Annotated in this window: 42 protein-coding genes and 3 pseudogenes (1 of these 45 only partly in view); 17 read left to right on the top strand and 28 right to left on the bottom strand. The window is 57.9% G+C overall.

Features of this window, described 5'->3' with window-relative positions:
• From CAI21_RS03420 to CAI21_RS03440, 5 genes are all read right to left on the bottom strand, one after another.
• A protein-coding gene (locus tag CAI21_RS03420) for a Na(+)/H(+) antiporter subunit B (RefSeq protein ID WP_116301002.1) crosses the window boundary here: on the bottom strand, window positions 1-123 show its 5' portion. Its footprint begins 144 nt before the window's first position; 123 of the gene's 267 nt are visible here — the first part of the coding sequence; it begins with the start codon at window positions 121-123; the stop codon falls past the left edge of the window.
• The gene (locus tag CAI21_RS03425) at window positions 123-380 is read right to left on the bottom strand and encodes a cation:proton antiporter (RefSeq protein WP_258867966.1); all 258 of its coding nucleotides are present in this window, start codon (window positions 378-380) and stop codon (window positions 123-125) included. The genes CAI21_RS03420 and CAI21_RS03425 overlap by 1 nt, the downstream gene beginning before the upstream one ends.
• A 126-nt stretch (window positions 381-506) precedes the next feature.
• Window positions 507-698 carry an MrpF/PhaF family protein gene (locus tag CAI21_RS03430; RefSeq protein ID WP_258868892.1) on the bottom strand — a complete coding sequence of 64 codons (192 nt, stop codon included), beginning with the start codon at window positions 696-698 and terminating at the stop codon, window positions 507-509.
• Entirely contained in the window at window positions 695-1234 is a 540-nt protein-coding gene (locus CAI21_RS03435) for a Na+/H+ antiporter subunit E (protein WP_116301003.1), read from the bottom strand. The genes CAI21_RS03430 and CAI21_RS03435 overlap by 4 nt, the downstream gene beginning before the upstream one ends.
• A 248-nt stretch (window positions 1235-1482) precedes the next feature.
• Window positions 1483-1782 carry a YfiM family lipoprotein gene (locus tag CAI21_RS03440; protein WP_116301004.1) on the bottom strand — a complete coding sequence of 100 codons (300 nt, stop codon included), beginning with the start codon at window positions 1780-1782 and terminating at the stop codon, window positions 1483-1485.
• 146 nt (window positions 1783-1928) lie between these two features.
• On the opposite strand from CAI21_RS03440, the gene CAI21_RS03445 reads away from it, so the two are divergent.
• Genes CAI21_RS03445 through CAI21_RS03460 form a run of 4 tightly spaced genes read left to right on the top strand, consistent with a single transcriptional unit; the run spans window position 1929 to window position 5374 of the window.
• Window positions 1929-3092, top strand: a complete 1164-nt coding sequence (locus CAI21_RS03445) for an MlaE family ABC transporter permease (RefSeq protein WP_258867967.1) — start codon at window positions 1929-1931, stop codon at window positions 3090-3092.
• 2 nt (window positions 3093-3094) lie between these two features.
• Window positions 3095-3877 carry an ABC transporter ATP-binding protein gene (locus CAI21_RS03450; RefSeq protein WP_116301005.1) on the top strand — a complete coding sequence of 261 codons (783 nt, stop codon included), beginning with the start codon at window positions 3095-3097 and terminating at the stop codon, window positions 3875-3877.
• Complete coding sequence (locus tag CAI21_RS03455) at window positions 3862-4743, top strand: MlaD family protein (RefSeq protein WP_116301006.1); 882 nt, start codon at window positions 3862-3864, stop codon at window positions 4741-4743. Before CAI21_RS03450 ends, CAI21_RS03455 begins: the two co-directional genes overlap by 16 nt.
• A 19-nt stretch (window positions 4744-4762) precedes the next feature.
• The gene (locus tag CAI21_RS03460) at window positions 4763-5374 is read left to right on the top strand and encodes an ABC-type transport auxiliary lipoprotein family protein (protein ID WP_116301007.1); all 612 of its coding nucleotides are present in this window, start codon (window positions 4763-4765) and stop codon (window positions 5372-5374) included.
• 36 nt (window positions 5375-5410) lie between these two features.
• Here CAI21_RS03460 and motB read toward each other — a convergent pair whose 3' ends face one another.
• Both motB and motA read right to left on the bottom strand, forming a co-directional pair.
• The gene (gene motB, locus CAI21_RS03465) at window positions 5411-6265 is read right to left on the bottom strand and encodes a flagellar motor protein MotB (protein ID WP_116301008.1); all 855 of its coding nucleotides are present in this window, start codon (window positions 6263-6265) and stop codon (window positions 5411-5413) included.
• Window positions 6266-6289: 24 nt separating this feature from the next.
• Window positions 6290-7153: a flagellar motor stator protein MotA gene (motA, locus tag CAI21_RS03470; protein WP_116301045.1), complete on the bottom strand. Its 864-nt coding sequence runs from the start codon at window positions 7151-7153 to the stop codon at window positions 6290-6292.
• Window positions 7154-7449: 296 nt separating this feature from the next.
• Here motA and CAI21_RS03475 point away from each other — a divergent pair, with 296 nt between their 5' ends.
• On the top strand, window positions 7450-8916 hold the full coding sequence (locus tag CAI21_RS03475) for an HDOD domain-containing protein (RefSeq protein WP_116301009.1): 1467 nt from the start codon (window positions 7450-7452) through the stop codon (window positions 8914-8916).
• On the opposite strand, the gene CAI21_RS03480 is transcribed toward CAI21_RS03475, so the two are convergent.
• The 5 genes and pseudogenes from CAI21_RS03480 to CAI21_RS03495 form a co-directional block, all read right to left on the bottom strand.
• On the bottom strand, window positions 8911-9549 hold the full coding sequence (locus CAI21_RS03480; RefSeq protein ID WP_220347743.1) for a hypothetical protein: 639 nt from the start codon (window positions 9547-9549) through the stop codon (window positions 8911-8913). The two genes, CAI21_RS03475 and CAI21_RS03480, sit on opposite strands and share 6 nt — an antisense overlap.
• Window positions 9513-9770, bottom strand: coding sequence for a hypothetical protein (locus tag CAI21_RS23625; protein ID WP_220347744.1), 258 nt, complete (start codon window positions 9768-9770; stop codon window positions 9513-9515). The genes CAI21_RS03480 and CAI21_RS23625 overlap by 37 nt, the downstream gene beginning before the upstream one ends.
• A 128-nt stretch (window positions 9771-9898) precedes the next feature.
• Window positions 9899-10713, bottom strand: a pseudogene (gene znuB / locus CAI21_RS03485) (zinc ABC transporter permease subunit ZnuB).
• Window positions 10706-11494 (bottom strand): ATP-binding cassette domain-containing protein, encoded by a 789-nt coding sequence (locus CAI21_RS03490; protein ID WP_116301010.1) that lies wholly within the window; start codon window positions 11492-11494, stop codon window positions 10706-10708. The pseudogene znuB and the gene CAI21_RS03490 overlap by 8 nt, the downstream one beginning before the upstream one ends.
• A complete protein-coding gene (locus CAI21_RS03495; RefSeq protein ID WP_116301011.1) occupies window positions 11482-11970 on the bottom strand; it encodes a Fur family transcriptional regulator in 489 nt (162 codons plus the stop codon). Before CAI21_RS03495 ends, CAI21_RS03490 begins: the two co-directional genes overlap by 13 nt.
• A gap of 84 nt (window positions 11971-12054) precedes the next feature.
• On the opposite strand from CAI21_RS03495, the gene znuA reads away from it, so the two are divergent.
• Complete coding sequence (gene znuA / locus CAI21_RS03500; protein ID WP_116301012.1) at window positions 12055-12972, top strand: zinc ABC transporter substrate-binding protein ZnuA; 918 nt, start codon at window positions 12055-12057, stop codon at window positions 12970-12972.
• Window positions 12973-13063: 91 nt separating this feature from the next.
• On the opposite strand, the gene tsaB is transcribed toward znuA, so the two are convergent.
• Window positions 13064-13741, bottom strand: a complete 678-nt coding sequence (tsaB, locus tag CAI21_RS03505; protein ID WP_116301013.1) for a tRNA (adenosine(37)-N6)-threonylcarbamoyltransferase complex dimerization subunit type 1 TsaB — start codon at window positions 13739-13741, stop codon at window positions 13064-13066.
• A 93-nt stretch (window positions 13742-13834) separates the two neighbouring features.
• Window positions 13835-15136, bottom strand: a complete 1302-nt coding sequence (locus CAI21_RS03510; protein WP_116301014.1) for an MFS transporter — start codon at window positions 15134-15136, stop codon at window positions 13835-13837.
• A gap of 699 nt (window positions 15137-15835) precedes the next feature.
• On the opposite strand from CAI21_RS03510, the gene ectA reads away from it, so the two are divergent.
• From ectA to thpD, 4 genes are all read left to right on the top strand, one after another.
• Window positions 15836-16354, top strand: a complete 519-nt coding sequence (gene ectA, locus CAI21_RS03515) for a diaminobutyrate acetyltransferase (RefSeq protein WP_116301046.1) — start codon at window positions 15836-15838, stop codon at window positions 16352-16354.
• Between the two features lie 19 nt (window positions 16355-16373).
• Window positions 16374-17660: a diaminobutyrate--2-oxoglutarate transaminase gene (ectB, locus tag CAI21_RS03520; protein WP_220347745.1), complete on the top strand. Its 1287-nt coding sequence runs from the start codon at window positions 16374-16376 to the stop codon at window positions 17658-17660.
• A gap of 94 nt (window positions 17661-17754) precedes the next feature.
• Entirely contained in the window at window positions 17755-18159 is a 405-nt protein-coding gene (locus CAI21_RS03525) for an ectoine synthase (protein ID WP_116301015.1), read from the top strand.
• Window positions 18160-18333: 174 nt separating this feature from the next.
• On the top strand, window positions 18334-19245 hold the full coding sequence (thpD, locus tag CAI21_RS03530; RefSeq protein WP_258867969.1) for an ectoine hydroxylase: 912 nt from the start codon (window positions 18334-18336) through the stop codon (window positions 19243-19245).
• A gap of 41 nt (window positions 19246-19286) precedes the next feature.
• Here the strand turns inward: thpD and CAI21_RS03535 are convergent, their stop codons facing one another.
• From CAI21_RS03535 to CAI21_RS03550, 5 genes are read right to left on the bottom strand one after another with little or no spacing between them, the layout of a single operon-like run.
• Window positions 19287-20675 carry an ATP-dependent DNA helicase gene (locus CAI21_RS03535; protein WP_309544937.1) on the bottom strand — a complete coding sequence of 463 codons (1389 nt, stop codon included), beginning with the start codon at window positions 20673-20675 and terminating at the stop codon, window positions 19287-19289.
• Complete coding sequence (locus CAI21_RS25480) at window positions 20675-21226, bottom strand: ATP-dependent DNA helicase (RefSeq protein WP_309544938.1); 552 nt, start codon at window positions 21224-21226, stop codon at window positions 20675-20677. The genes CAI21_RS03535 and CAI21_RS25480 overlap by 1 nt, the downstream gene beginning before the upstream one ends.
• The gene (locus CAI21_RS03540) at window positions 21226-21777 is read right to left on the bottom strand and encodes a tetratricopeptide repeat protein (protein ID WP_181919243.1); all 552 of its coding nucleotides are present in this window, start codon (window positions 21775-21777) and stop codon (window positions 21226-21228) included. The genes CAI21_RS25480 and CAI21_RS03540 overlap by 1 nt, the downstream gene beginning before the upstream one ends.
• Complete coding sequence (gene mrcB / locus CAI21_RS03545; protein WP_116301017.1) at window positions 21777-24071, bottom strand: penicillin-binding protein 1B; 2295 nt, start codon at window positions 24069-24071, stop codon at window positions 21777-21779. Before mrcB ends, CAI21_RS03540 begins: the two co-directional genes overlap by 1 nt.
• Before the next feature lie 58 nt (window positions 24072-24129).
• Complete coding sequence (locus CAI21_RS03550; RefSeq protein ID WP_181919244.1) at window positions 24130-24630, bottom strand: disulfide bond formation protein B; 501 nt, start codon at window positions 24628-24630, stop codon at window positions 24130-24132.
• 442 nt (window positions 24631-25072) lie between these two features.
• On the opposite strand from CAI21_RS03550, the gene CAI21_RS03555 reads away from it, so the two are divergent.
• From CAI21_RS03555 to CAI21_RS03565, 4 genes are all read left to right on the top strand, one after another.
• Entirely contained in the window at window positions 25073-27517 is a 2445-nt protein-coding gene (locus tag CAI21_RS03555; protein ID WP_116301019.1) for an acyl-CoA dehydrogenase, read from the top strand.
• A 9-nt stretch (window positions 27518-27526) separates the two neighbouring features.
• Entirely contained in the window at window positions 27527-28393 is an 867-nt protein-coding gene (locus tag CAI21_RS03560) for a thiolase family protein (protein ID WP_258868893.1), read from the top strand.
• A 65-nt stretch (window positions 28394-28458) separates the two neighbouring features.
• The gene (locus CAI21_RS24590; protein WP_258868894.1) at window positions 28459-28836 is read left to right on the top strand and encodes a hypothetical protein; all 378 of its coding nucleotides are present in this window, start codon (window positions 28459-28461) and stop codon (window positions 28834-28836) included.
• 8 nt (window positions 28837-28844) lie between these two features.
• Window positions 28845-30890 (top strand): 3-hydroxyacyl-CoA dehydrogenase NAD-binding domain-containing protein, encoded by a 2046-nt coding sequence (locus CAI21_RS03565; RefSeq protein ID WP_116301020.1) that lies wholly within the window; start codon window positions 28845-28847, stop codon window positions 30888-30890.
• A 48-nt stretch (window positions 30891-30938) separates the two neighbouring features.
• Here CAI21_RS03565 and CAI21_RS03570 read toward each other — a convergent pair whose 3' ends face one another.
• Window positions 30939-31238, bottom strand: coding sequence for a hypothetical protein (locus tag CAI21_RS03570; RefSeq protein ID WP_116301021.1), 300 nt, complete (start codon window positions 31236-31238; stop codon window positions 30939-30941).
• A 126-nt stretch (window positions 31239-31364) separates the two neighbouring features.
• Complete coding sequence (locus CAI21_RS03575; RefSeq protein WP_116301022.1) at window positions 31365-33008, bottom strand: GGDEF domain-containing response regulator; 1644 nt, start codon at window positions 33006-33008, stop codon at window positions 31365-31367.
• A 703-nt stretch (window positions 33009-33711) separates the two neighbouring features.
• Here CAI21_RS03575 and CAI21_RS03580 point away from each other — a divergent pair.
• Entirely contained in the window at window positions 33712-34464 is a 753-nt protein-coding gene (locus CAI21_RS03580; RefSeq protein WP_181919245.1) for a methyl-accepting chemotaxis protein, read from the top strand.
• Window positions 34461-35138 (top strand): methyl-accepting chemotaxis protein, encoded by a 678-nt coding sequence (locus CAI21_RS03585; protein ID WP_181919246.1) that lies wholly within the window; start codon window positions 34461-34463, stop codon window positions 35136-35138. Before CAI21_RS03580 ends, CAI21_RS03585 begins: the two co-directional genes overlap by 4 nt.
• A gap of 89 nt (window positions 35139-35227) precedes the next feature.
• On the opposite strand, the gene CAI21_RS03590 is transcribed toward CAI21_RS03585, so the two are convergent.
• The 7 genes and pseudogenes from CAI21_RS03590 to CAI21_RS03620 form a co-directional block, all read right to left on the bottom strand.
• Entirely contained in the window at window positions 35228-35566 is a 339-nt protein-coding gene (locus tag CAI21_RS03590; protein WP_116301025.1) for an SUF system Fe-S cluster assembly protein, read from the bottom strand.
• Between the two features lie 17 nt (window positions 35567-35583).
• On the bottom strand, window positions 35584-36027 hold the full coding sequence (sufU, locus tag CAI21_RS03595; RefSeq protein WP_116301026.1) for a Fe-S cluster assembly sulfur transfer protein SufU: 444 nt from the start codon (window positions 36025-36027) through the stop codon (window positions 35584-35586).
• A gap of 27 nt (window positions 36028-36054) precedes the next feature.
• Window positions 36055-37317 carry a cysteine desulfurase gene (locus tag CAI21_RS03600; protein ID WP_116301027.1) on the bottom strand — a complete coding sequence of 421 codons (1263 nt, stop codon included), beginning with the start codon at window positions 37315-37317 and terminating at the stop codon, window positions 36055-36057.
• Window positions 37314-38627, bottom strand: a complete 1314-nt coding sequence (gene sufD / locus CAI21_RS03605) for a Fe-S cluster assembly protein SufD (protein ID WP_116301028.1) — start codon at window positions 38625-38627, stop codon at window positions 37314-37316. Before sufD ends, CAI21_RS03600 begins: the two co-directional genes overlap by 4 nt.
• A gap of 23 nt (window positions 38628-38650) precedes the next feature.
• A pseudogene (gene sufC, locus CAI21_RS03610) lies at window positions 38651-39398 on the bottom strand (Fe-S cluster assembly ATPase SufC).
• Window positions 39399-39450: 52 nt separating this feature from the next.
• Window positions 39451-40900, bottom strand: a pseudogene (gene sufB, locus CAI21_RS03615) (Fe-S cluster assembly protein SufB).
• A 52-nt stretch (window positions 40901-40952) separates the two neighbouring features.
• Entirely contained in the window at window positions 40953-41420 is a 468-nt protein-coding gene (locus CAI21_RS03620) for an SUF system Fe-S cluster assembly regulator (protein ID WP_116301029.1), read from the bottom strand.
• Between the two features lie 338 nt (window positions 41421-41758).
• On the opposite strand from CAI21_RS03620, the gene CAI21_RS03625 reads away from it, so the two are divergent.
• Entirely contained in the window at window positions 41759-42049 is a 291-nt protein-coding gene (locus CAI21_RS03625) for an alanine-zipper protein (protein ID WP_116301030.1), read from the top strand.
• Window positions 42050-42117 lie beyond the last annotated feature (68 nt).

A 42117-nucleotide genomic window follows, 5' to 3' on the forward strand; every position in this document is an offset into this window, starting at 1 on the left:
TGCCATCAAGACACCGAACACGATCATAAAAGCCACGTTGCGGAATAAATCCGCGCCGGCCAACGCCGCCCAGGCCGACATGAGCAGCAGACCTCCGAGCAAAATATCGAACGCGACCGCCATCACTCCCGCCTCCAGGGTTTGATACGGGCATCGAGCGCGGCGCGAGCGACGATGTGAGCCGCGCAAGCCGCGGCCGCCAAGGCGAGCCCCCAAACAATCAGCATTTTTATCGCCAGACCGGCTTCGCCGACTTGCGGCAGTAAGCCGAGCACGATCAACCCGAGCCCCAAGTTGTCCGCTTTGGTCAAGGCATGTAAGCGAGTGAATACGTCTGGAAAACGCAACAACCCCAAGGTGCCGGCTGCAAAAAAACGCAACCGAGGCTTAACAGAACAACGGTGTAGAGATTCCAGCTCATCGCTCGTCCTCCCCCGCTGAGGCGACGGCTTCGCGCAACCGGTGAACGAAAGCAAGCACCACCAGCAGTGCTAATAACGCGAGCACTAAGGCGACGTCGAAAGCGGCTCGCTCGCCGCTGGCAACGCCAAGCAGAGAATCATCGCGATGCCAGTCGTGCCAAACAATTGCGCCGAGAGCATACGGTCGGCCGCCGTCGGCCCTCGGGCGATGCGGCGTAAGCCGAGCGCAACATTGAGCAACAGGAAGAAAGCCACACCCAGATAAAATTCCGTCATCGCTTCCTCTTGGCTTCCAATGCCCAGCGCAACAGGGCCTCGACGCGGCGTAACATCGCCACGTTGGCCATCTCGGTATCGATTACGTGTAACTCGAAACTACGCACCCTGACGGTGGCCACCAAGGTACCGGGCAACAAGGTGACGACATAGGCGAGTACGATCGCCGCCGCTCCCTTGGGGCTGCGTAAGCGGACCTGAATGAAATCGGGGCGAATCGGCATGCTAGGACGGAAAGCACGCTGGGCAACGTCGAACCCTCCGACCAACGAATACCAGAAGAGGATGGGGACCAGAACGATTACCCGCCAATAAACCGACTGCCGCGGCCGTGGCGGTAACATCCATAAACTTAGTGCGGCGACCCCAACGACAATCGGCACCCCGTAACGTAGCGCCGATAGCTGCCACCCCGTGAACGCGAACCAGACGAAAGCCATCGAGCAAGAGCGCAAGAGCGCGCTACGCAACCAACTCGACCAAGCAATCGGATACCGCCGCCGGGACCTGCGCAGCACTTTAGCTAACTCGCGCATCACCCCGCTTACGCCCCTTCAACGCTATTGCGCTGACTTCTTGTCGATACTGCTGCTCAAACGCCAAACTCGCGTGTCTGGCGTCGTCTACAAAGTATTACGTTGGGACGATACGCGTAACTCGGAATGGCCGTAGAGGAGGAAAATCATGGCCGCGTCAGTCCCCGGGGCATGGAAACGCGCAGCGGCCATTAGCGTCTAAAAGGTCATTAGATAGCTTCCGAACAGGGCTCCGGCGAAGTTCCATGTCATATCCCGCCAACTAAAAAACGCCCTCTCACTTCCTGATCGTACAGCTCTTTACCGGTGCCTAAGGTCATGGTGAATAACACCGCGCGCTGCCGCGCGAGGCTATCGTCGGCATCGTTATCCACCTGGTATTTGGTCGCCGCGGCACTAATGCCGCTAGCCACCGCGAAGTGCAAGAATTTATCTTGGGAGAACCAATCGTCGCGTCGATCCGGCGGCGTGGCACAGCCTGCCAACGCACTTAGCAACACTCCCAACAGCATCGTTTTCTTATTACTAGACAATAACTTAAGCAACATAACTCCCTCTACTCACGCTACGACTCCCTTTATCCCTCGGTCGACGACCCCCATTTTAAGGGCTGGAACAACAAGAGAAACACTAAGTATCCCCGCCTCCGCCGTGGGGCTAGAGGGATCGAAGAATAGCGAACCTGTGGGGAAACATGTCCAGCTCCGCCTCTTATACATCCGGCTCGGCGCCGGCGACGGTAGCGGTTATGCCGGCAACGCTCAAGCTTGATCCAGAGACACAACAAGTGTGCTGCGAGGGCAACTGGACCGTCTACCACTTAGCCCCGCTTGATCGGCGTTTTCGCGATCTGCCGTTACCGGACGACATTCGTTGGCAACTTAACACACAAGCTGTCCACGATATGGACACCGCCGGCGCCCTGCTCCTATTCCGTATTCTGGAGCACTACCGGGCCCATAATAAAGCGGTTGATAGCAAGCGGCTGCCTCATGCCCATCGGGCGTTGCTTGAGCTCATCCAGCGCCGTTTCGCAGAGCAGCAATTAGCCGACGAACAAAAGCCGGGGATACTCGAGCGGCTAGGCAAGTCTAGCGTAAAAATCCTGTTTGGCGCCGCCGATTTTCTGAGCTTCATCGGCGAATTCACGCTGGATACGTTGCCGCGGTTACTACGACCTTGGCAGATTCGCGGTCGTCAGATCATCGCCGAAATCTATAAAGCCGGGGTTTCGGCACTGCCGATCGTTGGCCTATTAGCCTTTCTCATGGGGGTTGTCATTGCTTATCAAGGCGGTATCCCCCTGGAACAGTATGGGGCTAACATTTTTCTAGTAGAACTTGTGGCGATCACCATGCTGCGCGAGATGGGGCCGCTGCTTACCGCCATTATCGTTGCCGGCCGTACCGGTTCGGCTTACGCAGCGCAAATCGGCACCATGCGCATCACCGACGAGATCGATGCTTTGCGCTCCCTGGGCGTGAGCCAGTACGAAGTACTCGCCCTACCCAAGCTCATCGGTTTAATCGTCGCCCTGCCTCTACTCAGCCTGTTCGCTACCGCCGTCGGCATCTTCGGCGGCATGTTAATCGCCGATAGCCTCTTCGGCGTGGATTACCAAACCTTCCTCCGTCGAATGCCGGAAAGTCTGGCTAACAGCCATTTTTGGGTAGGTATGATTAAAACCCCCATATTCGCCTGCATTATCGCCTTAACCGGTTGTTATTACGGCTTTCGCGTCGAAGGCAGCGCCGAGAGCGTGGGTCGGGCGACAACCGTCAGCGTCGTACAAGGCATATTTCTCGTCATCACGGCCGATGCCTTGTTCTCCATCGTCTTTAGCATGCTGGACCTATAACCATGCCCATTAATCCGCACGTATTGGAAGCGCTCGATATCGAAACGCGCTTTGGCGAGCAGGTCGTACACCGGGACCTAACGCTTACGGTACGGCGTGGCGAGACCTTAGCTATCGTTGGCAGCAGCGGCTCCGGTAAGACGGTGCTACTGCGAGAACTGATTCTGCTCGCAAAACCCAGCCGGGGTCGCATCCGCCTCTTCGACACGGATGTAAACGCGCTTTCCGAACCGGAACTGATCCGGCTACGCAGTCGGCTCGGCGTCATGTTTCAGCACGGCGCCTTGTTTACCTCGTTAACGGTGCGGGAAAACATCGATTTTCCGCTACGGGAGCACACCGCACTCGGGCCGGCGCTACGACGCGACATTGCCTTATTAAAACTCGAACTGGCCGGACTTCCCGCCAGTGCAGCCAACAAATATCCGGACGAACTCAGCGGCGGGATGATTAAACGTGCGGCACTGGCACGTGCGCTGGCGCTGGACCCTAAGCTGCTATTTCTAGACGAACCGACGTCCGGCCTCGACCCGGTTGGTGCCGCCGACTTCGACGATCTCATTATGGAACTGAAAACGTTACTGGACTTGACCATCGTTATGGTAACGCACGACCCCGACTCTCTCTGGCGCATTGCCGACCGCGTCGCGTTTTTAGGTGAGAAAAAGGTTCTGCAGGTCGCCCCCGCCGCCGAGTTAGCACGTATCGATCACCCCGACATTCGTGCTTACTTCCACGGCAAGCGCATGCAGCAGGCACAGGAGAGAGCATGGAAACCCGCATAAACTACATTGCCGTCGGCTTCTTCGTGCTCCTGTTCGGGGCGTTAACCATCGGTGCCGCACTGTGGCTAGGCGCCGACATCGCTACTCGCGAATATCAACGCTATTCGGTGTATTTTGCCGAGTCGGTAGCGGGGCTAAACAGAAATGCAACGGTAACCTACCGCGGCGTAGAGGTCGGCCGCGTCGCCGAAATGCGGCTCATCCCCGACCGCCCCAACACCGTACACGTGATTCTGGAAATCGAACCCAACACGCCGCTAAGAGCGGATTCTGTCGCGGTATTACGCATGCAAGGTTTCACCGGCATTGCTCAGGTCGAAATCACCGGCGGCAGCCGTCAAGCGCCGCCACCGCGGGAACTGCCGAGCGAGCCGTATCCGGTGATCGCCAGCGGGCCGTCTCTTCTCTCTCGTATGGAAAATGCGATGACCACCAGCTTGGAAGCGCTGGACGAACTCACCGGCCAAATTTCCTTATTATTTGCGCCGGAGAATATCGACGCCGCCCAACAAACGCTAAGCAACTTAGAAGCCTTCACCCGTGTGCTGGCCGACAACCGCGACACCCTGGAGCGAAGCCTACAGCAGACCGAACGGCTGCTCGCTTCCGGCACCGATGCCAGCGAACAGCTCACCCCGACTTTGAGAGCCGCCGAACAAGCCTTGAACGAAATCGCGCAAACGGCCGCGGTCAGTCGCAGCGGCCTCGACGACATTACCCAAGGCAGTCTGCCGCAAATGCACCGGACGCTGGAAGAAGTCTATGCGCTAGCCGATCGCCTATCGAGGCTAAGCGAAGAACTTAGCGAGCAACCCGAAATGCTGATTTTCGGCCGGCCGCAACCTGAGCCAGGCCCCGGCGAGTAAAACGAGAACGAGGTAAGTCATGCCGAACCGCTTACTTAGCCTAGCCATCGCCGTTGCGCTACTAAGTGCATGCGCGCTTCCGCCCACCGGCGATCGCGCAGCGCCGCAACAATACCAACTTAGCCTCGATGAGTATCCAACACCGCTGGCCGAACCGTTGGCTGGCATCTTACTGATCGAGCAACCCCGAGCCGCCCCCGGTTTCGACAACCGCAACATTGCCTATCAAGTACGCGATTTCGAAATCCAGCACTACACCCGGAGCCGCTGGGCCGACACGCCGACCAGAATGCTAAACGGAGTACTAATCAATGTCTTAGAAAGTAGCGGCATAGCGGAGGTAGTGACCACACCGGCCACCAATATGCCGCCCGATTTGCGCCTGGTGATCGACCAGCTGAGCCTGCAACAACGTTTTACCGATTCCGACACCAGCTATACGCAGCTGCGCATGCGGGTTCAACTCATCGATCCGAACGCCCAACGGGTTTTGGGATCGCAACTCATCAACGTCCGACAACCGGCTCCGAGCGCCAACGCTGCGGGAGGCGTTCGAGCCGCCAACGCTGCACTTGCCGAAGCGGTTGTCGAAATAACGCAGTTCACCGAGGCTTTATTACGAACACGCTGAACACGGAGCCCGAGCTTCGCTCAGGCTCCGCTCGGCCTAAAAGCCTTCGACGGTCCGGCTCTCCCGTGTCGTGATCGCTTCTTCCGCCCGCGGATTGAGCACGATGATACTGATCCGGCGGTTGATCGGGTTAAACGGATTTTCCTTATCGAACAGCACCGTCGACGCCAAGCCGGTTACCTGCGCAACCCGCTCTTCCTTCATCCCGCCAGCGAGCATCGCACGTCGAGCGGCATGCGCGCGATCGGAAGAAAGCTCCCAGTTCCCATAGTCTTCCCGCGGACGAGCAAACGGGGTCTTATCGGTGTGGCCGGCGATACTGATCTTATTCGGCACTTCGTTTAAGACCAACGCCAACTCTTCCAAGATACGGCGCGCATAATCGTAAGGCTCGCTGCTCCCGAGCGGGAACATCGGTCTGTTCTCGCGGTCGACAAGCTGAATCCGCAAGCCTTCCGGAGTAATATCGAGCAATAGCTGATCCTTGAACGGCTCCAGCGCCTGACTACGATCGATGGCTTCCTCAAGCGCTTCCTGTAACGCTTCGAGACGCTCCTGCTCTAATTCCAACAAATACTCTTCCAGCTCATCGCCCGACATCGGCTCGTTCGGAATCGGCCCTAGGTCGATAACCGTGTCGGAGCCTCCCTGCAGATCGATGATGCTGCGAGACACGCCGGACTGGCCGCCCGGCGGATTAGGATTACGGAAATACTCCGCAATGCCCTCTCGCTGCGGCGCCTCCATCACGGCTACCAGCCAGAGCACCAGGAACATCGCGAACATCGCGGTCATGAAGTCGGCAAAGGCGACTTTCCAGGAGCCGCCATGGCCGCCATGAATCGACTTCTTTACCCGCTTGATGACTATTGGTTGGCTTTTCTCATCCATTGCCGGCGACCGTCCCGCTAATGCTTATTCGGTGTTAACACGACCTTTCACGCGATCTTCCAGTTCTTGGAAGGTCGGCCGCTCCGACTCGTACATGACCTTGCGTCCGAATTCGACCGCAAGTACCGGCTTATAGCCGTTAAGAATCGCCAGGATGACGACCTTAATCGTCTCCATAAACTTCGTCTTCTCGCGCGCTTGATGTTCGATGGCGTTGGAGAGCGGGCCGACAAAAGAGTAGCCCGCCAAAATACCGGTGAACGTCCCGATCAGGGCAGCGGCAACCAGCTTACCGATCTGCTCGATGGGCCCGTCGATAGCACCCATCGCGATAACGATACCGAGCAGAGCCGCGATGATGCCGAAGCCCGGCAAGGCGTCGGCGGTCCGGTTAATCGCCTGCGCGGGAAGTTCTGCCTCCTGATGGTGCGTTTCGATCTCGATATCCATCAGATTTTCAAGCTCGAAAGGGTTCATGCTCCCACCAACCATCAACCGTAGGTAGTCGCGCAGAAACTCCATCGCCGCTTCGTGTTTCATCACGTTCGGATACTTCTGGAACAGCTCGCTGTTCTCGGGCTCGTCGACGTCTTCCTCAATGGCCAACAAGCCTTCGCGTTGCGCTTTCTGGAACAGCTCGTACAGCATGGAGAGCAGGTCCATATACAGCTCTTTATCGAACTGCGAACCTTTCATCGCCTGCGGCACCGCCGCCATGACCTGCTTGGTGACTTTCCAGGGGTTGGCAATCAGGAAACCGCCGCCAGCCGCGCCGAAGATGATCAACACCTCATACGGTTGCCACAGAATGGCCAGATTACCGCCGTGCGCGGCGTAGCCGATCAGCACCGAGGCTAGAACAATCACTGCGCCAATAATGATCATCATAGCTGCATCCCCCAACTGTTGTTGGCATGGCAGCGTCCGGAAGCCAAGCGCGCCACAGGCCGAACCCGTCGCCGCTGCGCGCTCCATGTATCCAGCATATCCACTTGATGCCACCTCGAAGTTAACTCGCCATCGGCAAAACCGATGGCCTCAGGCTTGATGTCGGCAGCACCCCTGGGATCTGAACCCCCGATCTCAGCGTAAAGAGCCGAAGTGAGAATTGCCTTTAGTTCCGCGCCGAATGGCCGATAATGAATATGAATAAGTCTCTATAGCGGGTTGTTAAGGTGTAAGTCATGGCAAGACCGAGACGGCTACAGGATTGGGTGGACGCGCTCAGCGACTATCGCCTACCTATGCTCCCCTTTTCCGAACAAGTCTTAACGCGCCTTGCCGAAGAAAACGCCTCGCCGCGCGTCGCCGAGCTCTGCGCCATCGTCTACCGCGACCCGGCGTTAGTCCAACATATCGTGCGGACCGCCAACTCGCTGCAGCACAAGCATTTGTCGACTCGTGTCAATAGCCTTGAACAAGCCGTCATGATGCTCGGCCTCGATCGCGTGCTGCAACTACCGCAAGAAATGCCGCGCTTGGAAGATAGCTTAGCGGAGCCTTACCGGAGCGGTTATCTCGAAGCGCTGGGCGGGGTTTATCACGCCGCCGTGCAAGCCTGGAACTGGGCCCGAGAACGTCACGACATGGTTCCGAGCGAGGTATTTACCGCCACCTTGCTGCGCCAGATCGGCGAGCTGGCCCTGTGGGCTTACGACGGCGATGTCATGCTCGAGCTCAAAGAGATACAGGCTCACCACGATGGGTATCGGGATGCCTCCGAGTATGTGCACCTTGGCTTTCCGATTTCGGAGCTATCGCTCGCGTTGGTCCAGCATTGGCGGCTGCCGACTCTGGTTATCGAGAACCTACGCCCGGAACGCGCGCTTGGGCCGCGCCCCTACAGCATTCTGTTAGCGCTACGGTTAGACAGCATTGCCCATAAAGGCTGGCACACGCAGGAAATGGAAATTGTCGTGAAAGCCTTGGCGCGTTTTCTGAAAAAGGACATCGCCGAAGTGCCGGCCTTAATTCATCAGGCGGCGCTACAAGCAGAGCGCGAGACGCATTTCCTATCTTCCCACCCTTACGCGCCCTTACTGACCGAACCGGACACGGAGCCTGAGCAAGCCCCGCCGCCAAAGCCTAACCGTGCCTACTTCTGCCCCGCACGGCAACCGGAGCTGCTGTCCCGGGCACTGCACGAGCTAGAAAAAGGCGACTACTCAAGGATTCGGAAAGAGCTGGCTGCGAAACACGAATATCTCGCGGAGGAAGACCCCGTCATCAGCCTAGGCTTACGCGCTCTGCACTCGGGGCTTGGTTTAGATCGAGTAGTATTCGCCAAATACAGCCACAACCGCAACGCCCTGGAGCCTTACATGCAGCGCGGTGCGGAGGACGACCCAGCCTTCCACCGCTTCCGCCTCACGCTCGGAGCCGACACCTTGGCCGGCGCCCTGATGAGCGAAGCAAAAGCGCTCTGGGTTCACGACAAGAACAAAGACAAGTATCTCAGCATAATTCCGCGCGACGTCCACAAAGCGCTTGGGGTAGACACTTTCTTTACGGCATCGATCTATGTCGACGGCAAACCCTTCGGCCTGTTCTATGCCGACCGTCACTTACCGGGTTGCGAACTAGATACGAAGACGTTTAACGAATTTCGGGCGATATGCGCTTTGGTAATGCGGCAGCTCAAAAGGCTATAGAGCGACGTTGTGTGCCAACGCTCCCTTCCCAACCCCTTCAAAAGCTCGAACCAGAAACCGCGCCTGCGGCTGCGCCCGCCCCAGTTCACTCGCCAAGTGGGCGGCAATGTGCTCCACCGTCGAGTCGGTGTCGATCAAATAACACCGTTTCCTGGCCAACAGCAGTTCGAACTCACCCTCGGCGGCTTGGTAGCGAAAACGCAAATAACGCTGCCCACCGTGTAATTCGTCGGCCACCACATCCTCGCGCGAGCCGATGTAGATATCGCGCCAGCGCTCGGCCCATTCCTGCTCAAGCTCGGGGGCACGCACGCCGTCTCGTTCGATCAGCAAACGCGAGCGATGGCCATGGGCAATGCGCTGGCACTGACCCTGGTGCTTTTTCAGGCCGTGACTGTAATGGTAATACGCACCGTCAATCGCTTCCGTTCGCAAACGAATTCGAATGGAAGTCACATTGCGCGGCAACTCTTCCAACAGCGTCGATTCCAGATACCGCTCAACGCAATGCGTGTCGATCTCCACCGTTTCTAACAGACAGGCAGCACAGCTCGGCGCGTTAAACTCGCACAGATCGCCATCGGCAAACGCGAACGTCAGCGCGACTCGGTCTCCGCTAACCGATAGCTGCAAACCGGGCGCATGCATCGGCACCAACAAGGTATGATCGACCAAGCCATCGATAGCGGCTTTGACTTGTTTTTCACCAAGCCAAAATCAAACACCATGCCTTGTTCGTCGAGTTCGCCGCCCAGCTCTAAGTCAACGATCCAACTTTCTCCGACAATGCCCCGCCGAGCATCCAGATAGGAGCAATCGATAACCGTTAGTTGATCTACAAAAAGCCGGGCCATACGCGCTTTCCAGAATCTGTGCCGTCAAAAGTGACGCAACGATAACAGGACACCTTGAAGACCGGAAGCCTTAAAAAGATTGGCGATACAAAGGAAGGATGGCGCGCAACGATTTGCAGCGTTCGTAATCAACGCCTCGCAGCGCTTCGCTGCATCGCCAAGAACACGGCCGAACCAATGCTCGTCAGCACGAATAGGAATACCGCTCCCACCACAATCGACGGACCGGATGGCAAATCCCAGGCAAACGAACCGCTCATACCGATCGCAACCGCCAAACAACCGATACCGGCGGCGAACATCGCCATTTGCTCTGGAGTACGGGCAAACGTACGGGCCGTGGCAGCAGGAATTATAAGCAACGAGGTTACCAGCAGAATACCCACGATTTTCATCGCAATGGCGATAACCGCCGCCATCAGCAACATGAACGCAATCAAAATCAGATTAACGCGCACACCGTCGGCTCGGGCCACATCTTCGTGGATTGTCACCATCAATAAAGGCCGCCACAGCAACAACAAGCCGGTGACGATGCCCGCACCGCCGACGAAAATCCAGATAAGATCTTGGTCCGTAACCGCTAAGATGTCGCCGAACAGATAGGACATTAAGTCCACCCGCACGGTTTCCATAAACGCTAAGGCCACTAAGCCCAAGGATAAGGAGCTGTGCGCTAAAATGCCCAGCAGCGTATCGTCCGCCAACCGCTGCCGCGCACGCAACATAATCAATATCACGGCCAGCAGGGCACAGACGGAGATCACCCCTATATTGAGATCGATCCCCAGCAAAAACCAAGAGCAACCCCAAGTAAGGCGGAATGTGCCAAGGTATCGCCAAAGTAGGCCATCCGGCGCCACACCACGAAACTACCCAGCGGACCGGCCAATAAGGCCAGCCCACACCCCGCGACAATAGCGCGGACTAGAAAGTCATCCATTATGAACATTAGAACGCGGCTTCACCGGCGTCAGCACCGGCGCATGTGAGTGAGCGTGAGGGAAAACCGCCGTCGCCGGACCAAGCTCGCCGAATAAAGCCCGATATTCGGGGTGCTCTTGCACCGAAGCGGGTTCGCCCCGGCAGCAAACGCGACCGTGGCCGAGGCAAACGACTTGGTCGGAAGCGGCCATGACGAGATGCAAATCGTGAGAAATAACCAACACGCCGAAACCATAGCGGTCACGCAAATGCTGTATCAGGCTATAGAGTGAGGTTTGGCTATTGTGGTCGAGACCCGCGGCCGGCTCATCCAGCGCCAGTACATGCGGCTTACGAGACAACGCCCGCGCCAGTAATACCCGCCGTAACTCGCCACCCGAAAGATCTTGCACCGCTTGCCGCAACAAGTGGCCGACCCCCGCATCCTCAACCGCTTGCCGTCTGGCAAAACTATCCCGACCGCCGGCGAGGCTAAGCAAACGGTCAACCGTCAACGGCAGATTGCGGTCGACGGCAAATTGCTGAGGCACATAACCTACACGTAGCCCGGGACGAGTCAGCAGCAAACCCTGATGATAACCCTCAAGCCCGATCAAGGTGCGCAGCAACGTCGATTTCCCCGCCCCGTTCGGACCGACCAAGGTTAAAACTTCCCGTTCGGCGAGATCGACGTCGACATCGCGTAGCAATACGCGCTGCCCGCGCCGCAACGTTAGCTGTCGCCCATGCAACAGCAACCCATCGGGCGCCGGCGTGGCCCGCTTCTTCAACCGGAACATTTCGGGCAAATACCACTTAACTCGATCGTTTGATGATCCATCTTAAAGCCGATCTGCTTCGTCTTACTGGCGATTAGCTCGCCGATCTCCGGATCGTTCAACTCGGCTACCGAGTTACATTTTCGGCAAATAAGGAACTGCCCCGTATGCGGGCTACTCGGATCGCCGCAGCCAATGTAGGCGTTCAGGGATTCGATACGGTGAATCAGCCCTTCTTTCAAGAGAAAGTCCAAAGCCCGATACACCGTCGGCGGCGCAGCGCCTTCGTGGTCCCGGCGCAAACTCTCTAGTAAGTCATAAGCCTTGACCGGTTCGTGATTGCCCCATACCAAACGTAGCACCTGCTCGCGTAAGCGAGTCAATCTAACGCCACGGCGAGCGCACGTCTCAGCCGCATACGCCAAGGCATCCTCAAGGCAGCGCTGATGGTCATGGCCAGCACTCTGGAACGCAGTAACGACCGTTTTGGAAACCATAACTCTCCCAATAGGGTTAGCCCATTGCGGCTCAATTAATGTAATGTTATAACATCGACCCAAAAATTGCACCGAGTGTCCGCTATGTATCGCTACCTTATATTCTTATTACTGCTGGTTCCAGGCCTATCGGCTTACGCTTCGGCCCCACAGGTAGTCGTCAGCATTCAACCCGTTCATTCGTTGGTAGCGGGCATTACCGACGGCGTTACCGAGCCGCGCTTGCTATTACATGGCGGTGCATCGCCGCACACCTACAACCTGCGCCCTTCCGACGCTCGCAATTTACAACAAGCCGATCTTGTCGTTTGGGTGGGGCCGGAGCTAGAAGCCTTTATGGAGCGCACGCTGCGCGGACTAGCTCAAGATGCCCAAGTAGTAACGCTCACCCGCCAAACCGAACTCACTCTGCTGCCGACTCGCACCGGCGGCAACTGGGATGAAGACGATCACCACCATCACGGCCACCATCATCATCACGGCAATGGCGATATCGATGCTCACCTATGGCTCGATCCACATAACGCAAAAGCGATTGTGGCTATCGTTAGCGAACGTCTGCAAGCCATCGACCCGGCCAATGCCGATACCTATCGACAAAATGCCGACGCCTTGCAGCAACGGCTTGACACGCTCGACGAGGAAATCCAATCGACTCTAGCGCCCGTACGCGAACGCCCTTTTATCGTCTTTCACGACGCTTATCAATATCTTGAACAACGCTACGATCTAAACGCCGTTGGCTCCGTTACCGTCAGCCCGGAACAACATCCTGGCGCCCGGCGCATCACCCAGTTACGCAATCGCATTCAGTCGCTTGGAGCCGACTGTATCTTTCGGGAGCCTCAATTCGAACCCACCATGATCCAAGCCTTAATTCGGGGCACGGACGTACGCGTGGGGGTTCTGGACCCTCTCGGCGCCGACATACCGCCAGGACCGGATGCGTATTTCCTCCTGCTAAGCGCAGCGGCGCAAGCAATCACCGAATGTCTCGACTAGTAAGCCTTCATGCCTAGATTTGCCGGTTCGGAGCCCACCCTCGGGCTCCTGGCAAGGCACGGCTTACCGACAGGGGCCCCAAAGGGCAGTTTCAGCCCGTCACACGATCGCGCAAATAAACCGGTAGCGCATCGGCGGCGGCAACCGCATCCCCCGCCGCATGCGCCCGCGTCGCAAGCGGCAGGATATGCCTTGCGCGCGGGTAAACGTCGGGCACCGTGCGCATAACCGTATCGCCACAATGCTTACGTAACAGCGCGTCATAAGCGCCCCAGCCCGTACCGACGCCCAACCAACCCGCACCTTCGGGAACCTCGACGGCATTCGGCGCGCAGACCCGCTCCGCCCCCAATAGGCTGGCGCAACCGTCGATCGAGCAATAGGCCGCGCTGTACACCTCGCCCATACGCGCATCAACGGCCGCGAGCACTTTATCCGCGCCCTGCTCCGCAATCGCACCCTGCGCCAGAGTGGCCAAAGTCGACACCGGCACCACCGGGAGATCGGCCCCGAACGCTAAGCCTTGCACAACCCCAACCGCGATCCGAACGCCAGTAAAGGCGCCTGGCCCGCGGCAAAAGCCGATAGCATCCACCGCCGATAAAGCAATCCCGGCCTCCGCAAGCACCTCGTCGGCCATGCCCAAAACATGCTGCGCATGTCCGCGCGGCATCAAACCGAACCGTTCGCACACATCGTCGCCGTATTGCAAAGCAACCGAACAGGCTTCGGTCGTCGTATCGAGGGTCAATAGCGTCGGAGTTGACATGGGGTAGACGGGTCCGTGGCAAAAGCAAGCATTATAAAGATCCCATTACGCATAAGGAAACGCTGGCTCAAAAGGGGCGGCACGGCGCCAAACTTAAGACGCGGACCCGGTTTCCTCGGCGTCAACGGCATCCTCGGCGAGGGATTCGAAATCAAACTCCAGCTGAACCTCTTCCGAACGCGGATCAAGCGCGCTGGCATAGGCTGTCGTGGCGATCGGGATCGGAACGAACTCGGTTTTCTCCTCGGCCGCCAGAGGCTGACCAACCTCGTGCCGATAAAACGCGAATAACGCGAGAAAACTAGCCACGGCACAGACGCCCCAGAAAAGGCCGGCAGGCCCCAACGAATCGATCAGATACGCCGCTGCAACCGGACCGATAATCATGCCGACGCCGTGCACCATCAACAATCCCGCGGCAGCGCCAACCAATTCTTCCGGCGCAAGAAAATCGTTAGCCACCGCTAGGCTCAAAGGGTATACCGTAAACGCCAACCCTCCCCACACGGCGGCGAGCACCAAGATCAAACCAGGAGGGCCGCCGGTCGCCAAAGCGATTAGGAGGCTGCACACTGCGACAGCAAGCGCCACTCCGAGAATCGTTAAACGACGATCATAGATATCCGCAAGCTTCCCAAGCGGCCACTGGAGCACTAGACCGCCAAGAATGGTCGCCCCCATCAACGCCGACACCTCCGTCAACGAAAAGCCGGCGCCTTGCGCAAAAATCGGCCCCATCGCGAAGAAACTACCGGCAATCGCGCCCGCACAGGTAGCACCGATCAAGCCCAGCGGCGAAATATCGTACAACTCGCGAATGCCCACCGGCCGAGCTTCGATGATTTCCGGCGACGGCGCACGTGTGAGGGCCACCGGTACCAGGGACAAAGCGAAAAGAAACGCTGCCAGGCTGAACAGCTGAAATCCGCTGACATCCCACACATTCAACAGAAACTGCCCTCCGCCCAAGGCGGCGTACGTGGTAATGCTATAGAATGCCAGGATCTGGCCACGATACTCGCGCGGTGTGCGGTCGTTCAACCAACTTTCCGCAAGCATATACAGGCCCGCGAGGCAGAAACCGAACACGCCCCGCATCAAAGCCCAGGCAATAGGGTCGACGATCAGCGGGTAAACCAGCGTCGAGCTCGCCGCCACAGCCGACAACGCGGCGAATGTCCGGATATGGCCTACGATTCGAATCAGCTTTCCGCAGACCAAAGTCGCCAACACAAAGCCGACCGAGTAACACGCCATCACAATGCCGATGATCTGAGTAGGAAACCCTTCCACTCCCATCCGCACCGACATCAGCGTCCCCAATAAACCACCACCGGTCAGCAGGATGGCAAGAGATAATAAAAGCGCTATAAAAGGATAAAGAAGACGGTGCATTTTCAGCCCGAGATAGCTACCAGCCAGGGATACGCGCCCTCATACTAACAGGCCGCTAAAAATCACGCGAGGCTCAGCCGCAACCTCTGAAAATCATGCCGGAACTTAGCCACCGACCTGCGGCCAAAAAGCTAATGGCATCAACAACCTTGGCCGACATAATCCACTGCCCGGCAGAACCGCCGCGAGCGCTCATCGTTAGCCCCGGCTTGTCCCGCATAGACATCTAGAACATAAGCGTGCAGCCAAATACCCAACAAAAGCATCAAGAAGGTTTAATAAAAATAACATTAAACGACTTGAAAATTAAATGACCCAGCCTCATTACAATGTAATTACCCTGCTCAAAAACTAAAACCAATAAAAAATAGATAATTAACAACAAATTGTTACTTGACTTCTGAGGTATTATGTGTTTTTATTTTGGGTTCTTGAGGCAAAACTGGTAACGCTTCATGACCTAGAAGACGCGCGGCTACAGGGATCAAATTCCCATGGCAAGAGCGCTCACCAAACGTATTGCCCCGCCCTACCGCGACACGTGCGCTGTAGCCTGCGGCCCGGCCACAGAACTTGGTAGCGTCTCTCCTTCAGAGTAGCGCAAGCGCGTGATAGAGGCGGCTGCCATTCGGAATAGCAGGATCCCTGAAAAGGATAAACGACCTTATTCAGTTGGAAATTGCTAGCCATACCTGCAAAATGAACGAGACAATTACATTCCGTAACCCCACCATCGACGATGGCGCTGCAATCTGGAAAGTTGTTAAAGATTCGGGCGTTCTCGACCTTAACTCCGCGTACTTGTATCTGCTGCTGAGCAAGGACTTTGCGGAAACCTGCGCGGTCGCCGAGATGAATGGCGAAATCGTGGGCTTTATTACCGGTTACCGCCCGCCAGGTCGCGAGAGCGTTATTTTCGTCTGGCAAATCGGCGTCGACGCTTCGGCACGAGGCAAAGGCCTCGGCAAGCGACTCGTAAGCTATCTCCTCCGCAGCCAGGGCGCGCGCGGCGCTAGCATACTAGAGACGACTATTTCCCCTTCGAACGACGCTTCTCGGGCGCTGTTTCGCGGCATAGCCCGCGACTTGGGCGTGCCGTGCGAAGTACGGCCCTGCTTCGCTGCAAGCCAGTTTCCGGGTACCGGGCATGAGGACGAGGAATTATTCCGCATCGGACCCTACGACCTCAGCCAGCCCAACCAGCTAATCGAATTCTAAGTAGAGAGGTTCTCTATATATGAGCATGCAAGTTATCGAGCAGTACGAATCCGTCGTACGCAGTTACTGCAATAATTTTCCGACTGTCTTCGAGAAAGCCGTCGGCAGCTGCCTGTACGACACGGAAGGCCGTCGCTACTTGGACTTTTTCGCTGGCGCCAGCGTACTGAACTACGGCCATAATCATCCGGCGCTGAAAAAGAAGCTGATCGAGTACATCGAAAACGACGGCATCACCCACAGCCTGGATATGGCAAGCTCGGCCAAAGTCGACTTCCTGCAGACGTTTGAGGACCTGATTCTCAAGCCCCGCGGAATGAACTATAAGGTCCAGTTCCCCGGCCCGGCTGGCACCAACAGCGTCGAAGCGGCACTGAAACTGGCACGTAAGATCAAAGGCCGGGAGAAGATCATCTCCTTCACCAACGCCTTCCACGGCATGACCTTAGGCGCGCTTTCCGTTACCGGTAACGCCTTTAAGCGTAGCGGTGCCGGGCTACCATTGAACTACAGCGATTCCATGCCCTATTGCGGCTACTTCGGCGAGGACGTCGATACCATCGAGTACCTAGAGCGCTTCCTCGAAGACAGCGGTAGCGGCGTGGACGATTCGGCAGCAGTAATTGTCGAGACTATTCAAGCCGAGGGCGGCATTAAGGTCGCCGAACAGAAGTGGTTGCAGGACTTGCAGGCTCTATGCCGTAAGCACGACATGCTGTTCATCGTCGACGACATCCAGGTCGGCTGCGGCCGCACCGGTCCGTTCTTTAGTTTCGAAGAAGCGGGCCTTGATCCGGACATCATCTGCCTGTCCAAATCGCTCAGCGGTTACGGTCACCCGATCGCTGTCACTCTACTCCGGCCGGAGCTGGACCAATGGGAGCCGGGCGAGCATAACGGTACTTTCCGCGGTAACAACTTGGCCTTTGTTACCGCCACCGAAGCCTTCAAGCAATTCTGGGCCGACGACAAGCTGACCCAAGAGGTTAAAGCCAAGGCCGAGCTGGTTGCCCAAGCGCTGAACAAACTCGTGGCGCAATTCCCGCAGGCAAAAGGCGAAGTCCGCGGCCGCGGTCTGTTGCAAGGTATTGCGTTTGAGAATGCCGACATCGCCGGTACGGTTTCCGCCGTCGCCTTCGAAAACGGCCTGATTATCGAAACCTCCGGCCCGGAGGGCGAAGTACTAAAACTGCTTCCGCCGCTCACTATTACCGAAGCCGAACTCAAGGAAGGCTTGGACATTATCGAGCGCAGCCTCGGCGAAGCGCTTAAGCGTCTGGGGATTTCCTCCAAGGAAGCCGTCTAACCGGATACTTTGGACTTGTTGCAGCTCGTCGCCTCGCAGCCTAAGCCGCGGGGCGCTCTGCCACTAACAACCTTTGCTCAAGGACTCGCAGTTAATGATCGTTCGTACGCTAGAAGAAATCATCGGCACCGACGATGACGTTCATGCCGAAAACTGGAACAGCCGCCGATTTTTGCTACGTAAAGACGGTATGGGTTTTTCGTTTAACGACACCATAATTAAGGCCGGGACGGAAACCTTTATCTGGTACGCGAATCACTTGGAGTCGGTGTACTGCATCGAAGGTGAAGGCGAGATCGAAACCGTTGACGACGGCAAGGTTTACCAGATTAAGCCCGGCACGATGTACGCGTTGGACAAGCACGAAAAGCATTATTTGCGAGCGCGCAAAGACATGCGGATGATGTGCGTATTCAATCCACCGCTAACCGGGCGGGAAGTACACGACGAGGACGGGGTTTATCCCCTGATTGTCGATGAGCCCGACGAAAACGGTTAGTCGGCGCACAGGTAACGTCAGCCGGCATGGGCTTTAGGGTTCTTGCTGTGTGCTGATAAAACCTTACTAGCTGCCGGGTCTTGCCCGGCAGCTTGCTTTGTGGCAATGTTCCCGCTGACCGTTATTTAGGAGGTAACACAACACTCGCATATTGAAAGTAAGGAGTTCCGCCTTATGGACAACATGCAAGATCTATATCCGTCGCGTACCAAGCGCAAAATAGACATGTTCGAACGGCTTGATCCTGTCGTTTACGGTGATACGACCGGGAAATATAAAGGGCCGCTTTCCTCTGAAGAATTACAGTCGTTTGACGACAATGGCTTTCTTTTCTTCGACCAATTCTTTTCCGAAGACGATATTGCCGAATTTCGGCAGGAACTAAAGCGACTGTGCGAAGACGATAGTCTGCGCGGTTGGGATGGCGTCATTCGCGAGCCGAACGGCGACGAGGTTCGCTCCGTATTCGAGGTTCACAAGATCTCGAACTGCTTCAACCGCCTCTCTCGCCACCCGCGCATCCTGGACCGGGTTCGGCAGCTACTCGGCAGCGAGGTGTACATTCACCAATCGCGTATCAACTACAAGCCCGGCTTCAAAGGCAAGGGCTTTAACTGGCACTCGGACTTCGAAACCTGGCACGCGGAAGACGGCATGCCGAGAATGCGAGCGGTCAGCTGCTCCATTATTCTCACCGATAACAATGAGTTTAATGGCCCGCTGATGCTCGTCCCCGGCTCGCATAAATTTTTCGTGCCCTGCGTCGGCCCGACGCCGGAAGACCACTACAAGAACTCCTTAAAGATTCAACAAACAGGGGTTCCGGACAACGACAGCTTGGCCCAGTTGATCGATTTAGCCGGTGGTATCGAAGCGCCAAAGGGGCCGGCAGGCTCAATGCTGCTGTTCGATTGCAATACGCTGCACGGCTCGAACGCTAATATGTCCCCCTACCCGCGCAGCAACGTGTTCTTCGTCTATAACAGCATGGAGAACCGGACAACGACCCCCTACGCTGCCAACCGACGACGGCCGGAATTTCTCGCGGCACGCGATCACATCCCGCTGACGCCGATCGAGGAGTAAAGCCGAGATAGGCAGGAGTGACAGCGACACTCCTGCCTCCACTAGCATTCCCCGCCTATCGCATCGACGACCGATAGGCCGGCATAAAACTGCGCCACCTGTTCGCGCTCGCGGGTTAACGGCATAGGCGGCAAACTACGCCGAAACACCGAACCGTAAAATTTAGTGAGAATTCGGTTATCCGCTATCACCAACACGCCGCGATCCGCGCCATCGCGGATCAGCCGACCGACACCCTGGCGCAAACTAATCACCGCCAATGGCAATTGATATTCCATGAACGGATTGACCTCGGCAGCCTCCAGGGCGGCGATTTTCGCCTGTAGCACCGGATCGTTTGGAGCCGCAAAAGGCAAACGGTCAATAATCACGCACGACAAGGCCTCTCCGCGCACATCGACCCCCTCCCAAAAGCTAGCCGTCCCTAATAACACGGCGTTGCCGGCCTCACGAAACCGCGCTAACAGCTCCGCTTGCCCCGCCTCCCCTTGCACCAACAACGGGTACGGAAGGCGGCCTTGAAAGTAGATTGCCGCTTCGCGCAGTGCGCGGTGGCTGGTAAAGAGGATAAAGGCGCGCCCTTGACTCAATCCAAGTATCGCTTCCGTTTCGCGCAAAAATGCTGCCAGATACGCCTCCGAGGTGGGTGCGGGCAGCCCCTGCGGAACGTACAAAAGCGTATTGCGTTCATAGTCGAATGGGCTTTCAACCCGCAATGTCCGCGGCTCTTCCAAGCCGACTCGGTGACTGAAGTGGCTAAAATCCTCGCCCACGGAAAGCGTTGCCGAGGTTAAGATCCACGCGGCCGGGTGACGCGCCATCTGGCGCCGGAAAGGCTCCGCCACATCTACCGGCGTCGAGCGGAGAATAAACGACTGGCTAAAACTCTCGAACCACTGCACCGCTTCTTGCCCCTCAGGCTGCAAGAACCCCTGCAAGGCAGCACGCAGCGCCTCTGCTCGGCGATAGACGGCTTCCAGGCCACGGCCTCGTACGGCCATCGGCTCCAGCAAGGCCACCAATTCACCCAACCAGCGCTGCAAACCGTCAACCGCCGCCGCAATCGCCGGCCGCTCCGCCACGTCGCTCCAGGCACTGCGTCGAGCACCGCTGCCCAACGCCAAGCGAACCTCCAACACCGCCCGCGTATATCGCTCCACAACGGCAGGCAAAGCCGGTACATCCCCAGCCTCGCGCTGATACTCGGTTAAGGTATCCCGCCCCAACTCAAGCAGCTGCCGACTACTCAGGCTCAAACCGAAAAATTGCCCCGCCACCTCCGGTAACTGATGCGCCTCGTCGAGAATGTAAACGTCCGCTCCCGGCAGCACTTCGCCAAACCCGGACTCTTTCAAAGCCCAATCGGCCAACAGAAGGTGGTGGTTAACCACCACCACATCGGCCTCTTGCGCCCGCCGGCGAGCTTCCATCAAAAACAATCGGCATAAGCGGGGCATTCTTGCCCGAGGCAATTATCCGCCGTCGAGGTTATCCGGCTGCGCAGCCCCTCTTCCAAAACCGGAACCGGCGCCTCGCCGAGATCGCCGCTACGCGTGAGGCTCGCCCAATGCCGCAAACCATGCAGCTGCTCGGCCTGTACGGGACTATCGAGACGGCCTTCGTCCATGGTCTGCTCATAGCGGTAAAGACACAGGTAGTTGCTACGCCCTTTGAGCAAGCTTGCCCGCAAAGGCAGCTCAAGCGCATCGCGTACTAACGGTAGGTCTTTTTCGAAAAGTTGATCTTGGAGAGTTTTCGTGCCGGTGGAAACGATGATCTTTCCGCCAGCCAATAAGGCGGGAACCAAATAAGCGAACGTCTTCCCCGTACCGGTGCCGGCTTCGGCCAGCAACACCGCTTGATCCGCACACGCGTCGGCGACGGCTTCCGCCATCGCCAACTGCTCGGCGCGGGGCTCGAAACCGCCGACATGGCGCGCGATGGGGCCGTCAGCCGCAAAAACGGCGGCTAAACCACTCATTAACGACTGCCGACGGCCCGCAATTGTTGGACCTGCTCAGCGGCCGCCGCCGCCCCCTGGGTGTCGCCGCGTAGCTCGCGGCTGACTGCGATTAGGCGCCAGTTAGTTAACTGTAAGGCAGGATAGTCGCCCGAGAGGCGGTTGGAGCGCATAGCCAGCTGCTCGGCTTGGGCGTAATCGCCTTGGCGGTAGCGCACGACGGCCAAATTCTGCCATAACACCGGATGCTGCGGCTCGATACGCAAGGCCCGCTCCAACAAGCTCGCGGCCTCATCGTGCCGCCCCTGAGCCGAAGCCTCCTCCGCCTGCCGCACCAACTCCGCCGCAGCCGCCGGCAGTGCGCGCAAGGGCGCCTGCGGAGCGGTTTCTTCCGGAGCCGAGGCGCTGGAATCACCGTTCGGCCTATCGGTAGTGGTACGAGAAGTTTCCCGTTCAACGTTAGCTGCCCCGTTGCGAGACGAGCCAGGCTCTGCCGTCGTCGCGCACGCAGAGAGCAACACACTGGAAGCCAACACCGCGCCGACGACGCCGCTAGAAACTTTCCGCATCATTATTGAAACCATCCTCTAAATCGACCGCGTCGCGGCTGCGCATCTTCAACGCAAGCGGCATCCGGTGGCATCTTGCCTCGAATATAGGGTAACTGCACGACATCCGCGCAATACTCTTCGGCCCGCAAACCACTCGCGGGCTCAATCCAGGACATCTCCACCGACGCCGGCAAACTATCGGGCAACGGCCGCAGCTCTAAGCTGGCAAACGTTTGCCCCCAAACCTGCAACGCTCCTGAAGCGCCCGTGAGCCCGGTGCTGCGGTTGTCGTCGTGACCCAACCAGAACACGCCGAGCATATCGCTACTGTAACCGGCGAACCAACTATCGCGGGTATCGTTGGTCGTCCCCGTCTTGCCGGCCACGGTCAAGCCCGGCGGCAAGTGTCGACCGGCGCTGCGGCCGGTTCCGCTACGCATCGCCTGACGCAGGGCGTAGTCCAACAGGAAGACCTCGCCGCCATCGAATACCTGCTCTACCGCTAACGGATAACTCTGCAAGACCTCGCCTTCGGCATCCATTACCGATTGTACGGCACGTAAAGGCGTCTGATAGCCGCCGGATGCGATGGTCTGGTACATCTGCGCAACTTCCAGCGGCGTGTAGTTGACCGCCCCCAGTAATAGCGACGCGTAAACCCTCGATGGCGGCCGCAGCCCGAGCCTCTCCAAGGCATCAACCACCGCCGGCAAACCAACATCCAACCCTAGCCAAACGGTCGAAACGTTGTAGGAGTTGGCCAGCGCCTGCCATAACGGCACTTGCCCATGGTAGCGCCCGCTGTAGTTCTTCGGTTCCCAGCGTCTACCGGCAGCGTCCTGCACTTCCATCGGGCTGTCCAAGACGAGACTGCCTAAACCGTATCGGTCCGGCCGGCTCAACGCCGCCAGGTAAACCGCCGGTTTTATCAACGACCCGACCGGTCGACGCGCCTGCATCGCCCGGTTAAAGCCGAGATACCCTGCCTCGCGACCACCGATAAGCGCCGCTACGGTGCCGTCGTCTACATTAACGACAACACCCGCCCCTTGCAGTTCCGAGTCAATCGCTTGCAAACGCTGATCGAGCGAGCGTTGCGCGGCCTCCTGCACATGGGGAACCAACGTCGTAAAAATCTGCAAGCCCTCGGAGCTTAGATCCTCGGCGCGGTAATCGCGGCGTAAATGCTGCTGCACCAAATCCATGAACGCCGGGTAACGGTTATCGCTGCGGTGCGGCGCCGGACTCACGTCGAGCTCGCGCGCAATGGCACGCTGGGCTGTCTCCGCATCAATCGACCCGTACGTATGCAGCATTCGCAAAACCAGGTCGCGTCGCTCTTTCGTTCGCTGTGGATGACGACGAGGGTTATAGAAAGACGGACCTTTAACCAGACCCGCCATCATCGCCAACTGATCCAGGCGTAAATCTTCAAGCGGCTGGCTAAAATAGTACTCTGCCGCCAAACCGAACCCATGGATACTACGGTTACCGTCTTGCGCCAGATAGACTTCGTTAAGATAAGCCTCGAGAATTTCGTACTTGTCGTAACGATACTCTAGCAACAAGGCCATAATAGCCTCGTTAATCTTGCGCCGGAGCGTACGATCGCTGGTCAGGTAAAAGTTTTTCACCAGCTGTTGCGTAATGGTACTACCGCCCTGCACGACCCGGCCGGCGCGCACATTAGCGACGGCCGCGCGAGCGATGCCGCTCCAGGAAATGCCGCGGTGCTGAAAGAAATTACGGTCTTCGACGACCAGCAAGGCATGAATCAATTCCGGCGGCACGTCCTCGAGGCGGACCAACACCCGGTCTTCGCCATGCGCAGGATAGATCCCGCCGATTATGGCCGGCTCCAACCGCAAGATCGGTAGTTCGCCACCGTCCGCTGCAGACAACGCCGCGACTCGATTGCCCTCGAAACGAATAACCGCACGCCGCGCTTGCTCCTCCCCGTCCGGGAACCGAAAGCCGCGCGTTGTGACCCGAAACTCGTTGCCATTACGGCTATAAGTACCCGGCGCGCTGCTTTGCGCCACCGGCCGGTAACCTAAGGCTTCAAACTCGGCAACCAGGTGCTGCGGCCTTAAGCGGGTCCCCTCGTAAAGCTCCAACGGCCGGGCGTACACACGCGCCGGCAAAGCCCACCGCTTGCCTTCGAATTGGGCTACCACTTGGCGGTCCAGCCATAATACATAGCCGACCGCAAAAGGCGCGCTCAATACCACTAACAACAGCAGGTAAACTAACCAAGAGCGCTTAGGTCGCGCATGGGCGACTTTACGCTGAGTACGACGCTTACGAGATCCCATGAAACCCTTCGAAGCTTGAGGCTATAGCGAATGAAAGCGCGTCGAAGCCGCGCCGTCCTCAGCGCACCGACCGCCAGTTGACAAGCACGCCAAAAGCGCCCAGCACGATGAACAAAAAGAGCGCCCAGGTCGGCAAGCTGACACCCAGGAAACGGTCGATTTTACCGCACTCTCCGGTACCGCCTAGCATCATGACCATCAACTCCAACCGCGTATGAAACTCAGACAGGTAACCGAAGTCGGCGCTGCAGGACACAATCTGATCGGCAGGCCGGCTCTGCAACCAGACATGACGCCCGGCAATGGCAATGCCGATACCGCTGACCATCGCCGTAAGGCCGCTAAAGACGCGGCCGCCGATTCCAGCCGGATGAAAAATCGTCGCCAGCAAGAACACGACGCCTATGGCGAAGAAGACAAGACGTTGAAAAATGCACAAGGGGCACGGCTCCATGTGCTGAAAATACTGAAGATAATAGGCAAAGGCGATCATCAAAGCGCAGACCACGAACCCCAACCCGTTGAGTTGGCGGCGGTAATCCGTCAGGCGATGCAACATTCTCCACTCCATCCCTGATTTTTAAGATTACCGCATTCTAGCAGACACAGCCGCCGTGGCGCTCCTGTCCTCTGTCTAACGTGAACAAATCCGCATTTTAGGGAAACGCCGCCCTCCTGCCTCTCCGGCCGGAGACCTTGCCCTTACGGAGTAAAGCTTATCGTTCGAATGTTGAGAAAGGCTCTAGCACAGCCATCTCTTTACCTACAAGACAGGCTCTGAACAGACGTTAGGACCTGAGTTTTCAGGAACGCCGGCTTTACCGCTGGAAGTGGCTTGGCAGCTTAGCTATGGTAGTGGACGGCGTGCCATCGCAGACAGCCAGTTAAGGAAGCGCTGATTTGCTCCCTGGGGTCTCCGCGCGACCGACATAGGGGCCGAGAAAACACCCAGTGCTTTCTTTACGGTACGCCGCGCGCTCATTCTAACAAGGGAGATCGGGATGGTTACGCTTGCATGGCTCGTCGTGCTCATCGTTGTCGTCATGACGCTGGCCTACCACCGGGCGCCGCTTTGGCTGAGCACTCTTGCCGTTGCCGGCTACCTTGCCGCCGTCCACCTCCTCAGCCCGCCGCCTATCGTTATTATGGGCATATTGTGGGCATTATTCCTGGCTGCCGCCGTACTGCTGAATCTCGCACCGTTGCGACGAAAGCTCATTAGCAATCGGGTGAAAACCTGGTTTAGCCGCCGCTCCCCCCATTTATCCGCGACCGAACGCCAGGCCTTGGGAGCGGGTACCGTCTGGTGGGACGCTGAGCTTTTCTCCGGCCGACCACGTTGGAAATCGCTGTTAAGACAACCAAAACCGGCACTTAGTCAAGCAGAGCGGGCTTTCCTAGAAGGTCCGACCGAAGAGCTGTGCCGGATGCTCGACGAATGGCGCATCACCGAAACTCATCGCGACCTACCGCCAGCGGTGTGGAATTTCCTAAAAGAACAAGGCTTCATGGGTTTAATAATCCCTACCGAATACGGCGGGAAGGGGTTCTCCGCCTATGCCCATTCGCAGATTCTGGTAAAAGTCGGTAGCCGCAGCCCCACCGCGGGCGTGACGATCAGCGTACCCAATTCGCTAGGGCCGGCCGAGCTTCTGCTCCATCATGGCACGGCTGAGCAACGCGAATACTACTTACCGAAGCTTGCCCGCGGCGAAGAGATTCCCTGTTTCGCGCTGACCGGCCCGGAAGCAGGCTCCGACGCCGCCGCTATTCCCGATTACGGGGTTGTCTGTCGCGGCGAACACGAAGGGCGCGAAATCATCGGCTTACGGCTCAACTGGGACAAGCGTTACATTACGCTAGCGCCAGTTGCCACCCTGCTAGGTTTGGCGTTTAAGGTGTACGACCCGGAGCAACTGCTCGGCGGCGATTACCAACGCGGCATTAGTATCGCGTTAATTCCAAGCACAACGCCAGGCGTCGACATCGGCCACCGGCACCGACCGTTAGAGGCGGCCTTCATGAACGGCCCGACACGGGGCAGGAATGTCTTCATTCCGCTCGACTGGGTTATCGGCGGCGAAGCCGGAATCGGACAAGGCTGGCAAATGTTAATGAACTGCCTGGCGGCGGGGCGCGCCATTTCCTTGCCCGCCAACGCCTGCGGCACAGCGCAGTTAGCGACGGCCGTCAGCGGCGCTTATGCCCGTATCAGGCGACAGTTCAAACGCCCGATAAGCGACTTTGAAGGCATCCAAGAGCTTCTGGCCCGCATGGGCGGCAACACGTACATGCTGGATGCGGCACGCACCCTAACAACCCGTGCGATCGACCAAGGCCAGAAACCCGCCGTTTTATCGGCTATCGTCAAGTACCAACTGACCGAACGCTCACGTCGGATACTTAACGATGCTATGGATATACACGCGGGAAAAAGCATTTGCCTCGGCCCGAACAACTATTTGGCGCGTTTTTTCCAAAGCGCCCCGATTCCAATCACCGTGGAAGGCTCGAATCTCCTCACCCGCAACATGATCATCTTCGGGCAAGGCGCACTACGCTGCCATCCGTTCCTGCTGAAGGAAATCAATGCAGCCGGGAGTACCGCGCCCGATGCCGAAAAAGCCTTCGACCGGGCATTTTTCGGCCATATCGGTTTGCTAGCCAGCAACAAAATACGCAGCGTCGTGCTTGGCGTGACCGACGGCCGCATCGTACTCACGCATGGCGCCCCAGAATTGAGGCGCCATTATCAGCGACTAACCCGCGCTGCCGCCGCGTTTGCCTTTGTTGCCGATATGACCCTCATCACGCAAGGCGCCGCCCTGAAGCGGAGGGAGCGCTTATCCGCCCGTTTGGGCGATGCACTAAGCGCACTGTATCTCGCCTCTGCCGTTCTCAAGCGTTATGAGAACGAAGGGCGCGAGCAACTCGATCTCCCCATGGTCGATTGGGCCGTCGCAACGCTGCTCTACGAAAGCCAACAGGCACTCCACGAGACACTGCGCAATTTTCCTAATCGCCCGCTCGGCCGTTTGTTACGGGCTCTCGTGTTCCCGCTCGGCCGCCGCTACCAGAAACCCAACGACGTCTTAGACCGCCAGGTTGCCGAGTTATTGACTAAGCCAACGGCAAGCCGAGACCGCCTCACCAGCGCTATGTTTCGCGCAACTGACCCGGACGATCCCATCGCGCGTCTAGAGAAAACCTTTACGCTACTGGTCTCTGCAGCCCCGATCGAGCAAAAATTGCAGGCAGCGGAACGCGCCGGCCAACTGCGTTTCGCTCCCGGCATCGATCCGGTGCAAGCGGCTTTGGCCGCCGGCATCATCGATCCAGGCGAAGCCGAGCGCCTTGGCGAGGCGATTCGTATGCGTCAGTCGGTTATCATGGTGGACGAATTCGCGGCCAGTACGCCGATTAAGTCTTTACCAGGCCCCGTTTAAGGAGACCGCATGGCAGCGAAACCCGGCGCCGAAGCCGGTAAACCGGTTTACATCGTCGACGGCTCCCGCACGCCGTTTCTGAAAATCAACGACCGCCCCGGACCGTTTAGCGCCGCCGACCTTGCCGTCGCGGCGGGGCGCCCTCTGCTGTCCCGACAACCGTTCGACGCTGCCGACCTCGACCAGATCATCGTAGGCAACACCGCTGTCGCTTCAACGGCCATCGATCTCGCCCGCAGTATTGCGTTACGCCTGAATTGCGGTCATCAGGTTACGGGCTATACGGTACAGCGTGGAGAAGGCTCCGGTATGCAAGCCGTCGATACGGCAGCGAGGCGAATCGCCACAGGCGAAGCGGATTTGATTCTAGCCGGCGGCACCGATGCCATGAGTCATGCCCCGTTACAATTCGACGAGGGGATACTGAGATTTTATAGCGAATGGCAGCAACGTCCCGGCATCGCCGACCGACTTCGCCTTGCCATGGGATTCGATCCGCGCTGGTTCCGCCTTCGAGATCCGCTCAAAGCAACGCCGGCACAATCGGATCTGGACTTGAAACTGGGCGATAGCGCCGAAGCGTTAACCGAGACGTTTGCCATTTCTCGCGCGCGTATCGACGCCTACGCCATCCAAAGCCACCAGCGCGCCGGTGCCGCCGTGCAAAGCAGCGACCGCCCGGAGCGTGAGCCTATCTATAGCCCCGATGGCCGTATGTTCGCCGAAGACGGCTGTATACGCGCCGATGCCAGCCCTGCCGACTTCAAGGCCCTACCGCCGCTTTATGCTGCCGAGGTGGGCCGCCTAACGGCAGGCAATAGCGCCCCCCGGCCGATGGCGCAGCCTGGCTACTGCTCGCCAGCGAGCAGGCGGTAAAAACGCACGGGCTACCCGTACTTGGCAAGCTGGCGGACACCTGCTGGGTTGGGCTCGACCCGACCATGGCAGGGCTCGGCGCTGCTCATGCCGCTACGCCGATTCTGAAACGACGACGTTGGGATCTGAACGATGTCGACTACTGGGAGATCAACGAGAACTTTTCCAGCCAAGTTCTTGCCTGTCTGGAAGCCTGGCAAGACAAAGATTACTGCCGCGAGCAGCTTGCCAAGCGCGACGCGGTGGGCGAGCTGGAGATGGGCCGATTAAATATAGAAGGCGGAGCCATCGCTCTTGGCGATCCCACCGCAGCCAGCGGGGCCCGCTTGATTCTGCACCTACTGCATATACTGCAAAACAGCAGGCAAAACGAGGCATCGCGACCTTGGCCATCAGCGGCGGCCAGGGCGGAGCCATGCTGCTGGAACGACCGTAACGGGTGAGCATAACCATGGCGCAACATTTGAAGCACTGGCGAACCCGACGCGATATCGACGACATCCTCTGGATTCGCTATCAAGGCCCGCACGACGACACCAATCTGCTCACCCAAGCGGGGATAGACGAGCTGATCCGCTTAATCGACGAGTTGAGCGACGACGACAGCTACAGCGGCCTGGTATTCCTACCCGATCCGCAACGGGGCTTCATCGCCGGCACCGACCGCGAGGTATTAGAAGCGGTCCAAGCATCGGAAGCGCCGCTACCGCACATACAAGCTCTTCAGGCGCGCTTACAGAAGCTTGCACAGCTCTCTATTCCTACCGTAGCGGCCATACATGGCACCTGTTTTTCCGGCGGTTTGGAGATAGCGCTAGCCTGTCGCTATCGCGTTGCTACGGACGCGGCGGAAACCCGGCTAGGTTTCCCCGATATAAGCGCGCTTGAGCTGCACCCTTGCTGGGGCGGGACGGTGCGCTTACCGCAGCTTATCGGCGAGGCCCGCGGCTTGCCCATGCTGATCGATGCCGAGGTCATCGATACTGTCGAAGCCCGGCGTATCGGCTTAGTCGATCAGCGCGTCCCCAGTCATCAATTACGGACCGCCGCTCGCCGCCTGGTATTAAGGCAACCGCGTAGCCAACAGCAAGCGGGTATCGCCGCTCAAGTCAGCAAGCTGGCGCTGTTTCGCCAAGGCTTACTAAGGCGCTTACGATTGAACGCGGCGCAGCAGTACGACCCTCAGCACAACCCCGCTCCCTTCGCCATTCTCGATCTCGAAGAAGCCGCTAGCGGCGACATCGGGGCACGCTTACAAGCGGAGGCGGAGTCTTTCGTCAAACTCGCACTCAGCGACACAACGCGTAACTTGTTACGCCTCGACCGTCACAAGCAGCGCTTGGAAGCGCTGGGTCAAATAGGCAAAGCCGAAGGCATACGCCATGTTCACGTCGTCGGCGCGGGCACGATGGGTAGCGCCATCGCCGCATGGTGCGCGCTTAAAGGCCTGAAGGTGACATTGCAAGACGCCGTCCCTCGCCATATTGCTGCGGCCATTCGGCATGCCGTACCGCACTTTCAGGCTCAACTCGGCGCCGAACCGCTCGTGGCAGCGGCCTTAGACCGTCTGCAACCGGACCCCAGCGGCTACGGGCTTGTACAAGCCGATGTCGTACTGGAAGCCGTCACCGAAGAGGTCGAGGTTAAAAAAACGTTATTGCGGAACTTAGAACCCCACATCAAACCCGATGCCATCATTGGCAGCAATACGTCGAGCATTCCTCTGGAAACGCTGGCGGAAAGCTTGGACAACCCAAGCCGGTTAGTGGGAATACATTTCTTCAATCCTTTAGTACAGCGGCCTTTAGTCGAAGTTGCTGCCGGCAAACAAACCAGCCGGGCAACACTCAACAAGGCGCGCGGTTTCGTGGGTTTAATCGACCGCCTGCCGTTACCGGTAGCCGGCAACCCTGGCCTTTTAATCAACCGGGTCATCAACGCTTACTTGCTTGAAGGTATGACCATGGCGGACGAAGGTTTGGCCCCCACCTTAATCGACCAAAGCGCACGCGGTTTCGGCATGGCACTAGGACCGCTAGAGTTGGCGGACCGAATAGGTCTCGACGTTTGCCTACAAGTCGCGCGTAGCCTCGCCGAGCATGGCGGCGGAGAAGTACCGGATACGCTAGCAATACACGTCGCCGCCGGCCGGCTCGGTAGCAAAAGCGGGCGCGGGTTCTACGAATACAAACAAAAACGGGCGGTCAAACTGGCTCCGGACCCGGACCATACGTCTCGCGACGACATCACCGACCGCCCCATTTACCGCCTTCTCAACGAAGCGGTACGTTGTCTTCGAGAAGGTATTGTGGAGGATGCCGACCTACTGGACGTAGGTCTGACGTTAAGCACCGGCTTTCCCGGTTTTCGCGGCGGGCCGATCCATTATGTATGCCAGCGCGGCGCCGATGCATCCGCCCACCGTTTAGGAGAACTTGCCAGCTACTACGGCGAGCGCTTCGAGCCGGACGAAGGCTGGAAAACGCTATGCGGTTAAGAAAAACCTAAGCGCTCCGGCTCCCTTGCCGCCAGCGAATACCGCACTTTACGCCTCTAACGAACGGTTGGCCCAGACAGGATCGTTAACCGGATACAAAACGCCGAGGTTGAAACTACAGCAGCTGTAATAGCCTGCCGCGCAGTTAACCAAGCGAGGGCGAGGCGACGCTTGCCGACAAAGCTCGCCATGGCGAACGACCTGTTCGATCCAGGGTTCGGAAGCTCGGCTTTGGCGGCGAAACGCACCGTATCTCGCCAGCTGCAGCCATCGATCGTACCAATCGAACACTATTTCTGTACCGGCTCGATTTATCGCCAACCAACGCTGCAACCAGAACGTATACATACCCCATCTCCTCCTGGTCTGCCTAAACATTGGCTACCAGTGCAGAGAAATGTATTCCAGCCGCCGACCCAAATTGCTTACCGAACGGCCACAAAGCTAGGTTAACGGCCGGCTCATAACAGAATTTTAGCTCCTATTTAGAGATATGGGCGCATATGCGGTTACGTCCAGCTTTTTTGCTACATAGAGCGCCTTATCGGCCTCCAGGGCGAGGCTAACGGCGTCTTTCGCTCCCGGAAACGAGGCCACCCCGCCGCTGAATGTCGCCACAAAACCGCCTCCGGAGGTGAATTGTCGGATTTTGCTAAAACTAACCCGGATTTCATCAAGAATGCTGCGTGCTTCGCGCTCATCGGCATCAACCAAGATAACGGCGAACTCCTCGCCGCCATAGCGACCGATATAATCCGTTTTCCGCAAGCGCTGTTTAAGCACCCGTGCCAGCGTTTTAATAACCCTGTCGCCAACATGGTGGCCGTAGGTATCGTTAACCGACTTGAAGTGATCGATATCCAGCATCGCAAAGGCCAACGTCGTACCATGACGGGCGGCGCGCGCGACCTCGCTATGCAGTTGTTCCTTGATACGGGTGTGGTTTAATAATCCCGTCAGGTTGTCGGTAAGCATAAACGTACGCAGGTTACGCGCACGCTCGGCCCTAATGGCCACTGACCGAATCAAATGTGCCGGATTAATCGGCTTAGTGAGAAAATCGTCGCCACCGAGGCTCATCGCATCGAGTTGCCGGTCGATTTCGGTTTCCGCCGACAGGTAGACGATGGGAATACTGGCAAAACGCGGAAACTGCCGGATAACCCGAGCTAACTCCATCCCGTTACAGCCCGGCATATACATATCCATCAAGACCAAATCAGCGGCGTTCTCCGCCAATACGTCGAGCAAATCCATGGGATCGCTGACCACCGTCGGTACCATGCCGGCTTTGCTCAATAACGTAGAAAAATAGGTCGCCTGCGTGGCGCTATCTTCGACGATAATAATATGAAACGGTTCTTGCTCATGCTCGGCGGAGAGTTGATCGAGCTGATCGATCAACTCATGCATATCGAAGGGTTTGACCAAATAGGCGTCGACCCCGGCCCGCGCGGCAGCCAGGCGAGACTCCAGATCGGCTTGCTCGCTCAATAGAATAATCGGCAAGCCACGGCTAATCGAAGCCCTGAGTTGGCGACAGGCCGCGGCCAGTTCCAAACGGTCGTGCAACGGCTCTAAGTCCATCACCACCGCATGCGGTTGATATTGGCGCGCTAATCGTACTAGCTCGCCAAAGCTGCCGATGGTAAGAACGCGATAACCGAAATGCTCGACTTGGTATGCAACATCGCGAGCTAGACGCGCATGCGGCTCCAGGATGAAGACCATCGCGCTATGCTCCGCGGCCTCGGCATCGTCCTCCGCACTCTCCCCATCCGCTTTCGCCAGCAAATCCGGCGGCTCTCCGCTGAGGCGAATGACCGCTTGAATATAGTCCCGCAGAATATCCTTGAACTCGCCGGTCAGCGGCTCGAGATCATGCACCGCGGGGCTGAGCATCACCTCCATAATGCTGGCAAGATCCGCCACCTTCGGATAACCCGCAGCCGGCGCTTCCAGGGCTAGCTGGCGAGTCTCGTGCAACATGCCCTCCAAGGCGGAGGTACGAGGCTGCCCGTCATGAACCTCTAACCAAAGCCGCTCAAGTTCGGCTACGCGGTTAGCGACGCTGCCCCCTCCTTGAGGTTGCCCCGATTCGTCGCCCCAGTCTGTCACAGCATCCCCCTAGTATCGACATGTTTCCGGACAAGTGCCCCGCTTACCCGAACACGTCCACAGCCACAACGTTATGCTTACTGAATCAAGACTCAGAAAAACAGCACCGTGCGCAACCAGTCATCAGCGGATAACGCATGACGCCCACGTGAATAGCATTATGTTTTTGTAGTAGTACATAGATTTCAAGTAACGACTCATGCTTCCATGGACGAGTCCATTAGAAGTTTAGCCGCACCTAATATCTAAAGGAGATGCCGACGTCTTATTTCCTTGGGCCTCTATTCGCGTGGCGAGTCTGTCGACCGGTTGCCACAGGGCTGCGGAAACCCTAGGGAATTAATCAGGTTCTCCTACAATGTTAAGCATGATACGAAACGCCCTACCAGCACAAGGGGGCAGCTCAAGTTTTAGCCCCTTCGGTCGTCAATAAGGGAGTAAGCGAAGTACTAAATGTTCGGTTCCGGCGACGCCGTATCTTTGACAGAGGCACAATGAGCATGACCAAGGCATCCGCCAGGTTCACATCCCTATTCAATAGGAAAAACGCGAGCTTAGGCGCGCAAAGCTCCGAACCCGTTGAAAAAACGTTACCTCAACTGGACACAGCGCAGCGACCGACCCCCACAGCCCCCCAGGTCGATCCAGCAGTTGCTACTTCGCTTAACGAGATTCACGCAAAATCGCCCAGCAGGTGGCGGGCTTGAACACGTTGACGGCGCTTGCCCGGCAATTGGCCGACAGCACCGACACGACCATCACAGAATCGTCTCGTGCCAGCGATACCAGCGAAGCGGTTTCGCAGGAAATCGAACAATCCCGCGAAACGACTCGGCGCTCGCTGCAGGAAATCGAACAACTGAGCACGGCGGTGACGGAGATCGAAGCGCAGCTGGGCGCGCTTAGCAGTGCGCTGCAAGGCGTCGCCGAAGTCGCTAACGGTATTACCACCATCGCTCGCCAAACCAATCTCCTTGCGCTCAACGCGACCATCGAAGCGACGCGAGCCGGCGAAATCGGTAAAGCTTTCGCAGTAGTCGCAGAGCACGTCAAAGTGCTGGCCAAGCAGACCGGCGACGCAACCAGCGATATTCATACCATTTTGAACGAGTTGACCCAGCTCATCGAGGTACTGCTCGGCCAAGGCGGCGAAGCCACGGTAGCGGCGCAAGCAGTACGCGAAGGTACGCTAGGGATCGACGAGGTGCTGGACGCTGTCGCCAGTGCTGTCCAGGATGTAGAAACAGAGGCTGCCCGTATCGCTTCCGCGCTAAGCGATATGCGTAACGGTTGCAACACGGGAATCGCAAGGCTTGAGCACCTGGTCGAGAATACGCAAAGTCGGCCGAATCGATCGAGCGGACAACGCGGGATAACAGCCCCGCCGGCATCGAGCATTTACTCCGCGAGGGTCTCGCACCGCTACATGGACAGGCCAATCAACTGGTCCAGGTGAACGAGGCGTATGCCGAAGTCGCCGAAAGCAGCAAACTCGTCGATGTCGCGGCGCGTAATGCGCAACACGTCGCCTCTACCGCCGCCAACGATCTCGATAAACTCAGTACCACGGCCAACGGGGTTTTAAAGGATATCGACACCCTACACCACTCGGTCGACACCATTAACAGCCGGCTACTGAACCTTAACGAAGCCCTTAACCGCATTAGTAAGGTAGCCCGCGGCATCGCCGATATTGCCAAGCAAACCAATCTACTGGCGCTGAATGCCACGATAGAAGCAGCCCGGGTCGGTAATGCCGGCAGAGGCTTTGCAACGGTAGCCGAAGAGGTCAAGGATCTCGCCGGCCGAACGGCAGAGGCCACCGCGAGTATCGACAGCACGTTGGAACAGCTCCGTCAGCAAGCCGAACAGCTCACCGCGCAAGGCTCGCTAAGCCTGCAACGGGCCGAAACGGTCCGCGCCGGAACGCGCGAGGTAAGCAACGTGGTGGATATGGTCGCGAGCAGCATGTCGAAAGCGAATCAGAACGCCACGCGCATTGTCGATGTGGCGCCGGAATTAGAGCAGACGTGCGGCCATGTCATTCAGGCGTTGGAGCCTACCGCCAATAGCGCGACCGACATCGTTCAGGCATTGGATCGTTTAAACAAAACGGCTCTGCGTCGCTAAGGAAGCCTTAACCGGCTTGCTTGCCGTCGGCTAAGCAGGAACGGAAACTCAAAGGAAAAAGCCCCGGTGCTAACGACCGGGGCCCGATCTTACATAAAACCGAGTTGAAACTTCGCCGCTTCGGACATTTTCTCCATCGACCAAGGCGGCTCCCACACCAACTCAACCTCGGCCGACTGCACATCCGGCACCTGCTCTACCGCGCTTTTAATCATGCCGGGCATGGTGCCTGCCACCGGGCAGGTCGGTGCAGTCAACGTCATTTGAATGTCGACATGCCCTTCTTCGTCGATTTCGCAGTCGTAAATCAAGCCCAGTTCGAATACATCAACCGGAATTTCGGGATCGTATACCGATTTCAGCGCAGCGGTGACCTGCTCTCGCAACTCCTCGTTACCGCCACGAACAATCGTCGCTTCATCCGACATAGCTTGGGAAGCCCTCTTTACTCGCTGCTCGCTTCCGATTCGCCTTCCAAGGCGGCATGCAAAGCGTGCCAAGCCAAGGTAGCGCACTTCACCCTGCTCGGGTAATCGCGCACCCCCGCCAGCACCGCAAGCTTGCCTAAATTTGCGTCCAACGGCCGGCTACTATCGACCAACAACGCATGGAAGGACTGAAACAAGGCCTCGGCTTCCGCCAAGGTTTTACCTTCCAGGCTCTCCGTCATAATCGACGCGGAAGCGGTGGAAATAGCGCAACCCTCGCCTTGAAAACCGACCTCTTTGATTCGATCCCCTTCCACATTGACGTATACATGCACCTGGTCGCCGCACAGGGGGTTATAGCCGGCGGCATCATGACTGCATGGATCGATCGCCCGAAAGTTACGCGGCTTCCGGTTATGATCGAGGATCACCTCTTGATACAGGTCGCTTAACTCCGACATCGGCCTACTTGCACACGCCTCCTTGTTTTAGGCGAAAAGCTTACGCACTTTCTCAAGCGCTTCGACCAGCTTATCGACTTCGGCCCGCGTGTTATAAAGGCCAAACGAAGCCCGGGCCGTAGCCGGGACCTGAAAACGTTGCATGACCGGCTGCGCGCAATGATGCCCGGCCCGGATGGCAATCCCAGAGCGATCCAGAATCGTGCCGATATCGTGCGGATGCGCGCAATCCATAATAAAAGACACTACGCCGGCTTTCTCCGGTGCGGTACCAAGCAGCCGCAAGCCAGGGATTTGGCTCAAACGCTCGGTAGCATAAACCAGCAAGTCGTGTTCGTGCGCCGCCACCGCCTCCAGCCCCAACGAGCGCAGGTAGCGAATGGCCACACCCATACCGATGACACCGCAAATATTCGGCGTACCGGCCTCGAAACGCTGCGGCGGGTCGGCATACTCGGTCTTCTCGAAACTGACCGAGCGTATCATGTCGCCACCGCCATGATACGGCGGCATCTCTTTTAACCATCGGCTCTTGCCGTATAGCGCACCGACCCCGCTCGGACCGTAAATCTTATGGCCGGAGAAGACATAAAAGTCGCAATCCAGGGCCTGCACATCGACGCTCATATGCGGCACTGCCTGGGCACCGTCGAGCAACACCGGCACGTCGCGCTCATGCGCTAGCGCAATCATTTCCCGCACCGGATTGATCGTGCCGAGCGCATTGGATACGTGCACCACGCTAACGAAGCGGGTCCGCTCGGACAGCAGCGCTTCGAAGTCTTCCAGACGGATGCTGCCATCGTCCTGCACCGGCACAACCTTAAGAACGGCACCGGTTTCCTCGCCCAACATCTGCCAAGGCACAATGTTGGAATGATGCTCCATACCGGTGACGATGATCTCGTCGCCGGCCCGCAAACGCGGCCTCACGAAGCTCGATGCCACCAGATTGACGCCTTCCGTCGCCCCCCGGGTGAAGACGATCTCTTTCTCGCTCGCCGCATTGAGAAACGAGCGCACCTCTTCCCGCACCGCCTCGTATTGCGTCGTCAGATGCTCGGAGAGCATGTGCACGCCGCGATGGATATTGGCGTAGTCTTCCCGGTAGCAAGCAGCAACCGCCTCGATAACGACCGTTGGTTTCTGCGCACTAGCGGCGCTATCGAGATACACCAACGGCTTACCGTGCACCTGCCGGTTGAGGATCGGGAAATCCTCCCGTACACGGTCGACATCGAAGCGCGTCGCCGTCTCGGTCGCCAGAGGATGCGTTTCGGCCGTGGTCATACCATCTCCCTAACCGTCTCGTCGCCCGGCAAGCGGGCAAATAGCAGCTCACGCACATAGTCGCGGACGGCGCTCACCCGAATCGGCTCCAACTGCTCGGCAGCGAAGGCGTAGGTCATCAAGCCTTGCGCGTCGGCCTGACCGATACCGCGCGAGCGCAGATAAAACAGCGCATCCCGATCCAGCTCACCGACTGTGGAGCCGTGCGCGGCTTTCACGTCGTCGGTGAAAATTTCCAGACGCGGGTTGGAATGCGCCAAGGCGCGCTTGCTCAGCAGCAAGTTACGATTCTCCTGCTGGGCATCGGTTTTCGCGGCACCGACCGCCACATTCACCAAACCGTCATAGACGGCTTCTGATTTACCGTCGAGAACCCCTTTGAACCGCTGGCGGCTGGCACAGTGCCCCACCCGGTGCTCGACCCAGGTGTGGTGATCGCTGTATTGACCATCACCGGTCAAGTACAAGCCGTTAAGCTCGGCGTCGGCACCCTCGCCGTTCAACCGCAGGAACACTTCCGTACGAGCGAACTGGCCGCCGCTAGCGACCGAGTTACCGTTAAAGCGACCGTCCCGCGCCACATCAACAGCGACGCAGCTGATATGGAAAGCGGCATCGCCCTCTTCTTGAATCTTGTACCACTCCAAGCCGGCATTGGCGCCAATCACCAATTCGGTAACCGGGCAGGTCAAATACATTGTGTCCGCCGGACCGCGATAATGCTCAACCAGGCGAGCTTCGGCATTATCCTCCGCCACCACCAACAACCGCGGGTAAGCCGCCTGCCCTGCCGTTTCGCTGCGAGCGAAATCAAGCACGATCGGCCGCTCCAACACGGCACCGGCTTTCAGGTGCACCACCACGCCATCGGCCGCAAAGGCGGTATTGAGGGCAGCGAACGGATGCTCCGCATCCAGCTGCCGGTCCAGGTACTGCTCCAACAACGGATCGCCCCAAGCCTCGGCCAACCGCTGGATCGACACGCCTTGTGGCAAGTCGCCCAACGCGGAGGCGGCGCTATCGAAGCGACCATCGACAAACACCAGCCGAATCGCATCCGCGACTGCGAGGGCACTACTACCGACGGTGCCACCCGACTGAGCGAGCACGAAATGCTGCTGACCCAGCACGTGCATATTAGCGTTTCGCCAAGCTTCCTGGCGGCGCGTCGGGAACCCTAAGCGTTCGAAACGCTCGATCGCCGCCTGCCGGCGCTTGCTCAACCAAGCCGGCTCGCTGCTACGCTCCCCGGCCCGGCGCTCGAACTCCTCAAGGTACACGCTATGCTGCTGTTCCAAGGCTTGTCCCATGCGCTTCTCTCCGTCCGCGGCCCTTAGGCGGCATTCTCGTCAAACAAGGCATAACCGGACTGCTCCAGCTCCTGCGCCAATTCTTTGCCGCCGGACTTCACGATCTGGCCCTTTACCAACACATGCACATAATCCGGCACGATATAGTTGAGCAGGCGCTGATAGTGAGTAATCAAGAGAAAACCGCGTTCGGGGCTACGCAACGCATTAACGCCATCGGAGACGGTGCGCAACGCATCGATGTCGAGACCGGAGTCGGTTTCGTCAAGCACGGCGAAGCGCGGCTCCAAAACCGCCATCTGGAAAATCTCGTTACGTTTTTCTCGCCGCCGGAGAAACCTTCGTTGACCGGACGATTCAGCAAGCTGTCATCGAGTTTGACCAGTTTGGTGCGTTCGCGGATCAGCTTGAGGAACTCCATAGCGTCCAGCTCGTCCTCGCCGCGGTATTTGCGAATGGCGTTCAGCGCAGCTTTGAGAAAGTACGTGTTGCTCACGCCCGGAATCTCGATCGGATACTGGAACCCTAGAAAGACGCCTTCGCGCGCCCTATCCTCCGGCTCCAGTTCCAGCAGATTTTGCCTTCGAAGATCACCTCGCCGTCGGTAACCTCGTAACCCTCATGGCCGGCCAGCACTTTTGCCAAAGTACTTTTACCCGAGCCGTTCGGGCCCATGATGGCATGCACCTCGCCCGGCCCAATCTCCAGATTGATGCCCTTTAGAATCTCGGTGCCGTCTACCGTTGCATGCAGGTTCTTAATCGTCAGCATAGCTGCTGTCATCACTCCGTATCGAAAACCAAAATTCGCTCGCCCTTCCGGCTTAGCCGACGCTATCTTCCAGCGTCACCTCAAGCAGATTCTGCGCTTCCACCGCGAACTCCATCGGCAAGGTGCGGAACACTTCTTTACAAAAACCGTTCACGATCAAGCTGACGGCGTCTTCTTCGCTAATACCGCGCTGCTTGCAGTAGAAAATCTGCTCTTCGCCGATTTTCGACGTAGTTGCCTCGTGCTCAAGCTGAGCGGTCGGGTTCTGCACGTCGATGTACGGGGAAGGTGTGCGCCTCGCACGTATCGCTCATCAGCATAGAATCGCACTGCGAGTAGTTGCGCGCGCCTTCCGCCGTCGGCAGGATCTTCACCAGCCCGCGATAGCTTTGCTGACCGTGGCCGGCGGAAATGCCTTTAGAGACGATGGTGGAGCGCGTGTTCTTGCCCATGTGAATCATCTTGGTGCCGGTATCGGCCTGCTGTTTACCGCGACTGACCGCCACCGAGTAGAACTCGCCTACGGAGTTGTCGCCGCGCAGCACACAGCTGGGATACTTCCACGTGATCGCCGAACCGGTTTCCACCTGCGTCCAGGAAATTTTCGAGTTACGCCCTTTGCAGAGGCCGCGCTTGGTGACGAAGTTATAAATACCGCCCCGACCCTCTTCGTCGCCCGGATACCAGTTCTGCACCGTGGAATATTTGATCTCGGCATCGTCCAAGGCGACCAGTTCCACCACTGCCGCATGCAGTTGGTTCTCGTCGCGCATCGGCGCGGTGCAGCCTTCCAGGTAGCTGACGTAGGCGCCGTCTTCGGCGACGATCAGCGTCCGCTCGAACTGCCCCGTGTTGGCCGCGTTCATGCGGAAGTACGTGGAAAGCTCCATCGGGCAGCGCACGCCCTTGGGAATAAACACGAAAGAGCCGTCGGAGAACACGGCCGAGTTCAGTGCGGCGAAGTAGTTATCCGTTTTCGGCACGACCGAACCCAGGTACTTACGCACCAGCTCCGGGTGTTCCTGTACCGCTTCGGAGAAGGAGCAGAAAATAATGCCCTGCTCGGCCAATTTACCCTTATAGCTGGTTGCCACCGATACCGAGTCGAAAACGGCATCGACCGCCACGCCGGCCAGGACTTCCCGCTCGTGTAGCGGAATACCCAGCTTCTCATAGGTTTCCAACAGTTTCGGATCGACTTCGTCCAGGCTCTTGGGGCGATCCTCGTCGCTCTTGGGCGCCGCGAAATAAGAAATAGCCTGATAGTCGATCTTCGGATAGTTCACCCGCGCCCAGTCCGGCTCCGGCATTTCCAGCCATTTGCGGTAAGCTTCCAGGCGCCATTCGAGCAACCACTCCGGCTCGTTCTTTTTGGCCGAAATGAAACGAACGACGTCTTCGTTCAGACCCGGCGGGAGCGATTCCTGCTCGATGTCGGTTACAAATCCGTACTCATAACCACGTTGAGTAATCTCTTCCAGGGTCTTGCTGCTGGCAGACATGAGCGGCTCCGATTAGCTGCTGTGGATCGTTGCTCCGGCGAGCACCGATCCTTTAGTCAAAATTCGAAAGCGAGACAAACACTTCACTGGGGCGCACGTTGGCGCCCGGATCAGGCAAAGGCTTCGTCATATCCGCAAGCGTGATGCCTTCCAGAGCACGCTGTACGACTTGATTGATACGGTTCCAGTTGGTGCTGACGACGCATTGCCCGCTGTACTGACAACTGGCATCGCCTCCCTCGACGCAATCGGTTAGCGCGATGGGCCCTTCCATTGCCGCCACAATGTCGGCCACCGTAATCTCCTGAGCCGACCGAGCTAAGCCGTACCCGCCCTTTGCCCCGCGGTAGGATACCAGCAAGCCAGCTTTAGCCAAGTGCTTCAGGATTTTGCTAACAACGGGCTGCGGCAATCCGCGCTGCTCGGCCAACCAAGCGGCGTTATAACGCCGATCCGTATCCATAGCCATCAGGCTGAGGATGACGACGCCGTAATCCGTTTCGCGGTTGATCCGAATCATAGGTGCGATTCTACCTTAATCCGTACCGAATTGGTACTAATTAGAGACCATGAATAGACAGGTTAGTTCGGTGGGGTGGGGTTGGCTAGCGCCGCGATCGTTGGGAGGCGCGCGGCGCGCGCGGTATACTAACATTATAAATTTGTGTTTATCGTGTAGTAGGGAGTTTTCATCTTATCGGGGGATCGGTCGATCGCCGGTGGTTAAGGGTGGTGCGCTGCGCGTGATTGGTTTGGAAGGCGGGGTTCCGCCCCCCAAACCAATCGCGCGAAGCGCACAACTCTCACACCAACAACACAAAAACAAAACAAACCACAACAACACAAGGACCAACAACAATGCGAACAACTCGACAGCACACCCTAGCGACCCTAACCATCCTCGCCACCAGCGTGCTATTAAGCGCCTGCGGCACAACCGACGGACAGCTACAATCGATGATCGAGGAAACCCGGCGCGATGCGGCAGTCGCCACGCATACGGCGGAAGAGGCCAAGCAGCAGGCGGCGCAAGCGCAGCGGCTGGCAGAGGATGCTATGGCCCGCTCCGAACGCGTCGGCGCGCAGGCACAGCAGATCGACGAGCAATTCGAAGGCTCGCCGATGAGCAGGACAATTGGTTTTATTTAACGGCGGGAATAAATAAGACAAAAAAGTTGGGCCTTGCGGCGCCAACCTACCGCAACGATGCCGGGTAG

The organism is Alkalilimnicola ehrlichii (genome assembly GCF_003399765.1).
In the GTDB taxonomy this organism is placed as follows: Bacteria; Pseudomonadota; Gammaproteobacteria; order Nitrococcales; family AK92; genus AK92.

Excerpts from the sequence above, each read along its gene's own strand:
- CAI21_RS03430 (WP_258868892.1), bottom strand. The coding sequence starts at position 698 with ATGACGGAATTTTATCTGGGTGTGGCTTTCTTCCTGTTGCTCAATGTT.
- CAI21_RS03435 (WP_116301003.1), bottom strand. The coding sequence starts at position 1,234 with ATGCGCGAGTTAGCTAAAGTGCTGCGCAGGTCCCGGCGGCGGTATCCG.
- CAI21_RS03440 (WP_116301004.1), bottom strand. The coding sequence starts at position 1,782 with ATGTTGCTTAAGTTATTGTCTAGTAATAAGAAAACGATGCTGTTGGGA.
- CAI21_RS03445 (WP_258867967.1), top strand. The coding sequence starts at position 1,929 with ATGTCCAGCTCCGCCTCTTATACATCCGGCTCGGCGCCGGCGACGGTA.
- CAI21_RS03450 (WP_116301005.1), top strand. The coding sequence starts at position 3,095 with ATGCCCATTAATCCGCACGTATTGGAAGCGCTCGATATCGAAACGCGC.
- CAI21_RS03455 (WP_116301006.1), top strand. The coding sequence starts at position 3,862 with ATGGAAACCCGCATAAACTACATTGCCGTCGGCTTCTTCGTGCTCCTG.
- CAI21_RS03460 (WP_116301007.1), top strand. The coding sequence starts at position 4,763 with ATGCCGAACCGCTTACTTAGCCTAGCCATCGCCGTTGCGCTACTAAGT.
- motB (WP_116301008.1), bottom strand. The coding sequence starts at position 6,265 with ATGGATGAGAAAAGCCAACCAATAGTCATCAAGCGGGTAAAGAAGTCG.
- motA (WP_116301045.1), bottom strand. The coding sequence starts at position 7,153 with ATGATGATCATTATTGGCGCAGTGATTGTTCTAGCCTCGGTGCTGATC.
- CAI21_RS03475 (WP_116301009.1), top strand. The coding sequence starts at position 7,450 with ATGGCAAGACCGAGACGGCTACAGGATTGGGTGGACGCGCTCAGCGAC.
- CAI21_RS23625 (WP_220347744.1), bottom strand. The coding sequence starts at position 9,770 with ATGGCCCGGCTTTTTGTAGATCAACTAACGGTTATCGATTGCTCCTAT.
- CAI21_RS03490 (WP_116301010.1), bottom strand. The coding sequence starts at position 11,494 with ATGTTCCGGTTGAAGAAGCGGGCCACGCCGGCGCCCGATGGGTTGCTG.
- CAI21_RS03495 (WP_116301011.1), bottom strand. The coding sequence starts at position 11,970 with ATGGTTTCCAAAACGGTCGTTACTGCGTTCCAGAGTGCTGGCCATGAC.
- znuA (WP_116301012.1), top strand. The coding sequence starts at position 12,055 with ATGTATCGCTACCTTATATTCTTATTACTGCTGGTTCCAGGCCTATCG.
- tsaB (WP_116301013.1), bottom strand. The coding sequence starts at position 13,741 with ATGTCAACTCCGACGCTATTGACCCTCGATACGACGACCGAAGCCTGT.
- CAI21_RS03510 (WP_116301014.1), bottom strand. The coding sequence starts at position 15,136 with ATGCACCGTCTTCTTTATCCTTTTATAGCGCTTTTATTATCTCTTGCC.
- ectA (WP_116301046.1), top strand. The coding sequence starts at position 15,836 with ATGAACGAGACAATTACATTCCGTAACCCCACCATCGACGATGGCGCT.
- ectB (WP_220347745.1), top strand. The coding sequence starts at position 16,374 with ATGAGCATGCAAGTTATCGAGCAGTACGAATCCGTCGTACGCAGTTAC.
- CAI21_RS03525 (WP_116301015.1), top strand. The coding sequence starts at position 17,755 with ATGATCGTTCGTACGCTAGAAGAAATCATCGGCACCGACGATGACGTT.
- thpD (WP_258867969.1), top strand. The coding sequence starts at position 18,334 with ATGGACAACATGCAAGATCTATATCCGTCGCGTACCAAGCGCAAAATA.
- CAI21_RS03535 (WP_309544937.1), bottom strand. The coding sequence starts at position 20,675 with ATGGAAGCTCGCCGGCGGGCGCAAGAGGCCGATGTGGTGGTGGTTAAC.
- CAI21_RS25480 (WP_309544938.1), bottom strand. The coding sequence starts at position 21,226 with ATGAGTGGTTTAGCCGCCGTTTTTGCGGCTGACGGCCCCATCGCGCGC.
- CAI21_RS03540 (WP_181919243.1), bottom strand. The coding sequence starts at position 21,777 with ATGATGCGGAAAGTTTCTAGCGGCGTCGTCGGCGCGGTGTTGGCTTCC.
- mrcB (WP_116301017.1), bottom strand. The coding sequence starts at position 24,071 with ATGGGATCTCGTAAGCGTCGTACTCAGCGTAAAGTCGCCCATGCGCGA.
- CAI21_RS03550 (WP_181919244.1), bottom strand. The coding sequence starts at position 24,630 with ATGTTGCATCGCCTGACGGATTACCGCCGCCAACTCAACGGGTTGGGG.
- CAI21_RS03555 (WP_116301019.1), top strand. The coding sequence starts at position 25,073 with ATGGTTACGCTTGCATGGCTCGTCGTGCTCATCGTTGTCGTCATGACG.
- CAI21_RS03560 (WP_258868893.1), top strand. The coding sequence starts at position 27,527 with ATGGCAGCGAAACCCGGCGCCGAAGCCGGTAAACCGGTTTACATCGTC.
- CAI21_RS24590 (WP_258868894.1), top strand. The coding sequence starts at position 28,459 with ATGGCAGGGCTCGGCGCTGCTCATGCCGCTACGCCGATTCTGAAACGA.
- CAI21_RS03565 (WP_116301020.1), top strand. The coding sequence starts at position 28,845 with ATGGCGCAACATTTGAAGCACTGGCGAACCCGACGCGATATCGACGAC.
- CAI21_RS03570 (WP_116301021.1), bottom strand. The coding sequence starts at position 31,238 with ATGTATACGTTCTGGTTGCAGCGTTGGTTGGCGATAAATCGAGCCGGT.
- CAI21_RS03590 (WP_116301025.1), bottom strand. The coding sequence starts at position 35,566 with ATGTCGGATGAAGCGACGATTGTTCGTGGCGGTAACGAGGAGTTGCGA.
- sufU (WP_116301026.1), bottom strand. The coding sequence starts at position 36,027 with ATGTCGGAGTTAAGCGACCTGTATCAAGAGGTGATCCTCGATCATAAC.
- CAI21_RS03600 (WP_116301027.1), bottom strand. The coding sequence starts at position 37,317 with ATGACCACGGCCGAAACGCATCCTCTGGCGACCGAGACGGCGACGCGC.
- sufD (WP_116301028.1), bottom strand. The coding sequence starts at position 38,627 with ATGGGACAAGCCTTGGAACAGCAGCATAGCGTGTACCTTGAGGAGTTC.
- CAI21_RS03620 (WP_116301029.1), bottom strand. The coding sequence starts at position 41,420 with ATGATTCGGATCAACCGCGAAACGGATTACGGCGTCGTCATCCTCAGC.
- CAI21_RS03625 (WP_116301030.1), top strand. The coding sequence starts at position 41,759 with ATGCGAACAACTCGACAGCACACCCTAGCGACCCTAACCATCCTCGCC.